The organism is Brasilonema angustatum (assembly GCF_059505445.1).
Genome location: NZ_JCACKO010000030.1, coordinates 1 through 55,895 on the forward strand (window position 1 = coordinate 1; position 55,895 = coordinate 55,895).

General features: G+C 42.2%; 43 protein-coding genes and 1 pseudogene. 19 read left to right on the forward strand and 25 right to left on the reverse strand.

Annotation, left to right across the window (positions count from 1 at the left end):
• Positions 1–983: 983 nt before the first annotated feature.
• A complete protein-coding gene (locus AC5JM2_RS07470) occupies positions 984–1,310 on the forward strand; it encodes a GUN4 domain-containing protein (protein ID WP_495834304.1) in 327 nt (108 codons plus the stop codon).
• A 231-nt stretch (positions 1,311–1,541) separates the two neighbouring features.
• Here the strand turns inward: AC5JM2_RS07470 and AC5JM2_RS07475 are convergent, their stop codons facing one another.
• From AC5JM2_RS07475 to AC5JM2_RS07485, 3 genes are read right to left on the reverse strand one after another with little or no spacing between them, the layout of a single operon-like run.
• Positions 1,542–1,820, reverse strand: a complete 279-nt coding sequence (locus tag AC5JM2_RS07475) for a helix-turn-helix domain-containing protein (protein ID WP_495834266.1) — start codon at positions 1,818–1,820, stop codon at positions 1,542–1,544.
• Positions 1,810–2,166 (reverse strand): type II toxin-antitoxin system RelE/ParE family toxin, encoded by a 357-nt coding sequence (locus AC5JM2_RS07480; protein ID WP_495834267.1) that lies wholly within the window; start codon positions 2,164–2,166, stop codon positions 1,810–1,812. Before AC5JM2_RS07480 ends, AC5JM2_RS07475 begins: the two co-directional genes overlap by 11 nt.
• Positions 2,163–2,384: a hypothetical protein gene (locus AC5JM2_RS07485; RefSeq protein WP_495834268.1), complete on the reverse strand. Its 222-nt coding sequence runs from the start codon at positions 2,382–2,384 to the stop codon at positions 2,163–2,165. The genes AC5JM2_RS07480 and AC5JM2_RS07485 overlap by 4 nt, the downstream gene beginning before the upstream one ends.
• 382 nt (positions 2,385–2,766) lie before the next feature.
• On the opposite strand from AC5JM2_RS07485, the gene AC5JM2_RS07490 reads away from it, so the two are divergent.
• Positions 2,767–3,117 (forward strand): hypothetical protein, encoded by a 351-nt coding sequence (locus tag AC5JM2_RS07490; RefSeq protein WP_495834269.1) that lies wholly within the window; start codon positions 2,767–2,769, stop codon positions 3,115–3,117.
• A gap of 259 nt (positions 3,118–3,376) precedes the next feature.
• Here AC5JM2_RS07490 and AC5JM2_RS07495 read toward each other — a convergent pair whose 3' ends face one another.
• The 4 genes from AC5JM2_RS07495 to AC5JM2_RS07510 all read right to left on the reverse strand — a co-directional run bounded on the left by AC5JM2_RS07495 (position 3,377) and on the right by AC5JM2_RS07510 (position 9,093).
• Positions 3,377–5,119: a R3H domain-containing nucleic acid-binding protein gene (locus tag AC5JM2_RS07495; RefSeq protein ID WP_495834270.1), complete on the reverse strand. Its 1,743-nt coding sequence runs from the start codon at positions 5,117–5,119 to the stop codon at positions 3,377–3,379.
• 107 nt (positions 5,120–5,226) lie between these two features.
• Positions 5,227–6,348 carry a circadian clock protein LdpA gene (gene ldpA / locus AC5JM2_RS07500; protein WP_495834271.1) on the reverse strand — a complete coding sequence of 374 codons (1,122 nt, stop codon included), beginning with the start codon at positions 6,346–6,348 and terminating at the stop codon, positions 5,227–5,229.
• 206 nt (positions 6,349–6,554) lie between these two features.
• A complete protein-coding gene (locus AC5JM2_RS07505) occupies positions 6,555–8,048 on the reverse strand; it encodes a hybrid sensor histidine kinase/response regulator (RefSeq protein ID WP_495834272.1) in 1,494 nt (497 codons plus the stop codon).
• An 88-nt stretch (positions 8,049–8,136) separates the two neighbouring features.
• Positions 8,137–9,093, reverse strand: coding sequence for a peptidoglycan-binding domain-containing protein (locus AC5JM2_RS07510; RefSeq protein ID WP_495834273.1), 957 nt, complete (start codon positions 9,091–9,093; stop codon positions 8,137–8,139).
• A gap of 213 nt (positions 9,094–9,306) precedes the next feature.
• Between AC5JM2_RS07510 and AC5JM2_RS07515 the strand changes: the two genes are divergently transcribed.
• Both AC5JM2_RS07515 and AC5JM2_RS07520 read left to right on the forward strand, forming a co-directional pair.
• Positions 9,307–9,516: a glycogen debranching protein gene (locus AC5JM2_RS07515; RefSeq protein WP_495834274.1), complete on the forward strand. Its 210-nt coding sequence runs from the start codon at positions 9,307–9,309 to the stop codon at positions 9,514–9,516.
• Between the two features lie 589 nt (positions 9,517–10,105).
• Positions 10,106–10,666: a methylmalonic aciduria and homocystinuria type D protein gene (locus AC5JM2_RS07520; protein ID WP_495834275.1), complete on the forward strand. Its 561-nt coding sequence runs from the start codon at positions 10,106–10,108 to the stop codon at positions 10,664–10,666.
• Positions 10,667–10,680: 14 nt separating this feature from the next.
• On the opposite strand, the gene AC5JM2_RS07525 is transcribed toward AC5JM2_RS07520, so the two are convergent.
• Positions 10,681–11,673, reverse strand: coding sequence for an NAD-dependent epimerase (locus AC5JM2_RS07525; RefSeq protein WP_495834305.1), 993 nt, complete (start codon positions 11,671–11,673; stop codon positions 10,681–10,683).
• Between the two features lie 695 nt (positions 11,674–12,368).
• Here AC5JM2_RS07525 and treY point away from each other — a divergent pair.
• Together treY and AC5JM2_RS07535 are read left to right on the forward strand one after the other, a co-directional pair.
• The gene (gene treY, locus AC5JM2_RS07530) at positions 12,369–15,161 is read left to right on the forward strand and encodes a malto-oligosyltrehalose synthase (RefSeq protein ID WP_495834276.1); all 2,793 of its coding nucleotides are present in this window, start codon (positions 12,369–12,371) and stop codon (positions 15,159–15,161) included.
• A gap of 493 nt (positions 15,162–15,654) precedes the next feature.
• A complete protein-coding gene (locus AC5JM2_RS07535) occupies positions 15,655–15,879 on the forward strand; it encodes a hypothetical protein (protein ID WP_495834277.1) in 225 nt (74 codons plus the stop codon).
• Between the two features lie 113 nt (positions 15,880–15,992).
• Here the strand turns inward: AC5JM2_RS07535 and AC5JM2_RS07540 are convergent, their stop codons facing one another.
• The 4 genes from AC5JM2_RS07540 to AC5JM2_RS07555 form a co-directional block, all read right to left on the reverse strand.
• Positions 15,993–16,946, reverse strand: coding sequence for a M48 family peptidase (locus AC5JM2_RS07540; RefSeq protein ID WP_495834278.1), 954 nt, complete (start codon positions 16,944–16,946; stop codon positions 15,993–15,995).
• 380 nt (positions 16,947–17,326) lie between these two features.
• Positions 17,327–18,196, reverse strand: coding sequence for a DUF5895 domain-containing protein (locus AC5JM2_RS07545; RefSeq protein WP_495834279.1), 870 nt, complete (start codon positions 18,194–18,196; stop codon positions 17,327–17,329).
• 276 nt (positions 18,197–18,472) lie between these two features.
• Complete coding sequence (locus AC5JM2_RS07550) at positions 18,473–20,071, reverse strand: bifunctional pantoate--beta-alanine ligase/(d)CMP kinase (RefSeq protein WP_495834280.1); 1,599 nt, start codon at positions 20,069–20,071, stop codon at positions 18,473–18,475.
• A gap of 214 nt (positions 20,072–20,285) precedes the next feature.
• The gene (locus AC5JM2_RS07555; protein ID WP_495834281.1) at positions 20,286–21,398 is read right to left on the reverse strand and encodes a septal ring lytic transglycosylase RlpA family protein; all 1,113 of its coding nucleotides are present in this window, start codon (positions 21,396–21,398) and stop codon (positions 20,286–20,288) included.
• A gap of 955 nt (positions 21,399–22,353) precedes the next feature.
• Here AC5JM2_RS07555 and AC5JM2_RS07560 point away from each other — a divergent pair.
• The 3 genes and pseudogenes from AC5JM2_RS07560 to AC5JM2_RS07570 all read left to right on the forward strand — a co-directional run.
• A complete protein-coding gene (locus tag AC5JM2_RS07560; RefSeq protein WP_495834282.1) occupies positions 22,354–23,517 on the forward strand; it encodes an ATP-binding protein in 1,164 nt (387 codons plus the stop codon).
• A 5-nt stretch (positions 23,518–23,522) separates the two neighbouring features.
• On the forward strand, positions 23,523–27,143 hold the full coding sequence (locus AC5JM2_RS07565) for a tetratricopeptide repeat protein (protein ID WP_495834283.1): 3,621 nt from the start codon (positions 23,523–23,525) through the stop codon (positions 27,141–27,143).
• Positions 27,144–27,366: 223 nt separating this feature from the next.
• A pseudogene (locus AC5JM2_RS07570) lies at positions 27,367–28,353 on the forward strand (catalase); the annotation flags it as partial.
• A gap of 138 nt (positions 28,354–28,491) precedes the next feature.
• Here the strand turns inward: AC5JM2_RS07570 and AC5JM2_RS07575 are convergent.
• The 3 genes from AC5JM2_RS07575 to AC5JM2_RS07585 all read right to left on the reverse strand — a co-directional run bounded on the left by AC5JM2_RS07575 (position 28,492) and on the right by AC5JM2_RS07585 (position 30,452).
• Entirely contained in the window at positions 28,492–29,313 is an 822-nt protein-coding gene (locus AC5JM2_RS07575) for a carbonic anhydrase (protein ID WP_495834284.1), read from the reverse strand.
• Positions 29,314–29,664: 351 nt separating this feature from the next.
• The gene (locus AC5JM2_RS07580) at positions 29,665–29,811 is read right to left on the reverse strand and encodes a hypothetical protein (protein WP_495834285.1); all 147 of its coding nucleotides are present in this window, start codon (positions 29,809–29,811) and stop codon (positions 29,665–29,667) included.
• Complete coding sequence (locus AC5JM2_RS07585) at positions 29,808–30,452, reverse strand: S-layer homology domain-containing protein (protein ID WP_495834286.1); 645 nt, start codon at positions 30,450–30,452, stop codon at positions 29,808–29,810. Before AC5JM2_RS07585 ends, AC5JM2_RS07580 begins: the two co-directional genes overlap by 4 nt.
• A 1,017-nt stretch (positions 30,453–31,469) precedes the next feature.
• Between AC5JM2_RS07585 and AC5JM2_RS07590 the strand changes: the two genes are divergently transcribed.
• Positions 31,470–31,925: a helix-turn-helix domain-containing protein gene (locus AC5JM2_RS07590; protein ID WP_495834287.1), complete on the forward strand. Its 456-nt coding sequence runs from the start codon at positions 31,470–31,472 to the stop codon at positions 31,923–31,925.
• 473 nt (positions 31,926–32,398) lie between these two features.
• Positions 32,399–33,295, forward strand: coding sequence for a ribonuclease HI (rnhA, locus tag AC5JM2_RS07595; protein ID WP_495834288.1), 897 nt, complete (start codon positions 32,399–32,401; stop codon positions 33,293–33,295).
• Between the two features lie 21 nt (positions 33,296–33,316).
• On the opposite strand, the gene cruG is transcribed toward rnhA, so the two are convergent.
• Both cruG and cruF read right to left on the reverse strand, forming a co-directional pair.
• Positions 33,317–34,519, reverse strand: a complete 1,203-nt coding sequence (cruG, locus tag AC5JM2_RS07600; RefSeq protein ID WP_495834289.1) for a 2'-O-glycosyltransferase CruG — start codon at positions 34,517–34,519, stop codon at positions 33,317–33,319.
• Positions 34,520–34,550: 31 nt separating this feature from the next.
• Positions 34,551–35,456 carry a gamma-carotene 1'-hydroxylase CruF gene (gene cruF, locus AC5JM2_RS07605; RefSeq protein ID WP_495834290.1) on the reverse strand — a complete coding sequence of 302 codons (906 nt, stop codon included), beginning with the start codon at positions 35,454–35,456 and terminating at the stop codon, positions 34,551–34,553.
• Between the two features lie 328 nt (positions 35,457–35,784).
• Here cruF and AC5JM2_RS07610 point away from each other — a divergent pair, with 328 nt between their 5' ends.
• Positions 35,785–36,210 (forward strand): hypothetical protein, encoded by a 426-nt coding sequence (locus AC5JM2_RS07610; RefSeq protein WP_495834291.1) that lies wholly within the window; start codon positions 35,785–35,787, stop codon positions 36,208–36,210.
• Positions 36,211–36,256: 46 nt separating this feature from the next.
• Here AC5JM2_RS07610 and rpmA read toward each other — a convergent pair whose 3' ends face one another.
• The 4 genes from rpmA to bchI all read right to left on the reverse strand — a co-directional run bounded on the left by rpmA (position 36,257) and on the right by bchI (position 39,580).
• Positions 36,257–36,538 carry a 50S ribosomal protein L27 gene (gene rpmA / locus AC5JM2_RS07615; RefSeq protein ID WP_169267235.1) on the reverse strand — a complete coding sequence of 94 codons (282 nt, stop codon included), beginning with the start codon at positions 36,536–36,538 and terminating at the stop codon, positions 36,257–36,259.
• A gap of 30 nt (positions 36,539–36,568) precedes the next feature.
• Positions 36,569–37,042, reverse strand: a complete 474-nt coding sequence (rplU, locus tag AC5JM2_RS07620; RefSeq protein ID WP_495834292.1) for a 50S ribosomal protein L21 — start codon at positions 37,040–37,042, stop codon at positions 36,569–36,571.
• 1,026 nt (positions 37,043–38,068) lie between these two features.
• Complete coding sequence (locus AC5JM2_RS07625; RefSeq protein WP_495834293.1) at positions 38,069–38,365, reverse strand: hypothetical protein; 297 nt, start codon at positions 38,363–38,365, stop codon at positions 38,069–38,071.
• Between the two features lie 93 nt (positions 38,366–38,458).
• Complete coding sequence (gene bchI / locus AC5JM2_RS07630) at positions 38,459–39,580, reverse strand: magnesium chelatase ATPase subunit I (protein WP_495834294.1); 1,122 nt, start codon at positions 39,578–39,580, stop codon at positions 38,459–38,461.
• A gap of 126 nt (positions 39,581–39,706) precedes the next feature.
• Between bchI and AC5JM2_RS07635 the strand changes: the two genes are divergently transcribed.
• The 3 genes from AC5JM2_RS07635 to AC5JM2_RS07645 all read left to right on the forward strand — a co-directional run bounded on the left by AC5JM2_RS07635 (position 39,707) and on the right by AC5JM2_RS07645 (position 47,668).
• The gene (locus AC5JM2_RS07635; RefSeq protein ID WP_495834306.1) at positions 39,707–40,381 is read left to right on the forward strand and encodes a Uma2 family endonuclease; all 675 of its coding nucleotides are present in this window, start codon (positions 39,707–39,709) and stop codon (positions 40,379–40,381) included.
• 91 nt (positions 40,382–40,472) lie between these two features.
• Entirely contained in the window at positions 40,473–41,822 is a 1,350-nt protein-coding gene (locus AC5JM2_RS07640; protein ID WP_495834295.1) for a P-loop NTPase family protein, read from the forward strand.
• Between the two features lie 290 nt (positions 41,823–42,112).
• Positions 42,113–47,668, forward strand: coding sequence for a WD40 domain-containing protein (locus tag AC5JM2_RS07645; protein ID WP_495834296.1), 5,556 nt, complete (start codon positions 42,113–42,115; stop codon positions 47,666–47,668).
• 444 nt (positions 47,669–48,112) lie between these two features.
• On the opposite strand, the gene AC5JM2_RS07650 is transcribed toward AC5JM2_RS07645, so the two are convergent.
• The 4 genes from AC5JM2_RS07650 to AC5JM2_RS07665 all read right to left on the reverse strand — a co-directional run bounded on the left by AC5JM2_RS07650 (position 48,113) and on the right by AC5JM2_RS07665 (position 51,327).
• Positions 48,113–48,799 carry a PHP domain-containing protein gene (locus tag AC5JM2_RS07650; RefSeq protein ID WP_495834297.1) on the reverse strand — a complete coding sequence of 229 codons (687 nt, stop codon included), beginning with the start codon at positions 48,797–48,799 and terminating at the stop codon, positions 48,113–48,115.
• Positions 48,800–49,141: 342 nt separating this feature from the next.
• Positions 49,142–50,170 (reverse strand): phosphoribosylformylglycinamidine cyclo-ligase, encoded by a 1,029-nt coding sequence (gene purM / locus AC5JM2_RS07655; protein ID WP_495834298.1) that lies wholly within the window; start codon positions 50,168–50,170, stop codon positions 49,142–49,144.
• A 91-nt stretch (positions 50,171–50,261) separates the two neighbouring features.
• On the reverse strand, positions 50,262–50,468 hold the full coding sequence (locus AC5JM2_RS07660) for a hypothetical protein (RefSeq protein ID WP_495834299.1): 207 nt from the start codon (positions 50,466–50,468) through the stop codon (positions 50,262–50,264).
• 256 nt (positions 50,469–50,724) lie between these two features.
• A complete protein-coding gene (locus AC5JM2_RS07665; protein WP_495834300.1) occupies positions 50,725–51,327 on the reverse strand; it encodes a superoxide dismutase in 603 nt (200 codons plus the stop codon).
• A gap of 281 nt (positions 51,328–51,608) precedes the next feature.
• Here AC5JM2_RS07665 and AC5JM2_RS07670 point away from each other — a divergent pair, with 281 nt between their 5' ends.
• The 4 genes from AC5JM2_RS07670 to AC5JM2_RS07685 all read left to right on the forward strand — a co-directional run bounded on the left by AC5JM2_RS07670 (position 51,609) and on the right by AC5JM2_RS07685 (position 55,761).
• Complete coding sequence (locus AC5JM2_RS07670) at positions 51,609–52,100, forward strand: hypothetical protein (RefSeq protein ID WP_495834301.1); 492 nt, start codon at positions 51,609–51,611, stop codon at positions 52,098–52,100.
• A gap of 28 nt (positions 52,101–52,128) precedes the next feature.
• Positions 52,129–52,506: a DUF423 domain-containing protein gene (locus AC5JM2_RS07675; RefSeq protein WP_171976355.1), complete on the forward strand. Its 378-nt coding sequence runs from the start codon at positions 52,129–52,131 to the stop codon at positions 52,504–52,506.
• Positions 52,507–53,278: 772 nt separating this feature from the next.
• Positions 53,279–54,067 carry an ergothioneine biosynthesis protein EgtC gene (gene egtC, locus AC5JM2_RS07680; RefSeq protein WP_495834302.1) on the forward strand — a complete coding sequence of 263 codons (789 nt, stop codon included), beginning with the start codon at positions 53,279–53,281 and terminating at the stop codon, positions 54,065–54,067.
• 608 nt (positions 54,068–54,675) lie between these two features.
• Entirely contained in the window at positions 54,676–55,761 is a 1,086-nt protein-coding gene (locus AC5JM2_RS07685; protein WP_495834303.1) for a DNA/RNA non-specific endonuclease, read from the forward strand.
• Positions 55,762–55,895: the final 134 nt, after the last annotated feature.

Genomic DNA, 55,895 nt, shown 5'->3' on the forward strand with positions numbered 1-55,895 from the left:
TTTCACGAAATCCTTGATACAAATGATTAGTCTCTAATTCTTTCTCCCCTGCTCCCCTGCTCCTCTGCTCCTCTGCTCCTCTGCTCCTCTGCTGCCTATTTGTATCAACCTTAAAGTGAAACGGTATTACCAGTGATCAATTGTTCACTGTTCCCTGTTCCCTGCCCTTAGTAGGGTAATTAACGTTTCATCATGAAGCTTACTTCATGACTTATTAAATAAAAAATCATAAACTAAGTAAATAGAAAAAAGTTCTGTCTGTCCGCAGCGTTAACGCTGCGGACATGGTTACGTTTATTTCTTGCCACCCACTTAACAGTATGTATACACCATCACGATTTTCAGCTTTCTATCTTTTGGATGGGGTGCGAGAGCTTGTTTGTAGATCAAAATAGAAACGTCACAGGAAACCTGTTTTGGCAAAGACCTTCACCCCGACTTGCTCGGGGTTTTTTATAATTGATAGGATTTAGTCATTCAAGCTATTGTTGAGATTTTAATTTGGTTTGTAGTCAAGAATTCCGGCTTTTTCCTTAAACTTTACATGGAAAAATATGTATATTCAGTTACATATTAACGTTTTACTCCTTTAGGATGGTGTGAAATTGTTTTATTCAAATGAAAATACAATACAACACTGGAATACGCTGCATAAATAAAAGCACAGCACACCTCGATATTATCGGGGTTTTTTTTGGATATAGCTGTTGTATTTACAGTAAGTAAGTAGACATCAATAGAGAGAATATAATTCTTCTTCCTCCCTTTATAAGGCTATAGTGTACACACCGGATTGCTTTTCACCTCACCCTCGCTTTTAGCTGCGCAAAAATCTTTCCCTCTCCTTAATAAGGAGAGGGATGCCCGGTAGGGCAGGGTGAGGTTTCAATAGGGTTCGCTTAAGATCCCCCTGTTGTAGCACAAGCGCGTGGGTTGGGGGATCTCTTGGTAAAGAAAAAGAAGGCTGGCTCTCTACTCAATCCATCGAAAACTTTCCCTGCACTGACCTCCGCACAATTGACCAACTTTGGGTAAAATACAGTGGTGGGCGCTTTGGTTTTAGTGTGCAAAAGCGCATTTGGGAAAGGGTGGGTGAAGACTACGAAAAGTTTGGCGATCGCGTGGGTTGGCGCAAAGGAATGTTTTGGAACAGAGAATGGCTGAACTACAATGAATTAACCTTCTCCATAAATGCCCCCCAGGGACATCTCCCTAGGGACATCTCCGAGAGGGTGTTGGGACCTGAGTGGAGAACTCGATCTTGGGCAGTTAACAATCTCTTCTCTCGCGTCCAGACTTGTAAACTGTAACATATAAGGCTTACACACAATTGTAAAGATTAGCAAACAAGTGATTTCCCACGGAGTGTTGCGGTTTCTACGTTTTCGTTACCTGGCACTACATCCAATTTGGATCTTCTTCTTGTGCTTGTAGTACGATGCTGGCAAATTGTGGGTTATAACAATTCGCGAAGATAAACTTGCACGCTACTTCTTCTATTTCTTGGTTTGTTGGTTCCCAGTCATTTTACGTCTACGCACTTATTGAATTTCTACATAAAGTTTCTTCCCCAAGGCATTAGCATATTTTTCTAAAGTAGAGATACCAACATCTGAGCCATCGTTTTCGATTCTGATAATTATAGATTCATGCAAATTTAACCGACGTGCTAATTCTTCTTGTGTCATTCCCGCTTCAATTCTTGCTTGCGCCAGCAACACGCCAATTTTAAAACTGGAATATCCAGATTCAAAATTTTCAGCGAACTCCGGATCAGTTTGCTTGCGTCTGGCAATGTATTTCTCTACATCACTCATCATTTTGTTTCCTGCTTAAATAATCTCTTTTTCGGTGTTCTGCTAACTCAATCTCTTGGGATGGAGTTTTTTGTGTCTTTTTAGCAAATCCGTTTGTTAAAACAATCAGGTTATTATCTTCAAAAAAGCCAAGTAGACGAAATGTATTATTGCCTACTTGAACTCTCACTTCCCAGATATCATCTGTATTCACTAATTTCTTAAGATATTGACTTGGCACAGAATCAAGCTCTTGAATCAGCCGTAATACCCATAGTACTTTTTGCGCTTGTTTCCCACACAGAGAATCAAGAAATTCTTCAATAGGACAACGTTCTAAATCAGTGCGGTAAAAGACAACCTCTCTCATTCGTCACTCAGCAAATCAGCCCGTAGATTAGCAAGAGTACCACGTTTTGCCCTACCTGTTTTAATTGCTTCCAACGTTTGTGCTGCATTGCTGGCGATTTCTTGACGCCGTTTTTCAACTCGTCGTTTATGAATTAGTTCCAATAATAAATCTTGCTCTTCGGTTGAAAGAGCCTCTACATACTCAATAACTGTCTGTAAGGACGCAGGCTTGCTCATCAGCAATGTTTAGTTGGTTATATGGTTTCTTCATTCTATCTTTATTGACTATCTATAGCCCTTCTGGCTTCGTTGCAAGACAGTCGGAACCCGTAAATCTTAAAAAAACCAACATATTTTCACCAGAGATCTAAATATACTGCCTGGGTTATGTCAGAGCAAATCCGCACATAGTCTTATCTTTTCCATAACCAAGCTATGACTTCTGTTAGAAGAATTATTACATTTTTACAGTTAGTCTTGACTTATATTCAGGACGGCTTATTCGCTTGAAGATAGGTTAATTTTGACTCCTTTTCCGGAGCCAACCTGTGATTGAGGCGAGTTTGCTCCGGTTCTGAAACTGTAAAAAGTGTTGAAAATTAACGAATGGAGTCTTGTAATGATAAATTTGATTTCTAAGGCATTTGCTCAGATCAATTCTCTATTTAACCAACTTCAGGTAAAACGTTTTTTCGCTGTGGTTTTAGCTGGGTTGCTAGTGCTGACAACAAATGTTACTAATGAGAGTAGTGACAAAGACTTAACCAACAGAGTTAACCAAGCCCTAGAGCGGAACTCTTCCGACAGACCGCAAACAGTAGGAGGATGGTTTAAGCAAGCTCGCGAAACCGAAGATGCTCCTGGTGAACGCGCCAAAAGAATTGCAGGACAATCAGCAGAAGCTGTAAAAGACTTGGGTAAGGTGTACCCAGATACAGCTGAAAGGACTGCTGATAGTATAAAGGACTAGTATAAAGGACAAAACAAACTAGGCAGATAAACGGGTAAACAGAGATTTTAGAAGACAGGTGACAGGGTACAGAGAAACTGTAACCTGTCACCTATTGCTTTTTTACAGTTATCAGTTTGAAGAAGAATTCAGAATACAGAATTCAGTATTCAGAAGAAAGAAAAAAACAATTGCGACTCCTGACTTCTGACTCCTGACTCCTGACTCCTGACTCCTTTACTGTTCACTGTTCACTGTTCACTGTTAAGCGTTCACTGTTTTAAGCTGGATAAATCCGCAAACGCCGATTTGGTTCTTCCCCAAAGCTATTAGATTTCAGCCGATAGTGTTCTACCAACTCGTGCTGCATTTTCCGCACTTGAGGAGAACGGGGCAATAATTCGACTGGCTGTCCTTTGGGAATCACGATTTGCTCTACAGCAAGTCTTGCTTCTTCCAAGGCGTCCATTTCATCATCACTGGCGCTGTGGAGAAACAGTTGCATTTCGCGATCGTCGTTAACTTCCGGATCGTCCATATTCAGCAACCGCCGCAAGCCTCGGGTTATCTGCGGTAGGGTGCTGGACTTGATCATATGAATCGGTATTTGACGTGCTCTAGCCATTTGCCGTAATTTGGCGTGGTTTTTGACGTGCGATCGCAACGCCAATATAGCATCAGCACTATCTAGATCTTTTGTCAATGTCACTGGTAAAGAAAGTACCCCAACGACCTGTTCCAATTGGCTGCGGCTAACGCCATAGGGATATACGTGCAGTGGCAAATCTTCGCCGTTAGGTCCTGCATGTCTAGTAGTGGTGGAGTCAAAATCAAAGCCATCAAAACCATTAAAGGATTCATCGAGTAAGCGGTCAAACTCACTAACTCCAGAACTTTTTTGGCTTTGACCAGACAATGTCGGTAGGGGTATCATTTGTCCAGTTGCACGCCAGCCATTTGACTGTCGTGCTGGTGCTGGAAAAGATTCTTCCCCACCAAGTGTTTGTCCACGACCGTTGATTGCGGTAAGCTGACGAGTCACGTTCACATTGCCATTGTCATCCACAGTTCTGACTTGCGGACTAGGCTGACGCCCCCGTAGGAGAGTATCAACTGTGTCAGCGACGCTGTCGTGAACTACCCAGCGTTGCCGTTCTGACATTTCCACCGCAATCTCGAAAGTGGGAGGTGCTTTGCGTTCTAAAACTGTCTTTTGAGTCCCTCGCCGTCTGGCTTCATCGTCTCCCAGTGTCACAGCCTGGATACCACCAACCAAGTCAGCAAGCGTCGGATTTTTGATCAGGTTTTCAATCTGATTACCATGAGCAGTTCCTACCAACTGGACACCTCGTTCAGCAATAGTACGAGCTGCTAAGGCTTCCAGTTCTGTACCAATTTCATCAATCACGATGACTTCTGGCATATGGTTTTCCACAGCTTCAATCATCACTTGATGCTGTTGTTCTGGATGAGCCACTTGCATCCGGCGTGAGCGACCGATCGCGGGGTGGGCAACGTCACCATCTCCAGCGATTTCGTTAGAAGTGTCAATGATCACTACTCGCTTGTGAAAATCATCCGCTAAAACACGGGCAATCTCCCGTAGTGCAGTGGTTTTACCCACACCTGGGCGTCCCAGCATGAGAATTGATTTTCCAGTTTCCACCAAATCGCGGATCATGGTAATTGTGCCGAATATTGCCCGACCAACACGACAGGTTAAGCCGATAATCTTACCACTGCGATTGCGGATGGCACTAATCCTGTGCAGGGTTTGCTCAATTCCTGCCCGATTATCCGCGCCAAAGGTTCCCACTCTCTTGATACAATCATCTATCTGTTCTTGCGTAACGGGTGTTTCGCCCAGATACTCTGCTTGATTGGGAAAGCGAGCTTCAGGACGACGACCCAAATCCAAGACCACTTCTACTAGGCTATCTCGTTGAGGATGCTTTTCTAGTATCTGCCGCAGGTCTTGGGGCAAAATGTCCAACAATTTTTGAAGATCGTCTTTAATCGTCATGCTTTTTATGGTGACGTTTTTTAGAGATACTTGGACACTTGTAGTACGAGGAGGATCACCCCGCCACCAGAAAGTGTCCGCAACGCGCTCATAAGGAACAGTGTTCCCTACTGCTGTGACTTGAGCTGGGAAACGAGAGAATGTGCAAGCGAAACCGCTTGAGCGAGCAATTCTGGTTCTTCTTCTAAGCGGACAGTTGTTTTAAGACAAGCATTTTTCACCTCCCTTGCTTCTAATTGCTCGAGAATTGGTGATAGTAGTACCCGGGCGTAACTACCGTAAGCGATACCAGCAATGGAAGAGGACGAAGAGGACGAAGAGGAATAAGCTTCCCCTGTTCTCTTGAGAAGATCCATTGCCTTCAACTTGGCAACAGTGTAGCTGTTGGTTCCACCAGCTAATTGCACATATCCCGGTAATTTAGCTGCCAAGACTTTTTGCCCTAATTTGACGGCTGCCTGAGTGGTACCATTACCAATATCTCCACTCATCGGACGACCGTCAGTCTGCCAAATTAAAGCACACGGTATGGGGGCAATTACGTTATAAAGGGCATGAAGATAGTCAATCAGACCCTCTCCATCTGGACAACTGATTGCGACTAACTTCAAACGCTCAACCCAAGGTAAAATAGCTTGCCACAATCTTTGAAATTCTGTCAAACGCCCAACATTTGTATGAATTTCTACGGCATCTACTCCTGATGACAGGATCAATGGTGCGATCGCTCCTGGCGTTGATACATATGATCTTGTATAAATTATATTGTATGGACAAACGGGTATGCAACGACCACATCCGTAGCATTTTTGTGATATAACCCCTGATGATTCGTTTTTTATACTATTAAAAACAATTGCTTGGGCTGGACAAATCCTTTCACATGGTCTATCACATTCCTTGGGGCATTCTGTAGAATTAAACTCAGCTTTACGGAAATGTGGATCTTCCCCGTCGTTGAGACTAACCATCAACAGGGGAGACCTTCCAGGCAAGCCAAATCTTTGCTGCCCAGCAACCTCTGATAAGGCAGAAGCAGCTTGCAGTCCATCTTTGGCTGCGGCAATGACAGCTGGATCAGCGGCAACATCTATGCAGTCAGCGCCAGCCAAAGTGTAGGCTAGTGTTAAACTTCTGACCGCAGGCAGATGTTGGTAGCTGGCCCCGCAGATGAGCTTGAACCAGTGACCTTGTTTGAGGGATCGTAAAGGGTTTAATAGATGAGTCACATCTCTATTATGCTATGGGACGGAAAAATGTAAGAGGTGGCTCACAAAAGTTTTGATGATTATTTTTTTCTATTTCAAAGGAGATAACTCTTGTTTTCAAGTCTTGCGTGAGATTTTGTTGAGAAGCTGTATTTTGGGAGTTTGATGACGATATTTGGTTGTGTTGTGAAAGGCTGAGCAGTTGAACAGGTTAATTGTATTTATAATCACCCAGTAGTTGATTCAGTATTTGGATGCTTGACTGGAATTTCGATGATAAACTCTGCTCCTTCTCCTGGTAAGGAGTTGCAACTAATTTGTCCTTGATGTTTTTGTACCACAATCTGATGGCTGATTGCTAATCCCAGTCCACTGCCTTTACCAACAGGCTTTGTCGTAAAAAATGGATCAAAGGTTCTTGCTCGCACTGACTCATCCATACCAAGTCCATTGTCAGCGATACTAATCTTGACTGTATTATCATCTGCCAACTCTGTACGAATACGAATCATAGGAGCACAAATTGTGGAGCTAACGTCATGAGTTGGTGAGTTGGTCAAGTGTAATGGTCTTATCCTCTCCCCATCTTTCCATTGCCACATCTGTTGATCACAAAGCTTGTGCTCATCTTTCCCTATTCGGTGAAATCTTCGATGGCTTGTGCTACTAAGACTTTTATTGATCTGTCCACCCAAAGGAGACGACATCTCCCACTCACTATGCCCCTGCGTTGACTCCAAAGCATCGATCGCATTATTCAAGATATGCAGAAACACTTGGTTCAGTTCGCTAGCATAACAAGTCACAGGGGGCAAATTGCCATACTCTTTGACAACAACAATAGCAGGACAATACGTTGTTTTCTTGAGTCGATGCTGCAACATCACCAAAGTACTATCTATACCTTCATGAATGTTTACCGACTTCATCTGAGCTTCGTCAACCCGAGAAAATTTTTGTAGCGCTAGTACAATTTGCCGAATGCGATCAGCTCCTCTGTTCATCGCACCTAATAAGTTTTTCAGGTCATTCATCAAAAAGTTCAGATCTATTTCTTGGACGATTTGCTTGATTTTAGGTGTAGAATGTGGATATTCTTGCTGATAGAGCAAAATCATACCGACTAGTTCTTGCACATATTGCCCAACATATTCAAGATTGCCATAGATAAAACTGATTGGATTATTCACCTCATGGGCAATTCCGGCAACCAACTGCCCCAATGCTACCATCTTCTCATTTTGAATTTGTTTAACTTGAGCAGCTTTTAAATCGTCAAGAGCATTTTGCAACAAAAGATTTTTTTCTTGAAGTTTAGTTTGTAATAGACGCAAGTTCATGTGATTTTCAATTCGCAAGATAACTTCCGCCCCATAAAAAGGTTTAGTAATATAGTCTACACCTCCCACATCAAAGGCTTTTACTTTATCTAATACATCATCTAGAGCACTAATAAAAATCACTGGGACTTCACAAGTTCTCTGGTCACCCTTAAGTTGCTGACAAACCTCATACCCATTTACTCCTGGCATTTTTATATCTAGCAAAATGACATCAGGCAAAACCATTTGACACGCCATCAGTGCCATTTTGCCATTTAAGGCTTTACGAACTTCATAACCCTGTGCAGTCAGCATTGCTGACAAAAGACGTAGGTTGTCTGGTGTATCATCAACGACTAGAATATTGCCCTTATATTCTTGACCTTGATTTCTATGCATTTCAAAAAAAAACTGATGTGGCAATTTGAGAGATTTTTGGCACGGAAGACAGATTTCAGAATAATGTACTGAAAACTGTCTATTACCATCATGCATCAAATTTACCACCAAGGGCGACCCAAGTCAGTTTACCCACCTCTCCATCTACAGTTAAAGCGGCTTCTTTTTGAAATGCTTTAACAGCAGCTTCCGTTTGAGGACCAAAATTTCCATCTGCGGTTCCTGGGTTGTACCCTCTTGCATTCAGCACTTTTTGCACAGCTTTGACATCATCTCCTGTCCTTCCTTGACGAAGATTACGTCTAAGTGTTGGTAATACAAAGCCAGAATATGTCAAATTCCAAGCTTCACTCCGTTCACCTTCCTTAGGAATACGCCAAATTGATGAGCCAGGATAGTTATTCAGGTAATCTTGAAGTTCTGCGGCTGTTGCAGGTTTTGCTGTATCACTTTCCGAACCCCAAACGGGTAAGATTGGTTTTTTAAAACCCAAATTTTTGTAAGCATCCAGACAATCTTTAACTTCTTCTGGAGTAGTGGGTTTGAAAGTGAACTTCTCAAAATAGATTTGTAGGAACGCTAAGTCGCAATACTTATCCAAAATCTGCCAAGGAACATTAGGGTGGAGTCGAGGATTTCCAAAAGTTGCATATCCTAAAGTTCCTTCCTTGACGATCATACGCACAGCAGAAAGAAGCTTGTCTACATTTGTATGTGTGCTAGGGTCTTCTACTTCTTTTTCTACATCAACAATATAGCCATCCAGTCCACAGTTAAGAGCTTGCCTAACTTTTACAATTTGTCTAGTAATATCAGCAGTACCATAGTGATATCCCCATCCATACACTTCGATCTCACGAGACTTAAATTCCTGAATAATTTCTGGAGAACACTGCCAATTCCAAAAAGTAGGTTTACCTTGATATTTTCCATCAAAAACCTTAAGATAAACACGCTGTACTTTCCGTTCAACAAGCTTGTCCAGATAATCAGCGCGAATCTCTGAAAGCTTCCAAATCCAAACTCCGTTGGGATATTGTGCCATATTCTTTAGTTCTTTATTTCGTAAAAATGACAGGCAAGTAAAGTATACCCATAGATTTTATAGATTGTTTTCTAGAGTATCGTCTACAAGCTTTGCCTGTAACTGCTTCAATAATTTATCTATTAATTCCAGAAGATTTCAAAAATTTGTTGTGCAATTGAATCATTATATGGCATATTGCTTTTTCTGCTTGAGTTTTGGTGATAATCAGCTATGACGACTATCTGGGTAAATGAACAACTTGATCCATCTGGAATGATTTATGCTTGTATTGCTTGCTGTAACGAGTCCCAAGCCAAAGACTGTCATGAGTCCTTTAAGCAAAATTTAACTGAGGAGCAAAAGGCATGGGGGTGGGTGGCGCGGTTGCGAACAGTTAATTCTTGGGATGACGTTCCAGTCAATGCTTTAAAGTTGGATTGAAGCGGTTGCTAACAGTTACAGCGGTTTTCTGTAAGGTGGGCATTGCTCACTAATATCTCAAATGTCTATCACATTGGCTTTTCTGAGCAATGCCCACCCTACGATTTGTGGTCTATTCATATCAAAGCCGCAATTCTTGGGATGACGTTCAGTCAATGCTTTAAAGTTGGATTGAAACCGCAAGTCGCAAGTTGCAAGTCGAACAATTGCAAATCATCCACATAAAACCGATAAATTAGTGCAGCGAAATTACGACGCTCTTGCTGCACGCCCTTGGGGTTTGCCGATTCCCCAGGTTTCCCCTGTTGGGAGGAAACCTAGTCGAGGACTGGCTCACTTTTGACGTGAGTTCGACGCGCAAGAGTGTCTCACAATTCAAATAGGACTGCTATAGTACAGTGAAAATGAAAAATTGTATCATACAAGGTAAAATAAAGATTAAAGATTTATTAAAGATAAGTAGAATATCAAAAATAGCTTGAAAGTATCTCTTCTAGTAGGGAAAATTGATATTTATTTTGACTATTTAAGAGTTATCATCAATAAAAAAGATCGATGTCAAAAACTTGTAAAAACCAAATAAAGTTGAGTGCAATATCCGACAGTTTACACTTCTGCTGGAGGCTGTCCCATTCATTTGGTTGGCAAAAGGGGACAAGCTGTTCAAATTTCAATTCATGTTCCTAGTCTGTATATCTGTGCCAACCGCGAGCAGATATTACCAGATTGGAAAAAACAGCTTTTCTTGTGGGTGGTGATTGTTTTACAGCAATCAAGATATGAACTTGTGGAAAGTACACCGAAAATTGAGACAGAAAAACAAAGGTTGCGGGAAAAGTTTATGAGATTTGGCTGTGATGTGGCATTTAATCTGCGCGATCGCCATTATTTAACAGACCTGATCGACCCCCGCACTGGCTATCCTTTGCTTTCCCGTCCAGGGAAAATTCTCCACGATGACACCGCAGCTGTGAAAGCTTTACTGCATTATCCGGTTATTCAGAACAAATGCCGTTTACTAGTCCACCCGAAGTGGGGAATGGCAGTTTACCCTGGAATTCTGATATCACAAGCTCCCCCAATCATCATAGAGTCGGTTATCAAGAGTATAGTCCCCCTGCATGATTGGAAGACAAAAGATGAAGGATGAAATATTTATACTTTCTATTCAGCTTGTTTGTACTGTTGATACCATTGCACAAAGCAATTTATACCTTGTTCCAGGGGTGTACTGGGCTTAAATCCAACATCACGCATCAGGTCATCTACATCGGCATAAGTTGCAGGAACATCTCCCGGTTGCATGGGTAATAAGTTTTTCACGGCTTTCTTGCCAAGCGCCTTTTCTATCACTTCAATGAACGTCATCAATTCCACAGGGTTATTGTTACCAATGTTATAAAGCCTGTAAGGAGCATTACTGTTTGCTACGTTGGCTATGTTGGGTTGAGGTGGTTTAAGCATCACCCGAAAAACGCCCTCAACAACATCATCAATGTATGTAAAATCTCGCTGCATCTTGCCAAAGTTGTAGACATCAATGGGCTTGCCTTGTTGTACCGCTTTTACGAATTTAAAATATGCCATGTCCGGTCTTCCCCAGGGACCATAAACTGTAAAAAAGCGTAGCCCGGTTGTTGGAATGTCATAAAGATGACTATAAGTATGGGCAATCAGTTCATTTGCTTTTTTAGTTGCAGCATATAGTGAAATAGGATGGTCAACATTATCACTAACAGCAAAGGGAACTTTGGTGTTGATACCGTAAACAGAACTTGAAGACGCAAATACTAAGTGCTTGATTTGACTTTGGCGGCATCCTTCTAAAAGGTTAACAAAGCCCGTAACATTGCTATCTATATAAACCCAAGGATTTTGTAAAGAGTAACGTACGCCTGCTTGGGCTGCAAGATTGACGACATAATCAAAAGTGTAGTTTTGAAAGAGTTTCGCAACCTCAAGGCGATCGCTTAACTCCAAAAACTGAAATGTAAACCCTGGCTGCGAGTCAAGTTGCGCCAAACGAGCTTTTTTTAGGTTGACATCATAATAGTCATTTAAGTTGTCAATGCCTATCACCTCCACACCTTCTTTGACAAGACGTTGTGCTAAGTGATAGCCAATGAATCCAGCAACACCAGTAACCAGTACCCTCATCATGAATATCCCTCAAAAGTCTATAACAGCCATCATAGTCATTGCTTGAACTACAGCCATCGCTGTAGCCAGGAATTCTATTGGGGGGATTTTCACTAGCAGGCTGACGTAGTTTTTAGTCTGAGTGTGCTATTCGCCGAAGCAGAAAAATTATATGAAAAAATAAATTGTGTGAAGGTGAGGACTATAGCGCTTGATGGTGTTGGGTGCAATACACCAAGCTAAAGCCTCCAGCTTATCGCCGTTCGCGTGGTTGCGTTCTTGAGAATTGTGCAAGATTTCAGTCTAATGAACTTCAACCAAATTGATGTCAGATTTAAACTTATAATAATTTCAGAAAAAAATTGAAGAAATTTTTTCTCTTATACTCATGAAAAATGGCAATGTCGTTGTTTACCGTTACCATAAAAAATAGCAATGTGCAACAACTTAAAGTAATATCTGAGACTTATTTGCTTAACCAAGCCTGATAATTTTCACGAAAAAATCTATAAGGGTTCTGGCTCGAATGAAAGACAGATTCATCTACTACAGCCTGCGTATTCTCTGACAAGTTACTCAGAGAGTATTTATATCTGTGGTTGTTTCACTCTTTGATGTACTGAACTCAATTGAAAACCCTTATAGTGCTTTTCAGTGCATAAACAGGATACTAAAAAAACGCTCATTAGACATATACCCGAGGAAGAATTTATATGCGGATTCCAGCAGCAAGTTATCGAATTCAATTCAATTCAGAATTTGGTTTTGATGCCGCAAAAGCAATTACAAACTATCTGGTAGAGTTGGGAATTTCTGACCTCTACGCTTCTCCCATTTTCAAAGCCAGACCCGGAAGTAGTCATGGATATGATGTTGTTGACCCCACTCAGTTAAATCCAGAATTAGGAACTCAGGAAGCTTTTGAAAGCTTAGTCCAAGAATTACAGCAGCATCATATGGGTTGGTTACAGGATATTGTCCCTAATCACATGGGTTATGATAGCCAAAATAAATCTTTGATGGATGTGTTGGAATACGGTATACATTCCAGCTATGTTGATTACTTTGATATTCCTTGGAATGCTCCTTTTGCTAGAAACTACGAACCGATATTGGCTCCATTACTGGGCAACTTTTACGGAGAGTGTTTAGAAAATGGCGACATTCAACTTAAGTATGACGAGACAGGACTAAGCGTTAACTATTTTAGTTTAAAGATTCCTCTTAAATTAGAATCTTACGCCAATTTGTTGAGTGAGAATTTAGATAAATTGGCTCAAGCTTTAGGAAGAGAGCACCCGATATTTGTGAGGTTGCTTGGTGTCTTGTATATAGTCAAAAGTCTTCCTTCAGAGACAGTAGCACAACAAAGACAAGACCAAGCAGCTTTTGTCAAAGGACTTCTTTGGGAATTGTATACAGAAAATCCGGAAGTAAAAACGTTTATTGATGAAAATCTCCAACTTTTTAATGGTGAACCAGGAAAGCCAGAAAGCTTTAATCTTTTAGAAAGTTTACTCTCAGAACAGTTTTTCCGCCTCTGTTACTGGAAAGTTGGGGCTGAAGAGATGAATTATAGAAGATTTTTCGCTGTGAATGAGTTGATATCAGTTAGAGTGGAAAATTTAAAGGTTTTTGAAAAGACTCATGATTTGATTAACAAGCTAGTCAGTGAAGGTAAGTTTACAGGCTTGCGAATCGACCATATTGATGGTTTATACGATCCCAAACAGTATTTAGACAGGTTGAGAGAAAAGACGGGAGATACATATATTACTGTTGAAAAGATTTTACAGCCTGGAGAAGACTTACCAAGTAACTGGTCAGTTCAAGGTACATCTGGCTATGATTATCTAAATTACATCAACGGAATTTTTTGTAAAACCGAGAACGAAGAGAATTTTACTGAAATCTACTCAGGTTTTACAGGCCTAACAACATCTTTTGAAGAAATGGTTCCAGAGAAAAAGCACCTCATTCTAGAGAGAAAGTTAGCCGGGGATATTGATAATATCACTTCTCTTTTAAAGACAATTGCGAGTAAGCATCGGTATGGAAATGACTTTACAATCAATGGTTTAAAGCGAGCGCTTGCAGAAGTTCTTAGCCGCTTTCCTGTTTACCGAACTTATGTTACTAAAGAGGGAATCTCTGAAATTGATCGCGCTTATGTTCATGAAGTGATTGAAGCGACCAAACCACACACACCATTCTTAAACCATGAATTAAAGTTGATCGAGAAATTGCTGTTGCTGGAATATGATGATGATACCACTCAAACTCAGAAAGACCAGTGGCTTTACTTTGTGATGAGAGTGCAACAGTACACAGGACCATTGATGGCGAAAGGGGTTGAAGATACTGCTTTCTATGTTTATAATCGCTTTATTTCTTTAAACGAAGTCGGTGGCGAACCGAGTCATTTTGGGATTAGTGCTTCAGAATTTCATGAGTTTAATCAAAAACGGCAGGAGCAATGGTCTAGTGCTATGAGTACTACCTCTACTCATGATACTAAACGATGTGAAGATTCTAGGGCAAGGCTGAATGTTCTTTCCGAAATTCCTGAAGAATGGGAAAAACAAGTTCGCAAGTGGAGTGAAATTAATAGTTCTCATAGAAAGACAGTTGACCAGTTAACAATGCCAGATAGGAACGATGAATATCTTTTGTATCAAGCACTTGTAGGAGTCTTTCCATTTAATGAAGAAGAGTTTCCTAGCTGTATTGAACGGGTCAAAGATTATGTAATAAAAGCTATCAGAGAAGCGAAAGTTCATACTGCATGGCTGCGACAAAATAGCGTCTATGAAAATGCTTTTACTGATTTTGTCACGGCAGTTTTTGAACCTTTGAAAGACAATCCATTTTTAAAAGAATTTTTGCCTTTCCAAAGATGGGTTGCTGAGTATGGTATCTACAATACTCTTTCTCAAACGCTACTGAAAATTACTTCGCCTGGAGTTCCCGATTTTTATCAAGGAACTGAACTATGGGATTTTAGCTTAGTTGATCCTGATAATCGCCGTCCGGTTAACTTTAAAACTCGGCAATCTTATCTAAAAGCAATTAAGGAACAGGCAAAGATAGATATTCTCAAGCTAATAGATGAGTTACTCGCTAATAAGGAAGATGCCAGAATTAAACTGTTCCTCGTTGTCCAAGGTTTGAAAGCAAGGACAGAACATTTACAAGTTTTTCAGCAAGGCGACTACTTACCTTTAGAAGTGAGTGGCAAGTTTAAAGACAATATCATTGCTTTTGCAAGGAATGATGGAAATAAGACGATTATTACCATTGCCCCCCGCTTTTTTACAAGCTTAATTCAACCGGGAGAGTACCCCCTAGGACAAGATGTTTGGAATGATACGACCTTGAAGCTACCTACACAAGTCACTTCCTGGAAAGATGCGATAAGCGAGCAAACTGTTGAAGCTAATGGCACTTTGCTGATTGGGGAAGCGCTGAAATACTTCCCTGTGGGTTTGTTGGTTAGTCAAGGCTAGTTTAAGTTAACTTATCATTCTCGCTCAAAATCCTTCGGAACCTCACCCTGCCCTGTCGGGCATCCCTCTCCGCGATTTCGGACAGGGATATATTTTAGATTGTAGGTTGGGGAGCCAGCACTGCAGGAGGGTTTCCCGACAGAGGCGTCTGGCGTTTAAGCGTTCGCGTAGCGTCTCCGTAAGGAGATAGCGCAACCCAACAGAACCAAATTTTACTTCTGAACGGCAGTTGCTAACTCCTGCACCAGACGCTGCGCGTTCGCGTAGCGTTGCCGCCCACAGCGCAGCCTCCTTATGACTCAGGAATTGCTACTGTATCTGTAACCCATGACATTAGTCACACTTAGGATCGTAATAAAGTCACAGTCAAGTCAGTCACATTTTCTCTACTGTATGACAGCTTCCTGTTCCTACTATAGATATCAAGTCGGTTAAATTTTTAAGCCGATTGAACCAAAGATAATTGATCAAAGTGGTCAAAGGAAGTTTATTAATGAAAAAGATAATTGCAGGTACGTTGCTTGCTTTACCCTTGGCGATCGCCTCTATACCAACACAAGCATCAGCATTAGAAATTCGCGTAGATCCTGGTTTTCACAGACCTGTACAACGAGAGGTCATAGCTAGCCGATATGATCGACGTCGATGGGTTCCTGCACATTGGGAAAGACGAAATGGCCGTCGGGTATGGATTCGTGGTCACTATGTGCGTTATTAGGAGCAAATAGCATTTGAGTTAAGCTACTTTTCAGTTGAATAAGGTGAGAAAAGTAAGGTGAGTTATCAAGAGTGCAACTACCTGGTTACAAGAAGGTGAAAAAAATTCTACTTCTAAAGCGAAGGAATGGCATTTTTGTCACATGATGACAAGTTATTCAACCATTCCTCAGCTTCTTTGTACAATTTAAACTTACGTTCATCCCTGCGAAATTCTGCTGTGTGAACCATTCTTCTGCCATTTATCCATGTTGCACCGTGGTGCTTGTGCAGCAGTTCATGATATAAAACAAATTCTACTACAAACTCAGGAATTCTTGCATTGTCAAGAGTCAAAGCTATCATTACCTTGTCTCTTGCTGACTCATAATGACCAAATTTGCGATAACTGTTAATCCTCCCCCAAATTAGGCGTGGTTTGACTAAAGAAGAAGCAAAATATTCATGATTGACTTTGTGAAATAACTCATTCAAGTCGTAGTACTTTCCTTTGGCATTTTCTACAATGACTTCAGTAATAAAATCAAGTTCTGTCAAGACATCACTATATTCTTCGCTTTCTGCATAATTTTTAATAAGTGTGGTACTATGTTGACATTTGCCAAATAAAGCGATTTTCACTAGTGCTTCTAAGGTTTCATGGCTAGCGTTGAGAAAACCTTCACTCAGGACGAGAGTCATACTTACTAAAGAACGTTTGTATTTACACAATCCTGCTAAGTGGGTTAGTTCAACATTAATATTGACTAACTGTTGCTGATGTATTTCACACAGCGTTTGAGCAATTTGCTTGATTTTATAAGTCGTTTGTAAGTGAAGTTGGAGGTTGCTTTCATGAGTCAAAAACTTCATCCATGCATAAATGTGACGTGAACACCTTGTGAGATTGGCTGGTGTTGCTTGCGATTCAGCACAGATTTTTTCAATCGTTGCAACAACTTGAGTTATGGTTTGAGTCAGTTCTTGTATTTGAATCGTGTTTGGTGTCGCAGTTGAGGCTAAATTGGAAATCTTGTGCAAGATTGCGCGTTGTTGCGTCTTGATGTTCTTAAGGTGAATTGTCTGCATTTGAATTTATCGCCTTGCTGACTCATAATTTGCTACCCTGTTCTTAAGATACAAGGTTAAGTAGAGCGATCGCTCTATTGCTTTACTCAAGAAACCTCTGATATGAAGTTTGTTTGATTACTTATCAATCCTGAAGAACCCTCACTCCGCAGGCACATCGAACACTGTTCCATCTACCGCCATCACCCGCAGTCCTGTATAAACGCTCAAGGACTGCTTGCTGAAATAACTACAGATGTAAGTTAGTAATAAATAAAACTATCAGTGCTGGGTGGGATGCGCCACTAGCATCCATGATCGCCTCATAAAGGCGATCACAAAGAACAAGTCCTTGAAAAAGGACTTTAGCTTAAAGACAGGGAACTTATTCGCTGTGTGCACTAATACGGTGGATAAGCATAATCATCTTCATCCGGATAAACGTAGGAACTAGAAACCGTTGCCATCTCCATCCGAGGTGTCTCCGCTTTCATAGTTTCCTTTCCAAAGTCCTTGTACTCTTCAAAAGTCTTAGAGATAATTTCAGACTCTTGGGAATCGGAAGCAATGAGGTAGTCTGTTAAGCTGGCAACTGTGGGATGTTTGTAGTCTACAGTTGAAGCTACCAAAACTGTGTTCGGTTCAATTCCTCTTTCTTCACAGTTGATAATAGGGCAAAAAATTCCGTGAGCGTGGAATAGTGTACCTTTTGGTGTCAGAGGCTGCTTGCGGTATCCAGCATAAGCCCTTTCTAATTCAGCAACGAACCCGCTAGTGACTTTACCTTGTTGGTACTCGGAGTAAGCCTTGCTGAAACTTGCTCCTGCGGCTCCATTCAGAGTTAACTGTAGAGGGGATTCATGTAAAAACTTTTTATCTTCTCCTACTAAATAAATTAAATAGCGAGTAAATGTTTTAAATTTAAGTTTGTCTGCTAAAAAAGCATCATAATTGTCTTTGAGCGTACCCAATTTCACACCAGTTTCTCGGTCTTTAACAGATAATGGTCCCCGACGCACGACGACTATGCGAGGAGTGGTAGTGATATAGACTGTTTCGGCTCCAGAGCTAAATTCATGCTCTAGCTCATGCCAATTGTCATCGGGTTGAAAAGCCACAGCTTGAGCATTATCCAGTTTAATTGCCAAACCGTGAGGCTGTAAGCCATTTGTGCCATAGCGAGGATTAATCATCTGACACCAAGGGATGACTTGAGAAGCTGGTGCATTATACTTCTCATCCTCAAAGTCGAATTTTACAGATAATTTCATCGTCTTAGGCGCTTGTCAGTGTTTTGCAGATCAAGTTTACATGGTTTAGCAATGTTTCAATTCATTTGGTGGCTTGAAACACAATTAATATTATGAATAAAAACACTCTTGGCGAGTTTATATAGGAGATCATGCATAATATACTCCTGATTTTAACAAATGCCTGTCAAAGCGGCTATTTAGAATATTTCGGTTGGAATGGGGAAATGTGCGGCAACACGTCAAAAATGAGGTGAAAACAGGCTTAGCCAGCTTTCACCTCATGTTTTTTCATACTTACCGCAAATTGGTGTAAAAGTCAACAATTTGTTCTGTAATTTCAGAAACGCTCATTCCATCTGTCGTTATTTCAACAGCATCTGGAGCTTTTTGCAGGGGAGAAACTTTGCGAGTGCTGTCTTTCCAGTCGCGTTCAGCGATATCCTTTTCTAGCTGCTGTATACTCACTTCTGCTTGACCTTGTTTTTGAAAGTCTTGCTGGCGTCTACGAGCACGCTCGCTGACAGAGGCGGTGAGAAAGATTTTTACTTCTGCATCAGGGAAAACTTGGGTACCGATGTCCCTCCCTTCTGCAACTAAACCACCTTTTTTACCCCAATTTTGCTGTAGTTTGAGGAGTGCTTGACGTACGGCACCTTGAGCGGCGATCGCCGATACTTTAGATGTTACCTCGTGAGTACGAATTGCTTGGGTGACATCAATATCGTTAATCCAAACCTGCACGGGTGTTTGTAAGTCTTTGCTGGGGGTTAGTTTAATGACACAGTGGTTGGCTAGTTCTGCGATCGCACACTCATCGTCTAAAGCTATTCCCTTTTGCAGCACCAACCAAGTGATAGCACGATACATCGCTCCTGTATCTAAATACACTAAACCCAGGTTTGCTGCGACTTGACGAGCAACAGTAGATTTTCCAGCTCCGGCAGGTCCGTCTATGGCAATAATGGGTTGGCGATCGCGCAGAATGATGTTATCAATCAAACGTGTAGAACCAAGACGAGCAGCGATCGCGAGCATTCCTTCCTCCTCAATTTTTTCTTCTATAAGCATCAACGTATTTGGTTCAACCAATTCAATATATTCCACTAAAACAGAACTAAACATTGCCACTTCTTGCCGTACTGCCGCTATGAGGGCTTTTGCATCACGAACTCCTGCGCGAAAAGCTGCTTGAGCTTTTTGCAAACCACGATACAACACAGATGCTTGTTGCTTTTGTGTTGCGGTCAAATATTGGTTACGAGAGCTTACGGCAAGACCGGATGCTTCTCGCACCGTAGGACAAGCAACAATCTCTATTGGAAAATTCAAATCAGCTACAAGCCGTTTAATAAGGGCAAGTTGCTGACCGTCTTTTTGACCGAAATAAGCTCGGTCAGGCTGCACCAAGTTGAAAAGCTTGGTGACAATTGTGGCTACACCTTGGAAGTGACCCAGCCGAGTACGACCACACAAGCCAGATATCATAGCAGATGGCGGGATAACTTGTGTAACTTTTGATTCTTGTACAATCTTCTGGGCAACTCCCATCTCTTCCGGAGTAGGAGCAAAAATTGTATCTACTCCTGCTTGTGAGCAAAGTAATTGGTCTTGCTCTGTTGTGCGAGGATAGCGTTGGTAATCTTCGTTTGGACCAAATTGCAGCGGATTTACGAAGATACTGACAATCACTATGGCATTTTCTTGCCGTGCCCGTTGAATTAAGTTTAAATGACCTTCATGCAACGCTCCCATCGTAGGAACTAAACCAACTGCTGTCTGGGATCGAGCAGTCACATCAAATGCTAACAGCTGCGCTTGATCTACAAGCTGATTTTCAAAACGGTGTTGAGCTAAATAGCAGCGTAAAGCTGCGACTGTTGTTAACAGGCGCACAAAAATACCCCTAGTGTTGTCTATCTCTCCCCAGTAGTTTATATCTGAATTTGAGGAGTAGACCAGCAGCTAGGGGGATTGATGAGGAGGTATGGAGCACAGGAGAAGAAATTACTTCCTGACGTTTTCTCATCTTCCTCATCCCCCTCATTTCCACGGCAGGTACAAAGGGGAAAACTCCCAAGGACGCACTCTGCCTCCTCATCCCCGGTTCTTACCTTCCTAACACTTCTATCCGCACAGGTGCAACACCCCTACCCATCATTCCTAAAATGCGCGCTGCACCAACAGAAATGTCAATCATTCGACCCCGAACGTAGGGTCCTCGATCATTAATCCGAACTACTACGGAACGACCATTACGAGTGTTGGTCACACGGACTCGCGTTCCAAAAGGTAAGCTGCGATGGGCAGCAGTCATTCCTTCTGGATTAAACCTTTCACCAGTAGCAGTGCGGTTGCCAGAACCATCATAGCCATAATAGGAAGCTACTCCTTTTAGTCCTTTGACTATCTGTCCTGGCAAATCTGGCACGGATATTTTTGGTATTTGTACCAGGGCTTTTGCGGGTAAATTAGCAATTTCATTCAGGGGAGATGCCTGACCTACTAATCTTCGCAGACGATTTGTGGCTTGCAGAGCATCTTTAGCTCGATCTTTGGTTGTATCTGCTAGCCATGTATGATCATCGATTTCCACGATTTCGTCGCCATTTGCCTTGATGATGTAGCGACCTTGTACTGATTGCTGACCAGCTTGGTCATTTTTCTGGGCTTGATTTGCTGTTGACTCACCTGCTGCTATCCAACTCACCGTAATCTTGTTGGCATCCACTTTATCCCAGATCAGCTGGTTTATCTTAGCGGCTACGACCGAAGCCCTCTGAACTGGGTCATCTTTAGTAGAATTAGGTTGGTTTTTGACATCTATGCTTTCCCCAATTGATACTACCTTTGTTGAGCTGCTTGCATTTGTGCTGCCAAACTTTGTGCCATTTTCATCACTAAATGCACCAACTTTTATCTGGGCACTTGCAGTTGGCTGCTGACCAACATTTTCACCCACAAACGTAAGAACCGGAATTTTACGAATATAGAGTGTTGCCGCTTGACGCCCTGCAACTTCATGAGCCTGAATTTCAGTCATCACAGCATTAGAAGCAGGGTTTCCCGGTGGGGATTTGTATTCTCCTACTTTCACCACGTCACCAGAAGGAAGTGACGAACTTGGAGACGTTTCCTTGGTCGTTTGGGCGCGACCTACAGATTGTGTCCCAAAAACAGTAGAAAAGACAGCGACAACAGTCCACAAATGTTTTTGATTCATGCGTCCGAATGTTAAAGCGACTGAAGAACAGAGGTTTATAAATTTGCACCACTGATGAGTGATAGATCTTAAAAAAAATTTCAACTCGTTCTGCGTTCACTTTTTGCGTAACTGCAACAGACTATCACAAACCTAGATGTTTGGGGATCAGGTTTTTGATTAATCCTTGGTCAATTTATCAAAATTTAACTCTCATTTCAAGTCACAAACCTTACAAATATGAGCATTTTGGCTATGTGACAGTTTTTTTATCATTAGAAATTTTATTATCAAAACCTCATAATAATTTAGTAATTAAATTGATTGCAGTAGCATATACGCTTGTCTATAAACATAATTAATGCTAAAGAAAGGTCATCAAGACTGCTGAACATAACATACTTTTACTTCATTTACAGTAGTTTTTTTTAACAAAAAGTTTAAATAAACAATAAGTATATTTAGTATTCTTTATAACTACGATGAAAGATTTTTTTTAACAAACTAACTTTTTGGTCTTAATTTGTAAATAGATTTGTAAGCAACTAAGTAGCCGCCAGCCCTCCCGCAGCCGGTTGTCGTCACCTCCTGCATAGCGCTGTCTCACGCCTCCGGCGTCTACAAGTCGGGGAACTCTAGCCGAGCACTGGCTCCTAAATCCAGGGGCTTGAATAAAGTTGCTCCGTATTTTTCTCCATAAATGAATAATGGTGCTAGTATCCTTTTTTTTTCGGTCATCAACTGCATACGTTAAAACACACGAAAATATTTTTGCCTTGCTCTCTAATTTCTTCCTTCCATGCATAGGCGATTTTATTGCTCAATAAAGCGAACTTGTTGAGAATGAACCGCCTATGACCTTTCCACGCGCAGTTAGGAGAAAATTCCCGTCGCATTCTCCGTAAAAAATGCATTTCGTATAATAATGTTTATTTTTTAATACGTTATTCTTTACGTATATTTTGAGGGTATAGATATGGTGATACCGTTAAAACTAAGGGCTAACCCTGGAGGGCAAATTTCCCCAAATGAGGTGATTGGACGAGATCAACTTATTCAGCAGTTTTGGGAAATTTTGGACAGACAAAGCCTGATGCTGAATGCGGAACGGCGGATGGGTAAAACTTGCATCATAAAAAAAATGCAAGCAGAAGCTCCAGAGGATAAGCTCCCTATTTATCATGACTTGGAGAAAGTGCGTTCGCCCCTAGAATTTGTCGAGACTATTTTGCAAGATGTTGAAGAATACTTAAGCGGTTTGCGACGAACAGCAAGACGCACGCGCCAGCTATTGACACAAATCAGTGGTACAGAAGCTATGGGTGTTAAGTTACCTGAATTTGCTGCTCCCCACTGGAAAACATTACTCACAAAAACTATAGGCGATTTAGTTGAGAATCAAGAACGCAAAGTCATTCTACTTTGGGATGAAGTGCCCTATATGCTGGGTAATATCGGCAATCAAGCGGCGATGGAAGTTTTGGATACATTGCGTTCTATCCGTCAGATGTATCCCGATGTCAGGATGGTATTTACGGGTTCTATTGGCTTGCATCATGTGATTGCTTCTTTGAAAAAAGAAGGATACACCAATGAGCCGACAAATGATATGTATTCAGCAGATATTCCGCCATTATCCCATGTTGATGCTACAGGTTTAGCTCATAGATTACTTTTAGGAGAAAATATTTCTACGACTGATTCATGGGTAACTGCTGCTGCAATAGCTCAAGCAATGGATAACATTCCCTTCTACATCCACCACTTGATTATTAAACTAAAAATGCAAGGCAAAAAGGTGGATGCAGTAACTATAACTAAAACTATCGAAGATTGTTTATTAGACCCGCTCAATCCTTGGAAAATGGATCATTATCGAGAGCGGATTGATAATTACTATAGTGATGAGCAACGTCCTTATGCTCTAATTTCACTGGATATTTTGGCAGTTTCAAACGAGCCTTTGTTGTTTGATGAGTTATTCCACAATCTTAAACAAGAGCCAGAAACACAAAACAAAGAAATCGCACGGACTGTATTAAGACTATTGGAACGTGATTACTATATTCTTCGACAAACCGAAGGATATAGTTTTCGCTATCGGCTGATTCAAAGTTATTGGAAATTATTGAGAGGTTAATAAAGATGAAAAGTACCTTCCTCTCTCGCTTCACCCCTAGTCTGATGACTGCAGAAACTTTGGAAGCAATTTTTGTCCAGCGTCATAACTTGGCAGATTATTTAGTTGATTTGATTCGTGAAAGTACCCTAACAGCAAATAAACATTTTCGTCTGTTGCTGGGGATGCGCGGTATTGGGAAGACACACATGATAACACTGATGTATCACCGCGTCTCCAACATGGAAGACTTACAGGATAAGTTAGTCATCGCATGGTTAAGAGAGGAAGAGTGGGGCGTTACATCGTTTTTAGATTTGCTGTTGCGGATATTTCGAGCGCTACAAAAAGAATATCCAGCAGAATATAATGCTAAGTTAAATCAGCAAGTTGAAGCACTTTATCAGTTATCACAACAAGAAGCTGAACATCAAGCTGCAGCATTACTCAGAGAATTTGTTGGTAAACGCACGCTGCTGCTGTTGATGGAAAATTTAGATGATGTGTTTAACGGCTTAGGTGATATTGGGCAAAAGCAACTGCGGGCTTATATACAGAATTATTCATTTTTAACAATTCTGGCAACAGCACAAAGTTTGTTTGATGGAATCATCCACAAAGATGACCCCTTCTATAACTTCTTTTATTCTCATCATTTAGAGGAGTTAACGCTAGATGAAGCAGTGGAGTTGTTGAGGCATATTGCTCAATTAGAAGGGGATAAAGAACTAGAAGATTTTATCAAAACGGCAACAGGACGCGATCGCATCAAAGCCATCCATCATCTCTCTGGTGGAAACCCCCGCGTCTACGTGATTTTCTCCCAGTTCCTCACGCGTAAGTCCTTAGATGAACTAGTGGAACCGTTCATGCGGATGCTTGATGATTTGACACCTTACTATCAAGCGCGGATGTCATGGCTTTCGCAGCAGCAAAGAAAAATTATTGAGTTTCTCGCTGATCGTCGCCGTGCTGTTAGTGTGAAGGAGATTGCCCAACGCTGTTTTATGACTCATCAGACAGCATCAAGTCAACTTAAGGATTTGCGGGAAAAGGGCTACGTTAATTCTGAATTCATTGGGCGTGAGTCATTTTACGAACTGCACGAACCGCTGATGCGGTTTTGCTTGGAGGTAAAGAAGCAGCGGGATGAACCAATACGATTATTTATTGACTTTTTGCGAATTTGGTATACGCGTACAGAGTTGCAACAGCGATTGGGACAGGATATTGATGAAATCAGGAATAATGGATGGTTTGATGATTTAGGACAACAGTTCAATCAAGCGCGAATTGATGATTTTCCTTACGAACAAAATCATCCTACTAGGTATCAGCAACGTCTAGAACCGCTTCCACCTGATGCTGTTGTGGAGCGAGAATATGTGCTTTATGCACTTCAAGCAATGGAAGATGAAGATGAAGATCCTCGGGTGGCGGCGTACTGGCAAGAATATGAGAATTGGTTTGAGAAGCAAGACTATCTTAATGCTCTGCGATATGCAGAGAAACTAGTATTAATTCGTGGTCAGGCAGAGGACTGGTTAGAACAGGCACGCTGCTTAAATGGTCTTAAACGCTATGAGGAAGCTTTAGCATCGCTCGACAAAGCGATTTCGCTTGACCCCAATTTTGCCAAGGCTTGGGGACGCCGAGGTGAATCACTCAACAACCTCCAACGCTACGAAGATGCTTTGGTATCCTTAGACAAAGCGATTTCGCTTGACCCCAATTTTGCTAGGGCTTGGGCACACCGAGGTGATGTGCTAGACAACCTCCAACGTTACGAAGATGCTTTGGTATCTTTAGACAAAGCGATTGGGTTTGACCCCAATTATGTGTGGGGTTGGGTGAGAAGAGGGTTGATACTGAACAACCTCAAACGCTACGAAGATGCTTTAGTATCCTTAGACAAAGCGATTTCGCTTGACCCCAATGATATCTGGGCTTGGCGCAACCGAGGTGTGTTGCTAGAGAAGTTTCAACGTTATGAGGAAGCCTTAGCTGCTTACGACAAAGCGATTTCGCTTGACCGCGATTATCTTTGGGCTTGGGCAAATAGAGGCGATGCGCTAGGAAAACTCCAACGTTATGAGGAAGCTTTAGTATCCTACGACAAAGTGATTTCGCTTGACCTCAAATCTGCCCAGGCTTGGGGTAAGCGAAGTGATGTGCTCGACAAGCTGCAACGCTACGAAGAAGCATTGGCATCCTATGACAAAGCAATTGAGCTTAACCCCAATTATGCTTGGGCTTGGGCTAACCGAGGCGACGTGTTAGACAACCTCCAACGCTACCAGGAAGCATTGGTATCGTACGACAAAGCAATTGAGCTTGACCCTAATTATAAGTGGGCTTGGGCTAACCGAGGCGACGTGTTAGACAACCTCCAACGCTACGAAGATGCTTTGATATCCTACGATAAGGCGATTTCGCTTGACTCCAATTTTGCTTGGGCTTGGGCTAACCGAGGTTGGTTGCTCCAAAAACTTCAACGCTACGAGGAAGCTTTGGTATCGTACGACAAAGCGATTTTGCTTTACCCCAATTATAAGTGGGCTTGGACTGAGCGAGGCTTAGTGCTAACCAACCTCCAACGCTACGAAGATGCTTTGGTATCCCACGACAAAGCAATTTCGCTTGACTCCAATTTTGCTTGGGCTTGGGCTAACCGAGGCAATGTGCTCGACAAGCTGCAACGCTACGAAGAAGCATTGGCATCCTTGGACAAAGCGATTTCGCTTGACCCTAATTATGCTTGGGCTTGGGGCGGTCGAGGCGATGTGCTATACGAACTCAAATGCTATGAGGAAGCTTTGGCATCCTTGGATAAAGCGATTTCGCTTGATTCTAATTATAAGTGGGCTTGGGCAAAGCGAGGCGATTTGCTGGGTTCTCTCAAACGCTACCAGGAAGCATTGGCATCCTTGGACAAAGCGATTTCGCTTGACCCTAATTATGCTTGGGCTTGGGGCGGTCGAGGCGATGTGCTATACGAACTCAAATGCTATGAGGAAGCTTTAGCATCCTTGGATAAAGCGATTTCGCTTAACCCGAATTATACTTGGGCTTGGTTCAGCCGAGGTTGGCTACTGGATATACTCAGACGTCATCAGGAAGCATTAGCATCCTGCGATAAAGCAATTGAACTCGGCGACCAATCTTCGTCAGTTTTCTTCAACAGAGCGATCGCAATTCTAGGGCTGAATCGTTGGGAAGAAGGCATCACCGCATTAGACGATGCGCTTAACCGCTTTGCCGAGGTGGCTGAACCAGATGCTGAGGATGCGGAGTTAATTATCTGTATTCTGTTCAACACCACAAACGATGCAGCGCTGTGGAAAAACCACATCACCACCCTAATTGAACTTTACAACAAACACCAAGTCGCCCCAGCATTAGCACAGGGACTTGTCCGCGAAAAAACCATCGGTGCGTTGATGTCAGAAATGGTAAGCGACAAAGCAGCACAAACATGGCTAGAAGTTTGGCAGGAAGTTGTAGGAAATCGTCCTGAGTTCCAAATTCCCCTCCGGCTTCTCAATGCTGCTGTCCGCTATCGGGAGACAAAAGGCGATAGGCGTGTCTTGCTAGAACTACCCATTGAAGAACGCAAGTTGTTACAAGAGGTGCTACATATCAGCTAATGAGTGGAGGTCGTCCAGCCCAGAGGGCTGGAACAAGATTGGGCATTTTTTTCTTGTAAGTGCCTATTGTTTGGATTTGTTGCAAATCGTAGTTGTAACGAGTATGATATTTATATGTACTCGATATGAGTTCGAGTTAATTGAATTTATAAGTGAGTTTTGTCTGCTGACCAAAACGTAATGCAGAGCAATCTGAATAACTTAATGGAGAACTTTCGTACTCATGACTGAACCTAAAAATTTGACAACTGCTGACGGTATTCCTGTTGGCGATAACCAGAATTCACTTACAGCTGGAGCACGTGGACCTCTTTTAATACAGGATTTCCATTTGCTGGAAAAGCTGGCTCATTTTAATAGAGAACGTATCCCTGAGCGGGTTGTCCACGCTAAAGGTGCGGCAGATTTCGGTACTTTTACTGTTACTAATGATATCACAGGCTACAGTAAAGCCAAACTTTTCTCTGAGATTGGCAAGAAAACAGAAGTCCTCCTACGCTTTTCTACTGTTGGGGGAGAAAGGGGTTCAGCAGATGCCGAGCGTGACCCCAGAGGCTTTGCGCTCAAGTTTTATACTGAAGAAGGCAACTGGGATATAACAGGCAACAATACCCCTATTTTCTTCATCCGCGATCCACTCAAGTTTCCTGATTTTATCCATACCCAAAAGCGCAATCCCCAAACCAATACCAAAGACCACAATGCAAGATGGGATTTTTGGTCACTCAGTCCGGAATCGCTTCACCAAGTGACGATCCTGCTTTCAGACCGGGGAATTCCGAAAACCTATCGACACATGGATGGCTTCGGCAGCCATACTTTCAGTTTAATTAATGCTCAAGGCGATCGCGTCTGGTGCAAATTTCACTTTAAGACTTTGCAAGGGCATCAAACCTTGACGGAACAAGAATCAACCAAGATTAAAGGAGAAAAGCCCGATCACGCGACTGATGATCTGTTTGAGGCGATCGCCCAAGGAGATTATCCCAAGTGGCGTATGTGCATTCAAGTAATGACGGACGAGCAGGCGTCAAAACATATAGACAATCCCTTTGACGTGACAAAAGTTTGGAAGCACTCAGACTATCCCTTAATCGAAGTTGGAATACTAGAGCTAAATCGCAACCCTGAGAATTATTTCGCTCAAGTTGAACAAGCCGCTTTTAGCCCCAGTGCTGTGGTTCCTGGCGTGAGTTTCTCTCCAGACAAATACTCATGCGGAATGTGGGGTGAAAACCAAGAACCCCGACTTTTTGAGAAGTCGGGGACCTTAGTCTTTCAATTTCTGCGCAAAGCGCAGGCACTTTCACACAAATAAAATAGAATTGCTATGAAAGTCTTCTCAAATTCAGTTTCTTCTTGAACCTCGGTAAATTCGATCCATTTGGTCTTTTGAAAGTCGTGTTATTGGAAACCTTTGATCGGTGTCAAAGAAAAATTCTTGAGGCGCATCAACTGCCGTTTCTTCTACAGAAATGTTATCTTTTATGGCATGACCATTTAATAATTCTTCCTTAAGTCGTCTCTCATCGATTTCATCACCTTTGACTTGACTTTGAGGCAAGACATAAGCATGAGTTTCTGGATCGAAGGCTAAAACTTCTCCTTTCTCAATGTTATAAATCCAGGCGTAAATCTTTAGTTGTCCTTGGTATAGCTTGGAGCGGATAACTGGATAAGTCCGCAAATTTTCAATTTGAGTCAGTACATTTTCAGCGGTTAAAATTTCGAGTAGTTCTTCCCCCTTGTATTGGGTGTAATGTTCTTTTACCAATAGTCGGGTTGCCTCTGCATACTTTAACCAATCATGAACAAGCGGCATTTCATCTCGCAGGCTATGTAACTTCATCAGCCCTTTCATTGCACCACAATGCGAGTGACCACAAACAATAATTTGTCGAATACCTAGAGCTTGCACAGCGTATTCAATTGTCGCACCTTCACCGCCCTTGGTTGCTCCAAATGGTGGAATAATATTGCCAGCATTGCGGATAACAAATAATTCACCTAAATCAGCTTGTGTAATTAGATTTGGGTCTACACGCGAATCAGAACAAGTAACAAATAACACTCTGGGTTTTTGACCTTGAGATAGTTGTTCAAAGAGTTCTTGGTGCGTACTAACATAATTAGCCTTAAACTCACGCAGACCTTTAATTAATTTCTTCATACAGCTAACTTTTGACAAATAGAGGCAATATCAGAAAAATTTTCCCTGTATAGTTAGTGTAGTATAAAAATGTTATAAATTTTATCAATTTGTTATTCAAACAAATCTAAATGCTCATGGGTGTCAGCACCAACTGTCTTGAGTATAACTTCTTAGTGGGTGTGGGTAAAAGTGGTTGGTAGTGGCGATCGCGTTTACGTCAATCCTCTGTATCTTGCACCAAAGCATATCAATCCGCACAAACCAAAAATATGGGCAAAAAAGTTATATTATTTCTGTGATCTTTATCTGGTTAAATAAGTGGAGTTTAGACTGTCTAAACTCTAGTCATTAATCGCATTTCATATTATCTCAACTCACTGCAATCGCCATTTGGGCACTCTGATTGCCCAAGCTATCCACTTTACACATAGTATAAGTTCCCGGTTCAACAGTCGCAAACGTTGTTCCAGCAGACAAAACTCGCGCTAAGTATCCAATAACGAATTTCTGGATCATGAACTGTGTTCCAACTCAGTTTGCGGTTCTGGTGGGACGACAAGGTAGTCGGAGGGAATTTTTTGCACCTCACCCAGAAAAAAAAGCGCTTGATACACAGAAACTGCTACATCGGCGCGAGTTGCTGGTATATTGGGCTTGAGTAATTTTGTATTTGGGTAACTAGCTACAAGACCTGCACTTGTGGCAATTGCAACCTGAGTTATTGCATAATCAGGAATCTGATCTGTATCCTGATAAATCACCTGAAGCGTTGCAAACTCCTCAGGTTTTACCTTTGAGGCAATATCCAAGCCTTTTACCAGAGTCAGCAAAACTTCTAATCGAGAAATCCTACTGTCAGGAAAGAAGCGATCATTGAGAAACCCATTTAGAAATCCTATTGCATAAGCTGTTTGAATAGCTTTTGCTGCCCAGTGATGAGTCGGAACATCGATAAAACGAATATAGTCCCGTTTTTTCTTAAGTTTTGTAAATGTCTTAGTAAGAATAACAGCAAATTCAGCACGGGTTACTGAAGTGTCAGGGCGAAACGTCCTATTGGGAAACCCGGTGATAACCCCTTCATTGGCTAATGATTCTACAAATAAGCGTGCCCATTGATTTTGAATATCCCGAAAGGATCTAGGAGTAGATGCCATTGTCGCTCCAAGCTAGGTATTTTCCTGATGTTCTTGCTATGTATTATTTTTCCCATCAGCAGAAAACCGGAATTATTAGCTTGGCGACGAGAGAGGTTCAAGCGTATTCAGCAATTTCAATAAATGAAAAATTTTATTAATAAGAATAACTAAATTATTATTGTCATGTGTCACCTGAAGCGACCAAGAGGTAGGTTTCACCCTGAATCGGATAGTAGTTACTCAGCCACTGCCGCAGGTCTTCGTCTTCGATCACAGGAATAGCCTTGATAGCCAGCTTACCTTTGGTGTTGGCTTTTCTGATAATCAGCCGAACTTAGGAAAAAGAAGATTGCTTAAGAATATTTTCTAACAACCTCCTCTCACTTTAGAAACTCTTTGTTAAAGAACCTGCTTGGCAAATAGCTTAAGTATTTTCAGTATTTTGATACTTACTTTTTAAGAACGAGGTTTGCCGTTCATATGTCGCAGATTCTTTTTTCTCCATGTGACGAACTTGGTTCAAGTTCAACCCTAATAGAAAAAGGTAATGAAGTATTGTTAGTACAGTCGCCACAAGACTTAGACGGATCTGAAATGTTTTTAGACGGGATGGACTCACAGAAACCTCTACTGTTTGTATTTTAGGTTTGATTAAGCCAACATCGCCAAAGACACCAGAGGCTTCACTAAGATAAAATGGAAAGACAATGTATATTTAAAAGCGGCTCAATTGCTCTGGTGTCACAGAGTTGTTGGGCTATGTTTTTATATATAACGCTAAATTTAGAACTTGACAACTGCGTGAGATTACCAGACCTGCGAATCAAACGACAGCATAAGTAATAAAACTTTAAACAATAACAATTTAATAGTAAACCTAAAGGAATAACAATAAAAATAGTAACATTTATAATAAATAACAGAGCCAACGCATCTTATGCAGGGGTGGCCAACGCATCTTATGCAGGAGAAGGATATGCATCTTGTGCAGATGGGTGTTTATAATATGCTTGGGCAGTAAAGCACTAAATTCATATGTTGTCTGAAGAAAAAAACTTTGAAAACTCTAATACTCTATCCGTAGAAAAACATAAGTCTTCAACTGGAACAAATAAACCTCCTGCGTCAGTTGCCTATATCCACGGTTTCTTAGATGAATACGGACTAGACCCTTATGAATTTCGTCTTTATGCCCACATGGTTCGCCGAACGGGTGGTAAACCAGAAGGAGTCTTTTTTGCAAGTCTCAAAAAGACCGCTGAAATTTGTGATATGAGCGTTCGCAAAGCTCAACAAGCTTTAAAGGTGTTGCTTAAAGCAAACCTTTTAAAGCAGACAAAACGTGACGGTCGGACAGACGAATACAGAGTGACTCCTACTAGCGAGTGGATCTCGAAGGAGGAATTAGCAAAAATTCGCAAAGCTGCAACAAGTAGTAAACCTGATAAAACAATAGACACAGCTATAGAGACAGATATCGCGTGCGAGTAACAACCAAACAGGAATGTATGCGCTCCGATTGATTCCTGTGATCACAATAAAACTTCTACTTTCTTCAATGCCTCATTTTCACCGTTGATTCAAGCTTCGAGGGTATTTTTATCGTCGTAAAATTTTTTCTTAATTTATTAATTTTGTATGGAAAAATCGTCGTCGAGTTTACGCGTGTTTTCTGAATTGAGATATGAAAAATGGAAAATCTAGATTCAGTATAATGGTACAGAAATTGATTTTGCAAAATAATTTATCAAGTAGCCTCTACAAAAGGAGGATATTCTTATTGAGCTTGAACCACTATTTCTGCGACAGTTTCGAGAATACGCAGTTGGTTAGGAAAAAGGGCTGATAGAAATGAGATGCGATAGTTGCTGAAGCGTTTTTGTGCTAACCTTAATACTTTCTGTGATTTTTCGCTACTGATATTTTTGCATCCTTAGCTTTTTGGCGCTTTTGTATTTTTAACTATGTCTTTAGTTTCCACAATCAAAAGTATATACACTGATGGTGCTTGCACAGGGAACCCTGGTCCTGGTGGTTGGGGTGTGGTTGTCTATTTCAGTGATGGTTCCATTCACGAAATGGGCGGTGCATCCTCCCGAACGACCAACAATAAAATGGAGATGCAAGCTGCGATCGCCGCCCTGCAATTTTTGCAAGACTCAGGACAAAGGGAAGCCATCACCCTGCACACCGACAGCGAATATCTCATCAACTGCGTGACAAAATGGGTCAAAAGCTGGAAAAGGAAAGGCTGGAAAAAGTCGGATGGAAATCCTGTGCTTAACCAAGACCTCTTAGAAATCTTAGACGACCTCAATAGTCCACGGGTGAGATGGGAGCATGTGCGGGGTCATGCAGGTAATATTGGTAACGAACGCTGTGATGCGATCGCCCGCGCCTTCGCCAATGGTAAAACTTTATCCCTGGAACAACAAGACTTTCTCTTGGAACAAAAGAACGGTCTGAGTGTATCAAGAGTATCTGATTCGGAAACAAATTCTACAATAATTAACACAAAGAAACAAGAAATCACGACTCTTGCAACAGATATAACCAATATGGAACCACAAACCCAGTCTGCTACTTCCGTCAATGAAGAATTACCTCGGGAAATGAGGGTAACACAACTGCGTAACTTAGTCGAAACTCTCCGCATTGCGGACGAAATTGCCGAAAAAGGTTACCTAATCACAAGTTCTGAACTGGCAGACTTGATGGATGTTCACGCCAGCGCTGTTACCAGTCGTGGAGACGAGTGGCGCTGGCGAAACTGGCTTGTCTCACGGGTGCGGCGTGAAGGTAATCAAATTCTTTGGGAATTGGAACGGGGCGATAAGGTAGAAAGTGAGACGGAATCTTAACCAATGAGGACTCAGGACTGATCACTGAGTACTGTACTTGCGCCCTCGCCACTCTCTCGGGGTACGGAATGCAGAAAGAAAAATCCGCAGCACCGCGATTGGATCAGCCAAAGGCGAAAGCCAGAACAACCAACCGCCTTTTGCTTGATTGCGATCATAGGAGGGTGCGATCGCAAAAAGCATAGCAAAGCGAATCACCACTAGAAATACATTGAGTACCACTAGAAGCAGGGAGGGAGAGAGGGACAAGGAGACAAAAGGAGGGGGAGAAAAAAAGAGGTAGGTGAGGACGACTACAAGCGGTAAACCTTGAACTGCTGTGAGGAGCCATAAATCTCCCCAAAGTTGAGCGCGGGAGGAAGCGTCTTTCAAGTCAAGGCTTCGCCCCCATTGTTGCCAAGTTTCCATTGCTCCCTCATACATCCGTACCTTGAGCACTTTTGCCCCATCTAAAAAGCCAACTTTATACCCAGAGGCAGCTATGTTCCGTGCTAAAGTGACATCATCACAAAAAGAATTATTCGCACTCGTATATCCACCCACAGCTCTTAGAACAGAGCTACGGCACAAATAGCATTGTCCATTCGCCATCACTCGTTCTGACTGCTCAGCATTCACACCAGCAGGATTAAATCGGTAAAGCAGAGTCATCAACAAAGCTGGTTGTAGCCAGCATTCTCCTGGATATTTGAGAATGAACTGGGGTGAGAGAGAAACCAAGTCATAGCCTTGAGTTTCTGCTATCTTCACCAAACCCGCAACCAAACCAGGTGATGGTTGTATATCAGCATCCATACCCAGAAACCACTCACTCGCCTCTGAAATATGCAAAAAGCCGTAATGCAATGCCCAAGGACGCCCCACCCAACCAGTTGGTAAGGGATCATCCGTCATTAGGCGAAAGCGAGGATCTTTCTGCTGTGCAGTTTTGACTAACTCAGGTGTGCCATCACTAGACTTGCTATCTACAATGATTATTTCTCGGACTTCATAGCTTTGCTGAGAAATCCCATCTAGCAGAGGAGCAATACGAAGAGCTTCATTTAAGGTAGGAATGACGACACTCACACACCCCAAAAGTTCTGGTGTGGAATTTTGGGGTGTAATGGGAGGATGGCGGCTTGGTCCTTTTAACAGACGCGACAGCAAAATTGCTGTTGCTGGTAGTTGGATCAGCAGTAATAACAATGAAATAACACTTGCGAAACTCAACGCGTCTTGCACAGCAAAATACCTGGGGATGGAAATCAAAGCTTTATTTCACAGCAACTTTGACGCTTGCTACAGTCACTTCGGTTGTTGGTGCAACAGCAACATTAGCAGATGCAACTTTTGAACTCCACCAAAGTACTACAGCTGGAACTACGCCCAAGACAAAGCCTAATGAAACTGGGATTGCAAATCCAGCAGCTAAGCTTAATCCAGCGGCGAAGGCAAAATTACTGAGATAAACGACTAGGGGGACAAAGAGTTGCGATCGCTCCAATTTATGGGGCGTGTTTCTCCACAGCAATGCTGCCACACTCATAAACAGGGCGCTAGTGCCAAACCAACCCGCATAATTTTGATACGGTGTTCCAAAGAATTCACCTGGATTCTCCCAATACCAAAAGGGGAGAGATGTTTGACTCATAGCTGGTTCCAATGCAAAGTCCCAGCAAGTGAACAGCAAAGCGCCCAATGCTATAGCGCCTACTTGGCGCACTAAACTGGGATTTTGAGCTACCCTCAAACCACTACGAGCAATCAGGTAAGCAGACAAGCCCACATAAAACCAGGATAAGGGAATTGTAAATGGTACAAGCCCCGCAATCTTATATCCTAAGCCACTCAAGTAACTGTAGTATCCAAAGGGAAATCCAGTGCTAGTTCCCAGTAATTCACTGCCCACCGATATCAATACAGATGGTAGTAGAAACCCTAGCCAAGTGCGCCATCCCAATACTCGATATGCATAAATGGAGACGGCTATTGTCCCCAAAATAATATCTACCACACCACCATCAGCCATACTTAACTGCATGGCTTTTTGTCCAACCTCTCCTGAATTGAAAATTGTTTCGGCATTAGGTATGACCAATAGAATGCCTATTAGTCCAAAAGCCTTTGCCAAGATATGACCAGTGAGGCATACACGCTGAGCGATAACAAGTTGTCTCATGATAATCCCTTAACAAGACATGATACGCGGCTACTTAGCTGGTTATAGTTTACAAATGTTTAAGAAGATCTTTAATACTTTGTGCGGGAATTTTTTGCAAACTGACCTAACTTTCTTTTGGAAAGCATAGCAGCCTCTTGATGGAAGGTAGAAAAAATATGATAATAAACTTATAGTTTAAGCTATTCAAGCCATTATTTCTCAACTGAATTGGCTTTTTTTTGACAGCTTATAGTGTCCTAAGGAATGTATGCTTTCCGACAAAGCAGTATGTATATGCCTTAGATAATTGTGGAATTATAGCTTATTCTTATGTTGGGAACAACCCATGTCAATATCAAAAAGACCACCTTTGCTTTCCCTAGCATTACTACTGCTTACTTACACCAGTACTGGGTGGATAATATCTAAAATATACACTCCTTGGTATATCTGGCTACTGGCTGTTATTGCTATCTTACTTCTCACGGGAGGTTTAACGGTTTCCGGGACAAGGGTTGCAAACTTTTCTTTATTCTTATTCAAATCAAATGTTAGATCTTTTGGTCTTAGCGTTTTAGCGGCTTTCTTGTTTTTTTTAATGATAGTCAGGTTTCGACTATTTCTTGAGACCTTGCTAATCGTTGCTGCGACTGGATTAGTAAGGATAGACTTTCAAACAGCTGGCTTTAATCAAGGACAAACCTTTTGTTTGTTGTCTATCTTCTGTTTGACGGGTTTAGCCTTAGGTGCGTTGATTCATAAGTTGATTTAAACCCAAGAGTCCATAGCAACTATGGACTCTTGGGTTTAAGTAATGACTAACTTGCAACTGCCTCGGCTGGCGCTGCAACTGGATAAACGCTAACCTTTTTACGGGTTTTGCCCTTGCGTTCAAATGTGACTACGCCGTCAATTAAAGCAAACAGAGTGTCATCTTTGCCAATACCGACGTTGTTACCAGGATGAAATTTAGTACCGCGCTGACGCACTAAGATATTTCCTGCCCGGACAACTTCACTACCGTAGTGCTTAACACCCAGTCTTTGAGCGTTAGAATCACGACCGTTGCGTGTACTACCTGTTCCTTTCTTATGAGCCATAATTTCCTCTTGTGTCTCTACTTGTATCTATTATTCAGCAGCTGTTTCTTGTGCGGGTGAATTCTCCGCAACTGGTTCTGCCACAACATCAACAGTCTCTGGAGTTTCAGTTGTTGCAGCTGGTTCTGTAGTCACCTCAGTTTCTGGAGTTAAGGCGATCGCCTTTTCTTCGGAAGCAAGCACCGAACCGTCGAGGCTAATTGAATTAATCAATAATCTAGTGATTTCCTGGCGATGACCCCGTTTTTTACGAGTTTTCTTTTTCGGTTTCATCTTATAAACCAGGACTTTGCGACCTCTTAGATGCCGCATCACCGTGCCTTCTACTTTTGCTCCTCCCACAAGCGGCTGTCCTATGGTCACATCGCCGTCGTGCTGCACTAGCAATACTTTATCTATAGTAACTTTCTCGTCTGGTTGAACATGCAGCAGTTCAATGTCGTAAAACCGACCAGCTTCGACTTTTAGTTGCTTGCCGCCAGTTTCAATAATTGCGTAGGTCATAAAATTGTCCTTGAGGTTGCCGTACAGGTAGCTGGACTATATGCTTTTTCTAAAGCTCTCCAGCTTTCGTATTGCCTTTACCTGATCCGAGCAGGATTGAGACACACAATCTCTCACTTTACCTCAATAACTATAAGTATGTCAAAATAAATAAGGATTAACTCTTGACAGTATTATTAAGCAGAAAGTCCATCTCGCCGTGTGGAAAAAGATTTGACAAGCAATAAGTGGGCTTTTCATTTGAGTCAAATACACGAATGGTGTAGGGGAGCCAGTGCTTGATGAGGGTTTCCAACGCCAGATACCTGCGGAGGGAAACCCTCCCGCAGTACTGGCTCCTCCGTAGGCATCTGGCATTGGGCATTGCAATGCCCACCCTACCTGAATTCGAGAGTGTATTACACCTAGATGAAAACTGCAATAGTTCTTGAAAAACACTACTACAGTGATTTATTTAGCGCTAACCAGATTTTCGCAAAAAGGTTCAAAAGATCGGACATATAAAGAGCAGGCTTTCCATCCTGATTTGACCGATACATTTAATAATTGGCAAGTACCACCACGCTGACCCTCTGGAGTGTAGTACCGACAGTGACGACAAGTTGAAACACAGGATTTTATAGTTGTCATAACTAACACTCTTATGAAGAAAATTTTCTCAAAGTAAAAAATCGTTTGATCCCCTATCAGTATCGCAACTTTTTCTTGAGAAATGCATATAACTTGAATAACTTTATGGAAAAATTTGCATTGCTAAATATTACTTTACGTGTCAGGTAAAAAGAGACTGTACTTAAGTACAATAAGTTTTCTTATAGGAAGAAATTGGTTACAAATACTGAAATACAAGAAGAGAAAAAAACATCAAACGTAGAATTTTGTCATGACAAGCAACTTGGGTAGTGTACACGCGTTGCAATACCATTTCACGATTGAGCCTGATACAAATGATGGGTTTCTAATTCTTTTCCCCTGCTCCCAGCTTCCTATCTGTATCAACCTTAAAGTGAAACGGTATAACTCATCTCAAAGAGTTTGAAATACGTAAACAAAGCCATAAAGACTAATGCTGAGGAAGAAAAATGCTGCTAATTGGTTAACTCTTATATCTGGTGAAGGAGCAATAGCTTCTCGTACTAAGATAGAAATAGATGCCCCAATTACAAAGCTCCAGCCAAGTATCATATAGGGTATCGCTAGTGTAAAGTTCCAAACAATTAGCATTACAATTGCTAATAGTACCATCAGCATCTCTACAAACCGGGGTGGGTTATATTGGCTGGATAAAACAAAGCTGTTGAACCAAAAGTGCCAAAATCTCATATTAAGTTATAAGTGCTAAGTGATAAGTTTTGAGAAAGAAGATGAAAGAAAAAAAAGATAAAGCAATGTCTTTTCTTTCTTCACTCTTCCTTGTTAATTTCTAAGTCCTAATTTTTGTCCTGTGCCGTTTTGTTGTGTCGTTTCTTCTGACAGTTCTACGCCAAAGACGCGGCTAAAGGTTTTTTGTACTTTGTATCCAGAATCTATTGACTCTAAGGGATCTTTCCGTAGTCTATGACGCAGACATAAAGTCATGACACGACGGATATCATCAACTGTAACTTCGGTACGTTCTTCATATGCGGCTATGGCTTTGGCGGCGCGGTTAGTGACAATGTCACCGCGCAAGCCATCAACATCGAGTTCGGAACAGACTTCGGAAATCTTCACCCGTAAGTCGTAATCTATTGTCACAGATGGCAATAGATTTTGGGCGTTAACAATGTTCTGTTGCAGTTCTTCCTGTTGGGATTTATGCTGTTCTAAAAATACTGGTGGATTTTGGTCAAATTCTGAGCGTTGTTCTACGATTTGCACGCGCAAAGCTGGTTCTTTAACTGTACGGATTTCTGCGTGCATTCCAAATCTATCTAGGAGTTGAGGACGCAGTTCTCCTTCTTCTGGGTTACCAGAACCGACAAGCACGAAACGCGCCGGGTGACGTATGGAAATTCCTTCTCGTTCTACTGTGTTCCAACCACTGGCGGCGGAGTCAAGAAGCACGTCTACTAGGTGATCGTCTAGTAAGTTTACTTCATCTACGTAGAGAATACCCCGGTTGGCTTTTGCCAAGAGTCCTGGTTCAAAGGCTTTGACACCTTCTGATAATGCTTTTTCGATGTCGATGGTACCACAAACTCGGTCTTCTGTTGCTCCTAAGGGCAAATCGACCATTTGGACTTTTTTCTGAACAACGGGAATATCCGCCCCTTGCTGTAGCTGTTGGCGGACTTCATCACTCATCAAATCGGGATCACTAGGATCGCTGTTGAAGGGATCGTTCGCAACGACGGGAATTTCTGGGAGTAAATCAGCCAGCGCCCGGATAGTTGTGGATTTACCAGTACCGCGATCGCCCATAATCATCACACCGCCAATTTTCGGGTCAATCACGTTCAACAATAGAGCCAGTTTCATTTCTTCCTGACCGACAATTGCTGTAAAGGGAAATACCACGCGACGCGCAGCAGCGGTAGCTTGAGCAGTTGGACTCACTAAATTACCTTATCTATATTTCTTTTATTACCGTTTTCATTGTGCCATAGGTGGGGATGACGAGGACAAAGGGATGAGGGGATGGAGGACTATGATCGGAATTATAAAATAACTGCCGAACCGCTTATGTTAGAGTACGATTCATTAGCTTGCTTGCCTTCTTCTGAGGAATTACCAGACTCTGATGATACGCCTGTGGATAATGAACTCCAAGATCTAATTCCTAGTTTACTTAAAGCCATACTCGCTATGGTGTGGGCAAATCGCATGGATTGGTTTTTCGGTGCTGATATGGGTGTTTACTATGATCCAAATCAACCGCCGATTGTACCAGATGGGTTCCTGAGTTTGGGAGTTGAGCGATTTTTTGATGAAAATTTGCGTCTGAGTTATGTGTTGTGGGAAGAAGAGAAAGTTCCAATGCTAACGCTGGAAGTTGTTTCTCAGAGATATCGTGGGGAATACACCACCAAGAAAGATGAGTATGCAAAGTTAGGGGTTTTGTACTACGTCATCTATCACCCGACTCGCCGCCGCAAACCGCGTTTGGAAGTGTATAAGTTGGTCGATGGTGCATATCAATTGCATTCAGATAATCCTGTATGGTTACCCGAAGTTGGTTTAGGAATTGGTATGGAGCGGGGAACTTATCAAGGGATTACGCGGGAGTGGCTGTACTGGTATAACGAGGAAGGGAAACGGATTTTGACACCAGAAGAGCAGGCTCAACAAGCTCAACATCGCGCCCAATTGCTGGCAGAACGCTTACGTGCGATGGGAGTTGATCCAGATTCTATTTAAATTCTTCGGAAAAACCAAGCATCAAAGCTGTAGCTATTTATATCCTTGGAATTAAGGATATGAAAAATGAATAATGTAGATGACAAGCTTTATGATGATAGACTTACGCAAGTTTTTTGAGGCTACAGACCCCAGCCGAACTCTGGTGATTAACAATACACAGGATAAGAAGTATTATATTGACTTTTCTTCAGTGCGCGGTGGAGATATTATCTTCAAGCTGAAGCAGAAAATGACATTTTTTAAGCCGAATGACCCTACCTGCACTCTTTTTACTGGGCACATTGGGTGTGGGAAATCTACGGAATTGCGACGGCTGCAACTGGAGTTGGAAGCGGATGGTTTTTGTGTCATCTATTTTGAGTCTAGTGAAGATTTAGAATTGACTGATGTGGATATTGCTGATGTACTGTTGGCGATCGCCCGTCGCGTCAGTCAAAGTTTAGAAAAACTCAATCTCGAAGAACCCAGCAGGCTGAAAGAGTTACTGCAAGGTGCTATGAGGGTTTTAAATGCTGATGTGACTGGCGTAAAACTTAAAGTTCCTAATGTTGGTGATTTTGGTGTCACGTCTGAAAAAGAAAAGTTTACTTTGGCTTTTGGAATAGGGGAAATCACGACTAAGGCAAAGAGTGACGCTACACTTCGAGAAAAACTCAACCAGTACCTCGGACCACAAAAAATTAAACTGTTGGACGCGATTAATAAGGAGTTGCTGGAACCTGCGATCGCCAAACTCAAACAGCAGGGCAAAAAAGGTTTAGTGGTGATTGTAGATAATCTTGACCGAATTGATAATCGTCCCAAGGCTTGGGGACGTCCACAACAGGAATACTTGTTTGTCGATCAGGGTGAGTATCTCACCAAGTTGAATTGTCATGTTGTGTATACAATGCCACTGTCTCTGAAGTTTTCCAATGACTATGGAACGCTCACACAAAGATTTTTGGAAGACCCCAGAGTGTTACCGATGGTACCTGTACAATGGTCTGATGGCAGTGTTCATGAAGATGGAATGGCGCTGATGCAAGAGATGGTAATGGCAAGAGCTTATCCTGACTTGCGACCAGACCAGCGTACCAGTAATATTACGTTCGTTTTTGACCGTAAAGCAACGCTTGAGCACTTGTGTCGAATGAGTGGCGGTCATGTACGCGACTTGCTGAGGCTGCTGAATACATGGATTATGGAGGAAATGTCACTTCCTTTGAATCGTGATACTTTGGATACTGTAATTCGTGCTCGTCGCAATGAAATGGTTTTGCCGATTTCTGATGATGAGTGGGAATTGTTGCGTCGTGTGAAGCAAACGAAAAAGGTGAGTGATGATCAGGGGTATCAAAAGCTGATTCGCAGTCGGTTTGTTTTTGAATATCGCGATCGCGGTGAGTCTTGGTTTGAGGTTAATCCTATTTTGGCGGAGGCGCGAGAATTGCAGTAAGGAAGACAAGGACGACAGAATTTTAAATTCTGTGTAGTGGACGCGCTAGTAGGGTGGGCACTGCTAGCTAACCCATCGTACTAGTAGAGTATCGGTGGGCAGTGCCCACCACTGGGGATCTGTCTGTGAACATTTTACAGGGCACTGCCCACCCTACGCATTAATAACTGCTAGCTAACCCATTGTACTAGTAGAGTATCGGTGGGCAGTGCCCACCACTGGGTATCTGTCTGTGAACATTTTATAGGGCACTGCCCACCCTACGCATTAATAACTCTAACTAATGACTAATGACTAATGACAAATCAGAAGATATCCGTGTCAACAATGAGCGCTCATTGAAACAATTGGCTTGGGGAATTGAGGCTTCTGTTGGACAGTTTAAGCTGATTCTGGCACGGTGCAATTATGCTAGTTTGCGATCGCATCTAATAAACCGATTGCGCGACATTTGTCAAGTTGAAATCCGCGTCTTGGTTCTCAAGGAATCTGCAAGGACTCTTTATACTGCAATTCGGGAAGAATCTGGGGATGATGTGCAAGCGCTGATGATTTTAGGGTTGGAATCGGTGCGGAATCTTGAGCAAATGCTGATTAGTGCAAATCAGGTGCGGGAGGAGTTTCGCAATCATTTTCCTTTCCCTGTGGTGTTGTGGATTGATGATGAAGTTCACAAGCGATTCATGCAGTTTGCTCCTGATTTGGAAAGTTGGGGAACAACGAAAAATTTCCCGATTGCTCCCAATGAATTGATGGAGTTTTTGCAAGAAATAGCGGAGCAATTATTGACTGCTGATTTCAGTCTGACTTTAGAAAAATGTTCCGAGATTAAGTTAGCTTGGCAAGATTTGCAAAATTCTGAACAAATTCTAGAGTCAGGAGTAAAAGCGAGAATTGCATATTTGTTGGGATTAACGGAATTTGTTGATAATCACCTAGATACGGCTTTGGAATATTATCAACAGAGTTTGGCTTTTTGGCAGCAAGTCAATGATTTAGTCTGGCAAGGCAAAGTCCTGAGCAATATCACTTTCTGTTATTACGAAAAAGCAAGACAACAAGAAACAAATCGCCCTGTCATTGCGAGTGAAACGAAGTCTAATGAAACAATCTCCCCAGCAACACCTGTCATTGCGAGCGGAACGAAGCCTAATCGAAAAATCTCCCCCGTAGCACCCGTCATTGCGAGCGGAACGAAGTGCAGCGAAGCAATCTCCCCTAACGTATCAACTCCTGATTGGCAAGAAACAAAAAATTACCTTCAGCAATCTCTCCAAGTTCTGGAAACTGCTCAACGTTCAGATTTAATTGCAAATTTACTTGACAAGTTTGGCAAAATCTTGCGTGACTTGGAAGATTGGCAGGATCTGAAAAAGTTAGCTGAACGTGCTTTGCTAATCCATGAAGCTGAAGGAAATTTGCTGAGAGTTTCTCAGGATTATGGCTTTTTGGCTGAAGTTGCTTTGGTAAATCAAGAGTGGCAAGAAGCAAAAACTTTAGCGGAAAAAGCGTTAGAAGTTTTATCTACGAATCAGTCCGCGATTTCTAATCGCCAGGAAATCTTGTTAACTCTCGCGCAAGCAGAACAAAATTTAGGCGAAGAACAAGCGGCTATAAATTATTTAAAAATAGCAATCCAGATAGGGATTTCTGACTTTAAACCCGAACTATATCTTAGTCTATTAACAAATTTACGAAGTTTATATTTAAAACAAAAGCAATATTTAGAAGCTTTTCAAATTAAACAGGAAGGGCTTTCTGTTGAACAACAATTTGGCTTGCGGGCGTTTATTGGTGCAGGAAGATTACAAGCAACACGACACGCAAATTTATCCAAAATTGTAGAAACGTTGCCTGCAACGTCTATACAGGAAAATATTGCGCCAGAAATTAGTGCATCTGGTCGTTTACTTGATGTAGAACGTTTGATTGAACGCATCGGTCGCCCCGATTATAAATTAATAGTTATTCATGGACAATCAGGAGTTGGCAAAAGTTCTCTGGTTAATGCGGGACTTGTACCAGCTTTGAAAAAGAAAGCGATCGGCATTCAAGATAATTTGGTTGTGCCGATACGAGTTTACACCAACTGGATGGAAGAGTTGGGACGCCAGATAAAAGAAGCGTTACATTATATGGGAAGAGGGGAAGCAGGGGAGCAGGGGAGCAGGGGAGATGGTGAAGCTGAAACTTCAGCTTTAGAAACTCAGGCGCAAGTGTCAGAAGTTGAAACGCCTGAGTTGCAAACTACGCTGTTAAAACAATTACGACAGTGTGAAACATTTAATCTTCGTCCAGTACTCATTTTTGACCAATTTGAAGAGTTTTTCTTTGTTGATATCGAACCACAGCAAAGGTGGCTATTTTTTCATTTTTTAAGAGATTGCCTTAACATCTTATCGGTGAAGATAGTATTGTCGTTGCGAGAAGATTACTTACATTATTTGCTCAAGTTTAATCGCTTGCGCGATAGTTCGATGATTAGTATCGATATTCTCAGCGAGAATGTGCTTTATGAGTTGGGTAACTTCTCCCGTGATGATGCTCAATCAATTATTCAGCAATTAACTGAACGGGCTAATTTTCACTTAGAACCTGCCTTAATTGCAGAACTGGTGCGGGATTTGGCGCGGGAACTGGGTGAAGTGCGTCCGATTGAGTTGCAAGTTGTGGGGGCGCAACTGCAAGCGGAAAACATCACAACTCTGGCAAAATATCAGGAGTGTGGCACAAAGGAAGAACTGGTAAAACGTTATCTGGATGAAGTTGTTCAGGATTGCGGCGAGGAAAATCAGCAAACGGCGGAATTTGTGTTGTACTTGCTGACGGATGAAAAAGGAACTCGCCCACTGAAGACTCGTGTTGAGTTGGAACGGGATTTGCAGGCGTTAGCTGCAGATGTGACGAGAGAAGCGAGCAAGTTAGATTTGATTTTAGAGATTTTTGTGGAATCTGGTTTGGTGGTTTTGTTAAAAGAAAACCCCGCAAACCGTTATCAGTTGGTGCATGACTATTTAGCTGAGTTTATCCGCCACCAGCAAGAACCGAAGTTAAGCCAGGTGATGGCAGAACTGGAAAGAGAAAGAAAGGAAAGAAGACTTAGTGAACGGAAGCTGAATCGTTTTCTGAGAGTAGCACTTGCAGGTTCAGTTGCGGCAGGATTAGTGTTAGCTGGGCTAGCAGTGACTGCGTGGGATGCAGCACAACGGGCAGAGAAGCAAAAAAAACAAGCTGAAATTAGCGAAATCAAAGCACTGAGGAATTCTTCAGAAGGGTTTTTTGCCTCCGGGCAAACTTTTGATGCACTTATAGAAGCCTTAAAGGCAGGAGAAAGACTGAAAAAGGCAGACTGGACAAGAACGGATACTAAAATTCAGGTAGTGGCAGCATTACGGCGGGCTGTGTACGATGTCAAAGAATATAATCGCTTAGAAGGGCATAGCAGCTGGATTATTAGTATCAGTTTCAGTCCGGATGGCAAGACCTTAGCTTCTGCTAGTGATGACAGAACCATTGAACTTTGGGATGTGGCAAGTGGCAAACCACTCAAAACCCTGAGTGGGCATACCAATTTTGTCAGGCGCGTCGTATTCAGTCCGGATGGCAAGACTTTAGCTTCTGCTAGTGATGACAGAACGATTAAACTTTGGGATATGGCAAGTGGCAAACCACTCCAAACCCTGAGTGGGCATACCAATTCTGTCAATAGCGTCAGTTTCAGTCCGGATGGCAGAACTTTAGCTTCCGCCAGTGCTGACAGAACGATTAAACTTTGGGATGTCGCCACAGGTAAACAACTCCAAACCCTGAGTGGGCATAGCAATTCTGTCAATAGCGTCAGTTTCAGTCCGGATGGCAAGACTTTAGCTTCTGCTAGTAATGACAAAACGATTAAATTTTGGGATATGGCAAGTGGCAAACAACTCCAAACCCTGAGTGGGCATAGCAATTCTGTCAATAGCGTCAGTTTCAGTCCGGATGGCAAAACTTTAGCTTCTGCCAGTGCTGACAGAACGATTAAATTTTGGGATGCCGCCACTGGTAAACGACTCCAAACCCTCAATGAACATAGTGATGCTGTCACAAGCATCAGTTTCAGCCCGGATGGCAAGACTTTAGCTTCTGCTAGTTATGACCAGACCATTAAACTTTGGGATGTCGCCACAGGTAAGCTACTTCAAACTCTCTACGGACATGGGAGTATGGTCAATAGCGTCAGTTTCAGTCCCGATAACAAGACTTTAGCTTCTACTGGTGATGACAAGACCATTAAACTTTGGGATATCGCCACAGATAAACGACTCCAAACTCTTAATGGACATCAGAAGACGGTCAGTGGCGTCAGTTTCAGTCCGGATGGCAAAACTTTAGCTTCTGCTAGTTATGACAGAACGATTAAACTTTGGGATGTCGCCACAGGTAAACAACTCCAAACCCTCACTGGGCATAGCGATTATGTCAAAAGTGTCAGTTTCAGTCCGGATAGCAAGACTTTAGCTTCTGCTAGTGATGACAGAACTATTAAACTTTGGGATGTCGCCACAGGCAAAAGACTCCAAACCCTCACTGGGCATAGCGATTATGTCAATAGCGTCAGTTTCAGTCCGGATAGCAAGACTTTAGCTTCTGCTAGTGGTGATAAGACCATTAAACTTTGGGATGTTGCTACAGGTAAACAACTCCAAACCCTCACTGGGCATAGCGATTATGTCAATAGCGTCAGTTTCAGTCCAGATCGCAAGATGTTAGCTTCTGCTAGTGATGACAAGACCATTAAACTTTGGGATGTTGCTACAGACAAACTACTTCAAACCCTCTACGAGCATAGCAGTACGGTCAAAAGTATTAGTTTCAGTCCGGATGGCAAAACTTTAGCTTCTGCTAGTTCTGACAGCACCGTCAAACTCTTAGATGTTGCTACAGGTAAACTACTTCAAACCCTCATTGGGCATGGTAGTTGGGTTGAGGGTGTTAGTTTCAGTCCGGATGGCAAAACTTTAGCTTCTGCTGGTGATGACAGAACTATTAAACTTTGGGATGTCGCCACAGGCAAAGACCTTCAAACTCTTAAATTACATAACAATGTGGTCACAAGCGTCAGTTTCAGTCCGGATGGCAAGACTTTAGCTTCTGCTAGTGCGGACAAAACAGTGATTTTATGGAATTTTAATTTGGCAGATTTATTGATCAGTAGTTGTAATTGGCTCAATAAATACTTAGCTACCCATCCTGAAATGCTGGAAGAACTCAAGGAATGCCAAACTGAGTCTATCTTAGTGAAAGCTGCTCCAGCATTGGTTGCACGAGGTGAGGAACTAGCGCAAAATGGTAATATTAATGCTGCCGTTAATAAGTTCCGCAAAGCACAAACGTGGAATCCTAGTTTAAAATTTGACCCAAAGGCAAAAGCACAAGAGTTTGCAAACAAAGGACAAGCTGAGCGCTTGGTTATGGAAGGAAAAAATCTTGCAACAGAAGGTAAAGTAAAAGAAGCCATCGCAAACTACCAGAAAGCCCAGAAGCTAGATCTGAAAGTTGAAATTGATGCTGAGTCTTGGGCATTACTCTGCGGATACGGTAGCCTGCATCGCCATGCAGCTGATGTCATGTTTGCCTGTGAAAAAGCGGTGCAGCTTGCTCCTGATAATGGCTATATTCGCGGTAACCGTGGGCTTGCAAGGTCGCTGACAGGTAACACTCAAGGAGCAATTGAGGATTTTGAGGCATACATTGCCCAGATTGATGATAAGAAATGGAAATCAAAAGTGCAAGGTTGGGTGAAGGATTTACGCGCTGGGAAAAATCCGTTTACAGATGCAGAGTTGAAGAAGTTGCTGCAGCAGTGAGCGATAAGGGCGTGAGCGTATTGCACTCAATTGAAATCAGCTATAGCCCTGTTCTGTCACTCTCCGAAAACATTTACCATTTTTGAATTCTAGAGCTTTTATTTGGTAAGGGATCGCACAATTTTTTTCTAATAATAAAGACCACACCCATTTTTTTCTAATAGGATAGCTTGTATTGTTTGCCTGATAAGCCTTCCAGAGATTGCTCACCCGGAAAGTGACAGAAGAGGGATAGGAATCCGGTTTGATTTCTGAATTGACTCGTGGAGGTAGGGAACAGGGAACAGAAAGTGTACCTCGCTTTGTCAAAAATCAAATATGAGTCCTATATTACCAGCACTAATTCTCTTAATTTTAAATTTTGAATTTTGTAATTTTGAATTTTGAATTGTTTCCCCCTGGCTTGTTGAACCAGGAGTATTGTGAGAAAAATAAACCATCCGCTTACAACCGCTGAAGCAAGTTTAAACCGTGAGTATCAGTTCCACAGGTGTTCAAAAGACTATATTCATCAGCCAATTGTTGCACCTGCATCGATTCTCTAGCACTTGGTTTCCAAGGGTTGGGGTTGTTGTAGGCGTAAAAAGTTTCAACGCCATCAATCCCGGCTTCTGCAGCAGCGGGAATTAATTCAAAGTGCGATCGCCTGTAACGAACTGGATGAGCGAGTACTGCTAACCCTCCTGCATTTTGAATTGCAGAAATGACGTTAGCTGCTTGATACTCTTGCCCTGTGGTAGCTCTTCTTTGAATGTAAGGTTTTATGCTGGGGTGTTCTGGCTCAAAAGCATAACCCAAAATATGAACTTCAATATTTAAAAGGTTGGCATTAATTTCTACGCCAGTCCACAGAATGGGAGCGTTTGCACCAGGGTTCTTCCACCTCCAGTTTTCTAACCAGCTTTGAGCCGCCTGGTAGCCGCCTATACCATGATGGTCAGTAATTGCAAGACCTTTTAAACCAATGGCGATCGCTTGTTCCATCAATGCGATCGGTTGCAACCTGCCATCAGAGTGGACAGTATGCATATGAAAGTTAAAATAGGTTGGGCAACTTTTTGCATCAATGGTCTGGAAGACTTGCTTTAATTCTTCTCTTGAAGTAACATTTTCAACGATTTTGACAGTCATAACCCCCTCGTTTGCAAAATACGTGATTGATTTTTTACACAAAAACAAATGACACTAATAGCCCAGACTGCACCAGCACCGTTGTTAAGTGTTGGTTGCTACTTTCTGGGCATCATTGGCAAAATTTTTCAATATGTTAAAACTACGTTAGCAAATTTAAAGGCTAGCGGTCATGCGTATTTTTGATTTGTTCTATAAGCAAAAGTCAGAAATATTGCTTCAAATCTCCGTTTAATCAACATTTACTAAAAACAGCAGAGATTAAGAAAATATTAAAAATAGGACAAATCAACATATTTTCAGACAAAAAATAAATATTTTATATTGTATAAATATTGTCACCTATATTGGTAATCCAATTAATTCGCCGGAGCCAGCGATCACATTACCAATTGTAAAAGCTGTAACGTTTTGTAACTTCATATACGTTATGACTTGCTCTGCTTGATCGGGAGGTACTATTAATACAAATCCCACTCCCATGTTGAAAGTGTTATACATTGCTTGGGGACTGACAGAACCAGTTTCTGCCAACCACTGAAACACAGGTGGAATAACCCAGCTTTGAGAGTTTATTTGCACAGCTTGATTTTTACCCAAACAACGGGGCAAGTTTTCTGGTAAACCTCCACCCGTGATGTGAGCCATACCGTGAATTTCTAACCCTGCTTGACGTGCGCTCAGTAGAGGTTTAACGTAAATACGCGTGGGTGAGAGGAAAACTTCTCCTAATGTTTTACCAGCAAATATTTCTAAATTATCACTCCAGGAAAATCCTTTTTCGCTGACAATTTTCCTCACCAAACTAAAGCCATTGCTATGTACACCAGCGCTAGGGAGTGCGATCGCCACATCTCCCACTTGTACCTGGGAACCGTCCAGCATTTGGCTTCTTTCGACAATCCCCACACAGAACCCAGCCAAATCATACTCACCCGCTTGATAAAAACCGGGCATTTCTGCAGTTTCTCCTCCCAGCAAAGCGCAACCCGCCTGCTGACACCCAGAGGCTATACCTGCAACCACTTGAGTCAGCTGCTCTTTCTCTAACTGACCTGTTGCCAGATAATCTAAAAAGAATAGCGGTTCTGCGCCAGATGTCAGCACATCGTTGACGCACATGGCTACCAAATCAATTCCAACGCTGTTGTGACAGTTGAGAGTATGAGCGATTTTTAACTTAGTACCTACACCATCAGTTCCAGAAACCAAAACAGGTTCCTTATAACCACTTGGTAGTTGAAAGCAGCCACTAAAGCCACCCAGTCCACCAATAACTTCTGGTCTAAAAGTGCTGTGAACCAAATTACGAATTTGATTTACAAACTCTCGTCCAGCCTCAACGTCCACTCCTGCATCTTTGTAATCCATCAGTTAAAACATCGCGATCAATTGAAGTAGCTAAAGTTTACAGTCAATCGTCCAAAATGAGTCCAATATTTTTTACCAATGACTGATAACTTCAAAATACCTGATCTTCTATACCGCGCCACCATTCCCCCAAGTTCATCATATCTTGGTGAATGTCTGCTAACTGATGAAAATACTCATTGTCTGAAAGTGTCGCTCGACGTTCTTGAAGTTTCTTGAGTCGCAATTGCACCAATAGCCAAGGTTTGCTGATACTATCAGTTGCTTCCATGTATTGCGCTAGTTCAGTACTATTCATATGCCTTTTAAAATTGTAAATTTTTGATGAGGTTTTCTAAAAAACAGCTAGGAACTTGGTTCCTGGCTCATAGCTTAAGTCTACTCAAGTAGACTAAAAACCAAGTTACCTAAAGAATTTAGTCCTATGCGCGATGACTTGAGCTATTAGCCTAGGGTTTTAAACCCTAGGCGGTTGTTGAGACTGATGCAAGATCTCAGTTAAAACAAACTCAAGCTATGCAAGAGAAACTTATTGGCAGACGAGTATTGCCTGCTTATTTACCTGCTTTGGCGTACTGTTCGCCCACAAAGTCCCAGTTAATCAGCTCGTTTAGGAAAGTTTCCAGGTAATCTGGACGACGATTTTGGTAATCCAGATAGTAGGCGTGTTCCCAAACATCAGCGGTTAACAAAGGAGTTTGACCGTTGGTGATCGGGTTAGCAGCGTTTGGTGTTTTCACAACCTTCAGTCCACCGTTATCCACCACCAGCCAAGCGTAACCACTGCCAAACTGGGTTGCACCAGCTTCTTTGAATTGTTTTTTGAATTCATCTAAGCTACCAAAGCTGGCATTGATTTTTTCAGCGAGTTCCCCACTGGGTTTACCAGCGCCTTTTTTCAAGCCGTTCCAGTAGAAGGTGTGATTCCACACCTGCGCCGCATTGTTGAAGATACCAGTTTTCGATGAATCATTGGCAGTTGCCAAAATGATTTCTTCCAATGACTTAGTGGCAAGTTCTGTACCTTGAACAAGTTTGTTGAGGTTATCAACGTAAGTCTTGTGGTGTTTGTCGTGATGGAACTTTAGAGTGTCACTTGAAATCAATGGAGACAGAGCGTCGTAATCGTATGGTAATGGGGGAAGTTCAAATGTCATTGTGTGAATCCTCTCTTAAGGGTTTTTCAGTTTAGAGCTTATGAGGTAGCTCTGGAAAAACATACTTGTGCTTAGCAGTTCTCAGAGCTTAGCACTCTGTGATAAAACTTAAACAGTTTGATTCTACTAATAAATGTGGCACCAATAGCCTCATGCATAAGTAGGATATGTTCGAGATTGCGAATCACCCCCAGGAACAGTCAACGTTACCTAATGACTGGAAGCTTCTAAAAAGTGACGTTAGAATCACAAACAAGGTTTGAATCAGAAAGATAACAACTATGAAGACTGCTGAAAAATTGGCTGCGGGTTGGCTACTGACACTCGGATTCATGTTTTTGTCGCTATCAGCCTCTGCTGTAATGCAGAAAAATGCTATGGAGAGGCCTATCGAACCAAGTCTAAGACCGGTTGTCGCTCTTGATGATTTTCCTAATGACGCTGCCGTTAATGTACTTGATAATACTGCTTTAAATGGTCTAATTTTCGGCGTTCCTACCTCAGTATTAGGAGTATGGTTAGCATTGGGCGTATATCGTAAAAGTCGGGATGAAACGAAGGCGATTAAGGCACAGACAAATGACCAGCTGCAATCCACCTTCTATCGTATGATTCAAGAAAATAATGGACGTATTACTCTTGTGGGTTTTGCAATGCAGTTACAATTGCCACCAGCAACTGCAAAGCAATATTTAGACGAGCAAGCTAAAGTATTTAATGCTAATTTTAAAGTAAACGAAGAAGGGGGAGTCTCTTACCATTTTGATGTTTAAAGAACAAACTGGCTCAAGAGTGTAACTCATGGCACGAATTTTTTTGAGTTTAGCAGCGATCTTAGCTGGTTTATCAGTCGCAGCAGGTGCATTTGGTTCCCATGCATTGCGAGAGAAAATCAGCGATCGCTCCCTAGAAATTTTTGAAGTCGGCGCTCGTTATCAGATGTATCATGCCTTAGCACTGTTGGTGGTGGCACTACTCCTCAGTCGCATCGAGTCACCTCCAGCTACTATGATCGCAAGCGGATGGCTGTTTATCATTGGTATCGTCATCTTTTCAGGGAGCTTATATGCTTTGAGCTTAAGCGGTGTTAAATCTTTAGGAGCGATCGCTCCATTGGGAGGAGCGGCGTTTCTTGCAGGTTGGGGCGCTTTAGCTTTTGCTGCTTGGAGTTTGAAGTAATCAAAGGTTCGCCGATTTTTTTTGAGAGTTAGGAAAATCGATAAATCTAGTTTTCATCAGGGTTTGAGATATGCGACGTCATATTACTCTTGAGGCAATACCTTGGTTTAGAACTTAATAGCTTCTTCAACGCTGTCCTGCTCATTCTTTCGTTCCGTACTTTTTCTCAGTCCCTAGAAAATGAGCGATCGCTGACTTAAATCTATACTCAAACAAAAAACGAAACGTTCCTCAGCGTTTCGTTTTTTGTCAATCTGGGTGTTCGGTAGTCGGTCAATTCAATAGACTTCGTGGCAGTTGTTGGGAACAGGGAACGCTTAACAGGTGAGACCAGCCCCCGTCTTGGCGGTCTCCGTCACGTTAGCGTAGCGTCTCCGCAGGAGATTGGGGGACTGGCGAACCCGAAGGGGAACAGAACCTCATAAAATCTCACTTTTGCAAGAGGTCTAATCTTTAGAAGTAGACCGACTGGAAAGAACCCAGATCAGTCAAGATTAACTAGTTTTGTTTCAAAGTTTATCGTAAAGGTCGTCCCGTCCCAGCTTAAAGGGCGCAGCACAAGGCTCGGGTCGGTTTTTTTATGTTTACTCCTTGACTGTGACACCAAAGTATGAGTGCAAGTTAATGTTAATTTATGTAAACTAAAGTAGTGGGGAATACAATTTTTGTAGTCTGAGGAGGAAGACGGTGATTATAGCAGGAATTCATCTACCATTGCTGAGATTCTCACGCTCAAAACTTAATCTCTTCTACACAAGCAAATATCCTAATTATGTGCCGATTACTTGGTTACCTCGGTTCACCTGTTTCTTTGGAAACTCTGTTGTACAAGCCTGAATACTCGCTTATCGTTCAAAGCGATCAACCCCGTGAAATGCTATCTGAGGAGGTGAATGTTGATGGCTTTGGTGTTGGTTGGTATGATTCTCAAAAAGAAACTGAACCATTTACTTACAAAAGTACACTGCCGATTCGGAATGAAATTAATCTGCCAAACCTCAGTCGTTACGTTCAGTCAGGGTGTGTGCTAGCTTATGTTCGCAGCGTTACATCTGGTCAAGTACTCGATTTAAGTAACTGTCAACCCTATGACTACCAGAGTCTGCTTTTCATTCATAATGGTGCAATTGACAACTTTCGGCAGACACTCTACAGACCTATACGCAAGGTGTTAAGCGATGAAATTTACCAATGGATAGAAGGAACGACAGATTCAGAACATATTTTTGCTTTGCTGTTAAACCACTGGCAAGCTAACCCTGGTAAAAGCCTAGAGCAGGCTTTACATGTAACGTTGCTTGAGCTTCAACAGTTAGCGCAAAATTATCAAACCAATATTTCAGCTAATGTAGTCATCAGTGACGGACATCGCCTCATTGCTTCGCGCTTTAGCACAAAATCACCTGCTCCTTCGCTGTACACGATAGCTGATGATCCAAATTCCCCTAAATCTGTAATCATTGCGTCAGAACCAATGTTTGCAGGAAATTGGATTTCATGCCCTGAGAATAGCATCATCAGTGTGGGACAAGACTGTGATATCAGAATTGAGCACATCTAATAGCGCTGTTGCGATCGTTAAAAGTGAGGCAGCGCCAGGGTGAACCAGCGCGGGGCTGGCGCAGCAACGCATTGGCTCCCCATGTTAGCAAAGCGACGAGCCGTAGGCTGCGACGAGCGTTCCGCGTAAGCGCAAAGCGCACGCCGAAGGCGAACGCGTAAGCGTGTCCCTTAGGGACTTACGCTTTGCGTGCCTGTTAGGCACAGCCGTGGCGTTAGCCATCGGGCATAAGTGTAAAAAAGCTTACATCATAAGCTTTTTGTTAATTTGAAATGGTGAACCAGCGCTGCAGGAGGGTTTCCCGACCTAGGCGACTGGTGAACCCGAAGGGTAGCTTTATCAGTTATCAGTTACCAGTTACCAGTGATCAATTGTTCCTTGTTCACTGTTCACTGTTCACTGTTCACTGTTCACTGTTTAAATTGGTGCGCCCGACGTACTAGTAGCTTGACTTTAGCAGTCGCAACCCAACATCAGTCTCCAGCATTTCCAACCCTTATTAATGAAATGCTGTACTAAACCACCTCACGTTTTAAGATTTACTTATCTTATGACTTGTAACCCTCAACTTGGGTTACTATGCCGTAAAAACCTACTGCAGCCTTCAAATGAGAGTCGCTCAATTTTTTGGTCGTATAAAGTTATTAGCTGCTGCACTCATCCTGCTAACTATTTTTGGATGTACGTCAACATTAAAAAAGCAAACACCGACACCAACGCAGTCACCAACGCAGTCACCAACATTACAGAAGCCACGACGACCGACACTCAAGGTTACAACAACTACCAAAGGCTCAACCAGTATACATCTGGCCTTGGGGAATCCCAGTGGTGCTGTAGCAAGTGTTGCCAATCCCGATAATTATCTGTTGATTAAGCCCCAGTATGCATTATCTTACAACCGCAGCAAAGGAATTGCCAACTGGGCATCCTGGGAACTTAATAAATCATGGTTGGGAACGACAGACCGTCAAGATAACTTTCGTCCTGATGATGCATTGCCGAAAGGATGGCAACAGGTCACTTCCAGTGATTACAGTGGTTCTGGCTACGATAGAGGTCATCTTGTGCCGTCAGCTGATCGCACCAAGTCTGATGAAGATAACTCTGCCACCTTTTTAATGACCAACATGTTGCCAGAAACGCCAGACAATAATCGACGCACCTGGGAAGGTTTGGAAAGCTATTGTCGAGATCTGGTAAAACAAGGCAAAGAACTTTATATTATTGCCGGACCCTACGGACGCCAAAAGCAACTTCTCAAAGGTAAGGTAGTAATTCCTCAGACAACCTGGAAAGTTGTTTTCGTATTAGACCGCCCTGGTACTGGTGTTAGTGGTGTTACTCAAAACACTCGTGCCATTGCTGTTAATGTACCTAATAAACAGGGAATTAACCCAGACTGGAGAACTTATAGAGTTAGTGTTAAGAAAATAGAAGGATTAACAGGTTATAACTTTCTTTCTAATGTTCCTACAGTTGTCCAGGATGTGATTGAGAAAAAAATCGATACAGATTCTAATATTTCACAGCAATCTAGTCCAAAAAGTGCACCTGTACTGCTAAATTCTAGAAAATCAACGGAAAAAACTACGAAAAAGACTACAACAGCTACAAAACAAACTCGTGATTGCAGTCCAGATTCCCCCATCCGTGATAAGTTGGGAGTTTGTAAAAAACCGGTGAAAAAATAGGCGATTTTACCCGTACTAACTCGTTCAGCTTTATTATGTTCTGATGCCTCAAAGTTACATAATAGACTGCAATTTAGTATGACCGAAACAATTTTAGATTTTAAATTTTAGATTTTAAATTGGGGAGCCAATAC

Coding starts and splice junctions, on each gene's coding strand:
- AC5JM2_RS07665 (WP_495834300.1), bottom strand. CDS start 51,327: ATGACATTTGAACTTCCCCCATTACCATACGATTACGACGCTCTGTCT.
- AC5JM2_RS07585 (WP_495834286.1), bottom strand. CDS start 30,452: ATGGCATCTACTCCTAGATCCTTTCGGGATATTCAAAATCAATGGGCA.
- AC5JM2_RS07580 (WP_495834285.1), bottom strand. CDS start 29,811: ATGATCCAGAAATTCGTTATTGGATACTTAGCGCGAGTTTTGTCTGCT.
- AC5JM2_RS07485 (WP_495834268.1), bottom strand. CDS start 2,384: ATGAGCAAGCCTGCGTCCTTACAGACAGTTATTGAGTATGTAGAGGCT.
- AC5JM2_RS07535 (WP_495834277.1), top strand. CDS start 15,655: ATGAAAAAGATAATTGCAGGTACGTTGCTTGCTTTACCCTTGGCGATC.
- AC5JM2_RS07515 (WP_495834274.1), top strand. CDS start 9,307: ATGACGACTATCTGGGTAAATGAACAACTTGATCCATCTGGAATGATT.
- AC5JM2_RS07525 (WP_495834305.1), bottom strand. CDS start 11,673: ATGAGGGTACTGGTTACTGGTGTTGCTGGATTCATTGGCTATCACTTA.
- AC5JM2_RS07565 (WP_495834283.1), top strand. CDS start 23,523: ATGAAAAGTACCTTCCTCTCTCGCTTCACCCCTAGTCTGATGACTGCA.
- egtC (WP_495834302.1), top strand. CDS start 53,279: ATGTGCCGATTACTTGGTTACCTCGGTTCACCTGTTTCTTTGGAAACT.
- treY (WP_495834276.1), top strand. CDS start 12,369: ATGCGGATTCCAGCAGCAAGTTATCGAATTCAATTCAATTCAGAATTT.
- AC5JM2_RS07610 (WP_495834291.1), top strand. CDS start 35,785: ATGTCAATATCAAAAAGACCACCTTTGCTTTCCCTAGCATTACTACTG.
- AC5JM2_RS07685 (WP_495834303.1), top strand. CDS start 54,676: ATGAGAGTCGCTCAATTTTTTGGTCGTATAAAGTTATTAGCTGCTGCA.
- AC5JM2_RS07475 (WP_495834266.1), bottom strand. CDS start 1,820: ATGATGAGTGATGTAGAGAAATACATTGCCAGACGCAAGCAAACTGAT.
- cruF (WP_495834290.1), bottom strand. CDS start 35,456: ATGAGACAACTTGTTATCGCTCAGCGTGTATGCCTCACTGGTCATATC.
- AC5JM2_RS07545 (WP_495834279.1), bottom strand. CDS start 18,196: ATGAAATTATCTGTAAAATTCGACTTTGAGGATGAGAAGTATAATGCA.
- AC5JM2_RS07670 (WP_495834301.1), top strand. CDS start 51,609: ATGAAGACTGCTGAAAAATTGGCTGCGGGTTGGCTACTGACACTCGGA.
- AC5JM2_RS07555 (WP_495834281.1), bottom strand. CDS start 21,398: ATGAATCAAAAACATTTGTGGACTGTTGTCGCTGTCTTTTCTACTGTT.
- rplU (WP_495834292.1), bottom strand. CDS start 37,042: ATGACCTACGCAATTATTGAAACTGGCGGCAAGCAACTAAAAGTCGAA.
- AC5JM2_RS07480 (WP_495834267.1), bottom strand. CDS start 2,166: ATGAGAGAGGTTGTCTTTTACCGCACTGATTTAGAACGTTGTCCTATT.
- AC5JM2_RS07540 (WP_495834278.1), bottom strand. CDS start 16,946: ATGCAGACAATTCACCTTAAGAACATCAAGACGCAACAACGCGCAATC.
- AC5JM2_RS07660 (WP_495834299.1), bottom strand. CDS start 50,468: ATGAATAGTACTGAACTAGCGCAATACATGGAAGCAACTGATAGTATC.
- AC5JM2_RS07640 (WP_495834295.1), top strand. CDS start 40,473: ATGATGATAGACTTACGCAAGTTTTTTGAGGCTACAGACCCCAGCCGA.
- AC5JM2_RS07510 (WP_495834273.1), bottom strand. CDS start 9,093: ATGGCACAATATCCCAACGGAGTTTGGATTTGGAAGCTTTCAGAGATT.
- AC5JM2_RS07675 (WP_171976355.1), top strand. CDS start 52,129: ATGGCACGAATTTTTTTGAGTTTAGCAGCGATCTTAGCTGGTTTATCA.
- rpmA (WP_169267235.1), bottom strand. CDS start 36,538: ATGGCTCATAAGAAAGGAACAGGTAGTACACGCAACGGTCGTGATTCT.
- AC5JM2_RS07490 (WP_495834269.1), top strand. CDS start 2,767: ATGATAAATTTGATTTCTAAGGCATTTGCTCAGATCAATTCTCTATTT.
- AC5JM2_RS07505 (WP_495834272.1), bottom strand. CDS start 8,048: ATGCATAGAAATCAAGGTCAAGAATATAAGGGCAATATTCTAGTCGTT.
- AC5JM2_RS07590 (WP_495834287.1), top strand. CDS start 31,470: ATGTTGTCTGAAGAAAAAAACTTTGAAAACTCTAATACTCTATCCGTA.
- AC5JM2_RS07495 (WP_495834270.1), bottom strand. CDS start 5,119: ATGACGATTAAAGACGATCTTCAAAAATTGTTGGACATTTTGCCCCAA.
- AC5JM2_RS07635 (WP_495834306.1), top strand. CDS start 39,707: ATGTTAGAGTACGATTCATTAGCTTGCTTGCCTTCTTCTGAGGAATTA.
- AC5JM2_RS07650 (WP_495834297.1), bottom strand. CDS start 48,799: ATGACTGTCAAAATCGTTGAAAATGTTACTTCAAGAGAAGAATTAAAG.
- rnhA (WP_495834288.1), top strand. CDS start 32,399: ATGTCTTTAGTTTCCACAATCAAAAGTATATACACTGATGGTGCTTGC.
- purM (WP_495834298.1), bottom strand. CDS start 50,170: ATGGATTACAAAGATGCAGGAGTGGACGTTGAGGCTGGACGAGAGTTT.
- AC5JM2_RS07575 (WP_495834284.1), bottom strand. CDS start 29,313: ATGAAGAAATTAATTAAAGGTCTGCGTGAGTTTAAGGCTAATTATGTT.
- AC5JM2_RS07625 (WP_495834293.1), bottom strand. CDS start 38,365: ATGAGATTTTGGCACTTTTGGTTCAACAGCTTTGTTTTATCCAGCCAA.
- AC5JM2_RS07560 (WP_495834282.1), top strand. CDS start 22,354: ATGGTGATACCGTTAAAACTAAGGGCTAACCCTGGAGGGCAAATTTCC.
- AC5JM2_RS07645 (WP_495834296.1), top strand. CDS start 42,113: ATGACTAATGACAAATCAGAAGATATCCGTGTCAACAATGAGCGCTCA.